This is a genomic window from Anaerotruncus sp. 80, assembly GCF_009936115.1.
In the GTDB taxonomy this organism is placed as follows: Bacteria; Bacillota; Clostridia; order Peptostreptococcales; family Anaerovoracaceae; genus Senimuribacter; species Senimuribacter intestinalis.
Genome location: NZ_QWES01000029.1, coordinates 1 through 44976 on the forward strand (window position 1 = coordinate 1; position 44976 = coordinate 44976).

36 protein-coding genes and 1 riboswitch are annotated in these 44976 nt (G+C 43.8%); of the genes, 3 read left to right on the forward strand and 33 right to left on the reverse strand.

The window, feature by feature from the left end:
* Positions 1-137 precede the first annotated feature (137 nt).
* The 11 genes from fusA to D1155_RS13220 all read right to left on the reverse strand — a co-directional run bounded on the left by fusA (position 138) and on the right by D1155_RS13220 (position 14722).
* A complete protein-coding gene (gene fusA / locus D1155_RS13170; RefSeq protein WP_160202879.1) occupies positions 138-2207 on the reverse strand; it encodes an elongation factor G in 2070 nt (689 codons plus the stop codon).
* A 41-nt stretch (positions 2208-2248) separates the two neighbouring features.
* Positions 2249-2719, reverse strand: a complete 471-nt coding sequence (rpsG, locus tag D1155_RS13175; protein ID WP_160202880.1) for a 30S ribosomal protein S7 — start codon at positions 2717-2719, stop codon at positions 2249-2251.
* A gap of 456 nt (positions 2720-3175) precedes the next feature.
* A complete protein-coding gene (gene rpsL / locus D1155_RS13180; protein WP_160202881.1) occupies positions 3176-3592 on the reverse strand; it encodes a 30S ribosomal protein S12 in 417 nt (138 codons plus the stop codon).
* 245 nt (positions 3593-3837) lie between these two features.
* A complete protein-coding gene (locus tag D1155_RS13185) occupies positions 3838-4731 on the reverse strand; it encodes a cation diffusion facilitator family transporter (protein ID WP_160202882.1) in 894 nt (297 codons plus the stop codon).
* A gap of 19 nt (positions 4732-4750) precedes the next feature.
* Complete coding sequence (locus D1155_RS13190; protein WP_201759601.1) at positions 4751-6007, reverse strand: L-serine ammonia-lyase, iron-sulfur-dependent, subunit alpha; 1257 nt, start codon at positions 6005-6007, stop codon at positions 4751-4753.
* Between the two features lie 8 nt (positions 6008-6015).
* Positions 6016-7791, reverse strand: a complete 1776-nt coding sequence (locus tag D1155_RS13195) for a sigma 54-interacting transcriptional regulator (protein WP_160202884.1) — start codon at positions 7789-7791, stop codon at positions 6016-6018.
* Between the two features lie 17 nt (positions 7792-7808).
* Positions 7809-8837, reverse strand: a complete 1029-nt coding sequence (locus tag D1155_RS13200) for a uroporphyrinogen decarboxylase family protein (RefSeq protein WP_243151104.1) — start codon at positions 8835-8837, stop codon at positions 7809-7811.
* 12 nt (positions 8838-8849) lie between these two features.
* Positions 8850-10253, reverse strand: coding sequence for a Na+/H+ antiporter NhaC family protein (locus D1155_RS13205; protein ID WP_160202885.1), 1404 nt, complete (start codon positions 10251-10253; stop codon positions 8850-8852).
* A 585-nt stretch (positions 10254-10838) separates the two neighbouring features.
* On the reverse strand, positions 10839-12236 hold the full coding sequence (locus tag D1155_RS13210; protein WP_160202886.1) for a sodium:solute symporter family protein: 1398 nt from the start codon (positions 12234-12236) through the stop codon (positions 10839-10841).
* 15 nt (positions 12237-12251) lie between these two features.
* Positions 12252-13457 (reverse strand): amidohydrolase family protein, encoded by a 1206-nt coding sequence (locus tag D1155_RS13215; RefSeq protein WP_160202887.1) that lies wholly within the window; start codon positions 13455-13457, stop codon positions 12252-12254.
* A gap of 20 nt (positions 13458-13477) precedes the next feature.
* A complete protein-coding gene (locus D1155_RS13220) occupies positions 13478-14722 on the reverse strand; it encodes an MFS transporter (RefSeq protein ID WP_347560999.1) in 1245 nt (414 codons plus the stop codon).
* Positions 14723-14928: 206 nt separating this feature from the next.
* Between D1155_RS13220 and D1155_RS13225 the strand changes: the two genes are divergently transcribed.
* Positions 14929-15630, forward strand: coding sequence for a helix-turn-helix domain-containing protein (locus D1155_RS13225; protein ID WP_160202889.1), 702 nt, complete (start codon positions 14929-14931; stop codon positions 15628-15630).
* A gap of 3 nt (positions 15631-15633) precedes the next feature.
* Here the strand turns inward: D1155_RS13225 and D1155_RS13230 are convergent, their stop codons facing one another.
* From D1155_RS13230 to D1155_RS16025, 4 genes are all read right to left on the reverse strand, one after another.
* The gene (locus D1155_RS13230; RefSeq protein ID WP_160202890.1) at positions 15634-16941 is read right to left on the reverse strand and encodes an NCS2 family permease; all 1308 of its coding nucleotides are present in this window, start codon (positions 16939-16941) and stop codon (positions 15634-15636) included.
* Between the two features lie 65 nt (positions 16942-17006).
* Positions 17007-17182: riboswitch (cobalamin riboswitch) on the reverse strand.
* 246 nt (positions 17183-17428) lie between these two features.
* Entirely contained in the window at positions 17429-17617 is a 189-nt protein-coding gene (locus D1155_RS15605) for a hypothetical protein (protein ID WP_207709532.1), read from the reverse strand.
* A complete protein-coding gene (locus D1155_RS13235) occupies positions 17614-18153 on the reverse strand; it encodes a GNAT family protein (RefSeq protein ID WP_160202892.1) in 540 nt (179 codons plus the stop codon). Before D1155_RS13235 ends, D1155_RS15605 begins: the two co-directional genes overlap by 4 nt.
* Before the next feature lies 1 nt (position 18154).
* The gene (locus D1155_RS16025) at positions 18155-18283 is read right to left on the reverse strand and encodes a hypothetical protein (RefSeq protein WP_279261871.1); all 129 of its coding nucleotides are present in this window, start codon (positions 18281-18283) and stop codon (positions 18155-18157) included.
* Between the two features lie 177 nt (positions 18284-18460).
* On the opposite strand from D1155_RS16025, the gene D1155_RS15610 reads away from it, so the two are divergent.
* A complete protein-coding gene (locus D1155_RS15610) occupies positions 18461-18832 on the forward strand; it encodes a transposase (RefSeq protein ID WP_160202894.1) in 372 nt (123 codons plus the stop codon).
* 359 nt (positions 18833-19191) lie between these two features.
* On the opposite strand, the gene D1155_RS13255 is transcribed toward D1155_RS15610, so the two are convergent.
* The 11 genes from D1155_RS13255 to D1155_RS13305 all read right to left on the reverse strand — a co-directional run bounded on the left by D1155_RS13255 (position 19192) and on the right by D1155_RS13305 (position 37752).
* Entirely contained in the window at positions 19192-19938 is a 747-nt protein-coding gene (locus D1155_RS13255) for an aspartate/glutamate racemase family protein (protein WP_160202895.1), read from the reverse strand.
* 78 nt (positions 19939-20016) lie between these two features.
* Positions 20017-21384, reverse strand: coding sequence for an MATE family efflux transporter (locus D1155_RS13260; RefSeq protein WP_160202896.1), 1368 nt, complete (start codon positions 21382-21384; stop codon positions 20017-20019).
* Entirely contained in the window at positions 21365-23002 is a 1638-nt protein-coding gene (locus tag D1155_RS13265; protein WP_160202897.1) for an amidohydrolase, read from the reverse strand. The genes D1155_RS13260 and D1155_RS13265 overlap by 20 nt, the downstream gene beginning before the upstream one ends.
* Positions 23003-23019: 17 nt before the next feature.
* The gene (locus tag D1155_RS13270; RefSeq protein ID WP_160202898.1) at positions 23020-24138 is read right to left on the reverse strand and encodes an alanine dehydrogenase; all 1119 of its coding nucleotides are present in this window, start codon (positions 24136-24138) and stop codon (positions 23020-23022) included.
* A 252-nt stretch (positions 24139-24390) separates the two neighbouring features.
* Entirely contained in the window at positions 24391-24930 is a 540-nt protein-coding gene (locus D1155_RS13275) for a GNAT family protein (protein ID WP_160202899.1), read from the reverse strand.
* 461 nt (positions 24931-25391) lie between these two features.
* On the reverse strand, positions 25392-29216 hold the full coding sequence (gene rpoC, locus D1155_RS13280; RefSeq protein ID WP_160202900.1) for a DNA-directed RNA polymerase subunit beta': 3825 nt from the start codon (positions 29214-29216) through the stop codon (positions 25392-25394).
* A gap of 17 nt (positions 29217-29233) precedes the next feature.
* Positions 29234-32899: a DNA-directed RNA polymerase subunit beta gene (gene rpoB / locus D1155_RS13285; protein ID WP_160202901.1), complete on the reverse strand. Its 3666-nt coding sequence runs from the start codon at positions 32897-32899 to the stop codon at positions 29234-29236.
* A 571-nt stretch (positions 32900-33470) separates the two neighbouring features.
* Complete coding sequence (locus D1155_RS13290; RefSeq protein WP_160202902.1) at positions 33471-34340, reverse strand: radical SAM protein; 870 nt, start codon at positions 34338-34340, stop codon at positions 33471-33473.
* Positions 34341-34385: 45 nt separating this feature from the next.
* Positions 34386-35096 (reverse strand): amidohydrolase family protein, encoded by a 711-nt coding sequence (locus tag D1155_RS13295; protein WP_160202903.1) that lies wholly within the window; start codon positions 35094-35096, stop codon positions 34386-34388.
* Entirely contained in the window at positions 35093-35614 is a 522-nt protein-coding gene (locus D1155_RS13300; RefSeq protein ID WP_160202904.1) for an ECF transporter S component, read from the reverse strand. Before D1155_RS13300 ends, D1155_RS13295 begins: the two co-directional genes overlap by 4 nt.
* Positions 35615-35802: 188 nt before the next feature.
* Positions 35803-37752, reverse strand: coding sequence for a fructose-1,6-bisphosphatase (locus tag D1155_RS13305; protein ID WP_160202905.1), 1950 nt, complete (start codon positions 37750-37752; stop codon positions 35803-35805).
* Between the two features lie 107 nt (positions 37753-37859).
* Here D1155_RS13305 and spoIID point away from each other — a divergent pair, with 107 nt between their 5' ends.
* Positions 37860-38810, forward strand: a complete 951-nt coding sequence (gene spoIID / locus D1155_RS13310) for a stage II sporulation protein D (protein ID WP_160202906.1) — start codon at positions 37860-37862, stop codon at positions 38808-38810.
* 95 nt (positions 38811-38905) lie between these two features.
* Here the strand turns inward: spoIID and murA are convergent, their stop codons facing one another.
* From murA to tmk, 7 genes are all read right to left on the reverse strand, one after another.
* A complete protein-coding gene (gene murA, locus D1155_RS13315) occupies positions 38906-40171 on the reverse strand; it encodes a UDP-N-acetylglucosamine 1-carboxyvinyltransferase (RefSeq protein ID WP_251614262.1) in 1266 nt (421 codons plus the stop codon).
* 180 nt (positions 40172-40351) lie between these two features.
* The gene (locus D1155_RS13320; protein ID WP_160202907.1) at positions 40352-40594 is read right to left on the reverse strand and encodes an AbrB/MazE/SpoVT family DNA-binding domain-containing protein; all 243 of its coding nucleotides are present in this window, start codon (positions 40592-40594) and stop codon (positions 40352-40354) included.
* A gap of 23 nt (positions 40595-40617) precedes the next feature.
* On the reverse strand, positions 40618-40971 hold the full coding sequence (locus D1155_RS13325; RefSeq protein ID WP_160202908.1) for a hypothetical protein: 354 nt from the start codon (positions 40969-40971) through the stop codon (positions 40618-40620).
* Between the two features lie 66 nt (positions 40972-41037).
* Positions 41038-41772 (reverse strand): tRNA1(Val) (adenine(37)-N6)-methyltransferase, encoded by a 735-nt coding sequence (locus tag D1155_RS13330; protein ID WP_160202909.1) that lies wholly within the window; start codon positions 41770-41772, stop codon positions 41038-41040.
* A 3-nt stretch (positions 41773-41775) separates the two neighbouring features.
* A complete protein-coding gene (locus D1155_RS13335) occupies positions 41776-42702 on the reverse strand; it encodes a stage 0 sporulation family protein (protein WP_160202910.1) in 927 nt (308 codons plus the stop codon).
* Positions 42703-42706: 4 nt separating this feature from the next.
* Positions 42707-43516 (reverse strand): hypothetical protein, encoded by an 810-nt coding sequence (locus D1155_RS13340; protein ID WP_160202911.1) that lies wholly within the window; start codon positions 43514-43516, stop codon positions 42707-42709.
* 5 nt (positions 43517-43521) lie between these two features.
* Positions 43522-44142 carry a dTMP kinase gene (tmk, locus tag D1155_RS13345; RefSeq protein ID WP_160202912.1) on the reverse strand — a complete coding sequence of 207 codons (621 nt, stop codon included), beginning with the start codon at positions 44140-44142 and terminating at the stop codon, positions 43522-43524.
* Between the last annotated feature and the right edge of the window lie 834 nt (positions 44143-44976).

A 44976-nucleotide genomic window follows, 5' to 3' on the forward strand; every position in this document is an offset into this window, starting at 1 on the left:
TGGCCAATGGTTCCGATATTGATATGCGGTTTGGTTCTCTCAAATTTTGCTTTTGCCATTTTTGTTTTCCTCCTAATGATAGGTCTGCCCCAGTCGCTAGTCCGAAAGGACAGACCGCTAAAGGTTAATTTATAATTTTATTTATTTCCAATTTTTTCAACTAAGCTGTCAGGCAATTTTTCGAAGTGGTCCATCTGCATTACATATACACCACGACCCTGAGTCTTGGAACGCAGGTCGGTTGCATAGCCGAACATTTCGGACAGAGGTACCATACCTCTTACTGCAACAACGCCGTTGTTCATGTCAGAACCTTCGATTCTTCCTCTTCTGGAGGAGATATCGCCGATTACATCACCCATATATTCTTCAGGAACTGTAACTTCAACTTTGAAGATTGGCTCCAGAAGAACTGGTTTTGCCTTCTTAGCTGCTTCTCTGAATGCCATGGAAGCGGCAACCTTAAATGCCATTTCAGAGGAGTCGACTTCGTGATAGGAACCATCGTACAGTTCTACACCAACGTCTACTACCTGATATCCTGCAATAGGACCGTTTTCCATCGCTTCTTTGATACCGTCTTCAATCTTAGGGATGTATTCCTTAGGAATTGCACCACCGACGATATTGTTGACAAATTCAAAGCCTGCACCCGGTTCTCTCGGATAAACCTTGATTTTAACATGACCATACTGACCGTGACCACCGGACTGTTTAGCATACTTGTGGTCAACATCAGCGTTGGAAGAAATGGTTTCTTTGTAGGATACCTGAGGTTTACCTACGTTTGCTTCTACCTTAAATTCACGCAACAGTCTGTCTACGATGATTTCCAGGTGAAGTTCTCCCATGCCGGCGATGATGGTCTGTCCGGTATCTTCGTTTGTATAGGTCTTGAAAGTTGGGTCTTCTTCTGCCAGCTTAGCCAGCGCAATGCCCATCTTTTCCTGACCTGCCTTGGTCTTAGGCTCGATTGCGATTTCGATTACTGGATCCGGGAATTCCATGGATTCCAGAATAATCTCATGTTTTTCATCGCAAAGTGTATCACCAGTTGTAGTATCTTTCAAACCTACTGCAGCAGCAATATCTCCGGAGTAAACCTTGTCGATTTCCTCTCTCTTGTTTGCATGCATCTGCAGGATTCTTCCGATTCTGCCCTTCTTACCCTTTGTAGAGTTGTAGATATAGGAACCGGAATCCAGTGTACCGGAGTAAACACGGAAGAATGCCAGCTTACCAACAAACGGGTCAGCCATAATCTTAAATGCAAGTGCTGAGAACGGTTCGTTATCATCAGCGTGTCTTACGTCTTCTTCTCCAGTATCTGGGTTAACACCCTTAATAGGCGGAATATCAACTGGGGACGGCATATAGTCGATGACTGCGTCCAGCATCATCTGTACGCCCTTGTTTCTATATGCACTGCCGCAAAGCATCGGAACCATTTCGCAGGCAATCGTCTGCTTTCTGATGGTATCTTTCATTTCTTTTACGGTCAGTTCTTCGCCTTCCAGGAATTTCATCATCAGTTCTTCGTCACATTCAGCAACGGATTCTACTAATTTTTCTCTCCATTCTGCGGCAAGTTCCTTCATATCGTCAGGAATCTCAGTGATTTCAAATTCCTGTCCTAGTTCATCTTTGTAAATCTCTGCTTTCATTTCTACCAGGTCGATAATTCCAACGAAACTATCTTCCGCACCGATAGGAAGCTGAACAGGCACTGCATTTGCTTTCAGTCTGTCCTTAACCATGTCAACTACTCTGAAGTAGTTTGCTCCTAAAATGTCCATTTTGTTTACAAAAATCATTCTAGGAACACCGTACTTTTCAGCCTGTCTCCAAACTGTTTCGGACTGCGGTTCAACACCGCCCTTTGCACAAAGTACAGTTACTGCTCCATCCAGTACTCTCAGGGAACGTTCTACTTCTACTGTAAAGTCAACGTGACCCGGGGTATCGATGATGTTGATTCTATGGTTCTTCCACTGTGCTGTAGTTGCTGCAGAGGTAATTGTAATACCACGTTCCTGTTCCTGTTCCATCCAGTCCATTGTAGCTGCACCATCGTGGGTTTCGCCAATCTTATGGGTTCTTCCTGTATAGAAAAGGATACGCTCCGTGGTAGTGGTCTTTCCGGCGTCGATGTGCGCCATGATACCAATGTTTCTTGTTTTCTCAAGTGAAAACTGTCTACCAGCCATTACATTTCCTCCATTTTTTTATGAAATTGAAGAAAGTGAAATTACCATCTGAAGTGTGCAAATGCCTTGTTAGCTTCTGCCATCTTATGTGTATCTTCTTTCTTCTTTACAGATGCGCCAGTGTTATTTGCTGCATCCATTAATTCTTTTGCCAGTCTTTCAGACATAGTCTTTTCGCCTCTAAGTCTGGTGTACTTCGTCAGCCATCTCAAACCTAAAGTCTGTCTTCTTTCCGGTCTTACTTCAATAGGAACCTGATAGTTTGCACCACCGATTCTTCTTGCTTTTACTTCTAAAACAGGCATGATATTGTTCATTGCCTTTTCGAATACTTCCAAAGGTTCTTCGCCGGTTGCTTCCTTGATTCTATCGAAGGCGGAATATACAATCGACTGTGCTGTACCTTTCTTTCCGTCAAGCATGATGCTGTTGATCAGTTTTGCTACAACAACACTGCCGTATACTGGATCTGGAAGTACTTCACGTTTTGGTGTGTTACCTTTTCTTGGCACTTCTCTTCCCTCCTCGCTTGATAATTTCGCATAAGGCGTTGTTGCTGCACTCGTCGCATTCGCTACCGTACTTAAGTACGCGGCGCTTCATGCTCCTCCTGCGCGCCTAGCCTTATGCGAAATTATCGGCGCGAGAGTATGCTCTTCTCTCATGCCACTCCTCTTTCTATAAGGCTTGCCTTATCATTGAAATTACCTGCACAATTGTTCTAACTGATTTTCTAATTGCACATTCTCTTCACCCATACGCAAAAGCGCAGGATTACTCTGGAATCGCCCTGCAATTAAATAGGCGTCCAGTCTTACGGGGGTACTCGACTTCCTTCCAAGGAGCCGCGAGCGCACTTAATATCCTGTCGTACCATGCCAGAGGCTGTACATCCTGCCAGCATCAATATTATATATATTAAGGGCTCTTTCTATTCCCGATTCATTCTTTACTTGTAAGAAATATTCTTATTTCTTCTTAGGTCTCTTAGCACCGTACTTGGAACGAGCCTGATTTCTGTTGTTTACGCCGGCAGTGTCCAGTGTACCTCTGATGATGTGATAACGCACACCTGGGAGGTCCTTAACTCTTCCGCCTCTAATCAGCACTACGCTGTGTTCCTGCAGGTTGTGACCGATACCAGGAATATAAGCGGTTACTTCGATACCGTTGGACAGACGTACTCTGGCAACCTTTCTAAGAGCGGAATTCGGCTTCTTAGGGGTTACAGTCTTAACTGAAGTGCACACGCCTCTCTTCTGTGGTGAGTTGGTGTTAGTTGCTACTCTTCTTAAAGAGTTCATACCCTTACCGAGAGCAGGAGCGGTTGACTTCTTAACAGAACTGGTTCTGCCCTGACGTACTAATTGGTTAATAGTAGGCATTCGTTTCTCCTTTCTTTTTAAACTTTATTTTCACAATCAAACTGACCCTAAATCACTTCTAGGGTCAATTTCATTCGAAACGCTCTAATATTTTATCACATATTTTTTCCAAGTGCAAGGAAATTATTCCTGATTTTGCTGTAAATTTAGCCGAAGATGTGGGAACAATCTTTGACTTCTAAAAATCTCTATTCCGTTTAGACACACAGGTGAAACCCCTAAAAAGTATATAATGCCATCCACCTTCAGTTCAAAGAAGGATTTACATGAACCATACAATGCTTGATATTCTCATCACTGCGCTCAATCGTCGCATGGACGTCTTCTGCAATCGTATGCGCATTCTTAAGGCTCAGTTCGCCATCTACCTGAATTTCCACATCTACATACATTTTCGCACCAAATTGTCTCGTCTTGATATCATCAATATCGATCACACCCTGCACATTTTTAATTTCCTGCTCCATGTTCTGTATGATGCTGTCATCGCAGCTTTTATCCACCATTTTATCCACAGTCTCAAGGAAAATATCTACAGCAATCTTGATAATAAAAATACAAATTACAATACTTGCAATAGGATCCAGAACTGCAAATCCCATACGAGCGCCGGCAATTCCAATCAAACTGCCCACAGAGGAGAATGCATCAGATCTGTGGTGCCAAGCTTCCGCTTTCAGAGAAACCGAATTGATTTTCCTAGCTGCAATAATCGTATACCAGTACATACCTTCCTTTACAAGGATGGACACCACCGCCGCTGCAAGCGCAAGGGTTCCGGGCGCTGCAACAGTTGCCTCAGCTCTGATAGAAAGCACCGTTTTTATCCCTGCATATCCAATTGCAATGCCAGCCAGCACAAGTATATTTGCAAGAAGCAGCGCAATGACACATTCCATTCTTTCATGACCGTAAGGATGCTCCTTATCTGCCTTTTTTCCAGAAAGATGTGCGCCTAAAATCACCAGTCCTGTGCCCAAAACGTCTGAACCGGAATGGATTGCATCAGAAATCATAGCATGGGAATTGGCAATGACTCCAGCCACCAGCTTGACTGACGCCAACAAAATATTCCATACAAGACTCACATTGGAAACACGAATGATTACTTGTTTGGCGTCATCTTTTTTATATTCCATACTTTTCAGCTCCTCAAAATTAATTGGAAATCATCATATTCAATATTTCCGTGTCAGTATTCTTCATCCCTTCTTTTCCCAGTCTCCATATGTTTTCAATGGTCTCCTCAGCGGATTCTTCAACCAGCCCTTCTCCATCCTGAAATCTGCTGCCATCTATGGCAAGTTCCCTGGCCATAATTGACGCATCTAGGGCAGATGCAATCTTTGCAGCACAGGACGCTTTCGCACCATCACATACGATACCCGAAACATTTCCCAGGGTGTTGATCACACCATTGGAAATCACATCAAAAGAGTCGTCATACAGAAAACTGATACCAGCACCCGCACCGCAGGCAGCCCCCACGACGCCACAAAAAGCTGATAATTTTCCGATCCCTCTTTTGATATGTATTGCTACTAAATTGCTGAGAATCAGCGCGCGATACAGCTTTTCATCCGATACACCTAAATATTCTGCGTACTTAACAACGGGAACAGATACGGTGATCCCCTGGTTTCCGCTGCCTGAATTGATTACTACCGGCAGTTCACAACCTGCCATTCTGGCATCAGAGCCTGCTGCCGCATATGCCTTTGCAACTTCACGAATCTCATGGTGCCTGTGTTTCAGAATGCTTTTTCCCACGTTTGCACCATACTGATTCTTTATGCCCTCTTCAGAAATCGCTTTATTATACTGAATCTGACGTTCTATGTATGGAATCAATTCCGCAATATCGCCTTCTCTGGCAAAATCATAGATTCCTTTCAGATCCATAATCTTTTCCTCTTCCTCGAAATCATGGAAGGACTCACTTTCGCTTTCGAGAATCGACTGTCCGTCTCTGGCAACTTTGACAATGTTTGTATGCCATTGCGAAATCACGACCTCCGCACAGTGGGTGCCGTCAGAAATAATCATATCAATGTACAGATTCTCAACACCCGCAGCCAACTCTACAGAACAGATGCCCTTTTCGAGATACTGAACCATTGTCGCAACCTGTTCTTCCGTAATGCCCTTCAGAACCTCCAGCTTGTCATCCGGGTTTCCCCACAGTACGCCCAAAAGTGCGCTGGTCTCTATGCCTCTCATATCTTTCGTGGATGGCACAATCACGCCTTTCACATTTTTGATGATATTTCCGCTGCAGCGAACCAACACCTTCTCCGGAACATTTCCCAGTACTTTTCTGGCGACTGCCCCTGCATATGCAATCGCAATAGGTTCTGTACACCCCATGGCGGGCATCAGTTCCGTTTCCAATATTCTAATATATGCATTTTTCATATGTTTGTTCACTCCTTCAGTTTTCTATACAATGTCGCAATTCCGATGCCAAGCGCATCTGCAGCTTTCTGCTTGCCTTCGGTAGTATCACCGTAAACACGGATTGCCTCATCGATATAGGCCTTTTCTACATCCTTCAGCGGCTTTATCTCTGCCGAATGCTCTATAGAAAATTCTTTTCTCTCACATTTTACACGCGCAGGCAGACTGTCAGGCTCTATCACCCTCCTATTGGAAATGTTTACGCAGTATTCTACAACATTCTGCAGTTCCCGTACATTCCCCGGCCAGTCGTACGTCTCCAGCATTTTCATCGCTTTTTTGGAAAATCTGCTGATATTTTTGTTCAGCACTTCATTGTATTTTTTTATAAAGGTATCCACAAGAAAAGGAATGTCACTTTTCCGCTCCCGCAATGCCGGCACATAAATCGGAATCACATTAAGACGGTAAAACAGATCTTCTCTGAATGCACCGGACACAATCATCTCTTCAAGATTTCGATTGGTTGCCGCAATAATTCTTATGTCTGTTGCGATATCAACATTTGAACCGATTCTCTGTATTTTCTTTTCCTGAATGGCACGAAGCAGCTTGGCCTGCAGATGAATCGGAATCTCTCCAACTTCATCGAGAAGCAGAGTTCCCTTGTTTGCCAATTGAAACTTGCCGATTCTCCCACCCTTTGCCGCGCCGGTGAATGCGCCCTCTTCATACCCAAACAGTTCACTTTCAAGAAGATTATCCGGAATTGCTGCACAATTGACAGAAATAAATGGTCCCGCTGATCTTCTGCTTGCATTGTGTATCGCTCTTGCTATGATTTCCTTTCCCGTTCCGCTTTCTCCCTGAATCAGAACGGTCGATAAGCTGTTGGCAATCTTCTGCGCCTGCATCTTCAGATTCTGAATCGGTTTGCTTTTACCGATCAAATCTTTAAATGTCATTTCTGAAGATGCATTGGTGACTCGGTTGATTTCCTCATAATACTTTTCGCTGTCCCGAAAATAAATCACGCTGCCTACCTGTGTGCCCTCATCGTTGATGGAAACAACCGTAACCATTTCATGGTTGATTTCAGTTTTTCCGTCCGAAAAGGACAGCTCTTTGCTGAAGGTTCCGTTTACGTGGTATAGGCTCTTCATCAGTTCGCTGCATTCTGCAAGTTGGCGAATATCTGTGATTCTTTCAGGCATCTTCGGTCCGATGCCGAAAAGCTTCCTAAACATCTGATTCCCATAAATAATTCTTTCATCGTTATCAATACATACCACTGCACTGCCGATATGGTCGACAACTGCCTGCAGCTGCTTTTTTACAACAGACAGTTCATAGTTTTCCTGATTTTCGTCCAGCTTACTGATGAGCAGCTCTGACATCTTTGAAATAAAATTCTTCAACTGATCTACGCGTTCTTTTTTATCGCCGGAAAGTCTTTTTTCTTTGGAATAAAGTGCGATGCACCCTATTACAACGTCATTTTTCAATAAAGGAAAAGCTATGATAGAGTGAATATCACAGGTTCTGAAATTCGCGCACAGGCTGCATCCCTTTAAAGAATGCTTAATATCCTCGCTGACAATCGTTGTCTTATGTGCCATTGCATTGAGCATAATTGACTGTTTCGTCACAGAAATATCAGTCAGTTCCGAAGGACTGCTGCAATTGCTGTCACCTAAAAGATTCATCTCATTATCACAGATGACTACCTCTTCGTTGATTACAGATGCAATGGTTTTCGCCGTTGCGAAAGCATATTCTCTAATGTGCATTAACTCTGTCATACGTCTTCCCCTACATATTATTTACCGTACTTGGTTGCCGCAATTCTCGCAGCCAGGTAATTTTCAAGTGGTGTATCCTCGTAGATGGTACACCCCGGTCCCAGCATGAATCCAGTTCTGCCTGCCATTTCTACTGCCTCGCGAATATGTCCATATACGTTTTGATAGCTAGTTTTGTTGAAATACTGCTCTTCATTAATGCCTCCAATCAGACATTTGTCCGTGTATTTTCTAGCCTCTGCCAAACTCGGTCCCACCCATCTGTCATGCCAGTTGAGACAGGTGCCCGGGTAGTTTGCAAGTCTTTCAAACATGGACTTCTCTTTTTCCTGTGTAAAGCTATGTACGTGAATTACGTTGAACCAGGTTCGGTCTGCATATGCACCGATGACTTTCAAATCATACTGCTCACCAAATACATCATACATTTCGTCCGTCATAAATCTGTAGTTTGCAAGCTGACTTGCAAAGAAAAACCCGCTGACGCCAAGTTTGATGTTTTCGTTTACAAAGGCAATTGTAGTTTCCGTAACCTGCTCCAGCGCACGATGCACCAGTGTCGGATGCGCTTCGATTTCCTCAAAGAGTTTCTTTTCGCCCAACAGCTTGTACAATGTAGTGATTGGACTGAAAATGGTGTGAATCACCGGCGCCTCATCCTGGTGTTCTTTCATAAGCTGCAGCATTCTTTCCGCATATTTCAGCTGATTGCCGTAGGTGCCCTTTGTCACGTCAAGAGGCACGATTTTTTCCCAGTCCTCCGGCGTCTCTATAAACGCTTCTACGATTCGCGGCCACTGATCCGGCTGGCATATTTTTTCAATTTTACATCCGTAATCTTCTACCGTGTAAAGTCCAAAAGGCATCAGCTTTACAAAATCAATATCTGTTTCTCTGTAAAAGGCAAACTGTTTATCGGCCAGTTTCACATAGTCCTGATCCACATCCGTGTGATGTGGCCAGAGCCCCAAAGGAATTCTATCTACTTCTTGAAAGTTGACTGCCGCTTTGACGCGTTCTGTCTTTGTCATAGTTCTGCTACACATATTGTCCCTCCTTTAAAACGGTCCGTAATTGATCAGATTTGCCGCAATCAGAATCACTGCACCTATGCAGATCCAGATCAGCATCAGCGGCCAGATAAATTTGAACCACTTATTGTACGGAACCTTCGTTACTGCCAGATAGGACATCAGTACTGTGGAGGTCGGAATAATAGAATTGCTGAAACCGTCTCCAAACTGGAAGCAAAGTACTGCAGTCTGTCTTGTAACCTGCACAATATCAGAAAGCGGAATCATAATCGGCATAATGGTTGCCGCCTGCCCTGTGGAAGATGGAATAAAAAAGTTTACTATAATCTGCACAATAAACATGCCGACTACAGAGATGCCTGTAGGCAGCGCAATGACAGCCTGACTCAGGGCATGAATGATGGTATCCATAATCTGACCTTCTTCCATAACAATTACGATGGCTTTCGCAAACCCTGTTACCAGTGCGCCAAAAGTCAGTGATGCCGCACCTTCAACAAAAGTATTTGCAATTTTGTTCAGATTCAATCCACCGATGATTCCGGCAATCACTCCAACTGCAATGAAAATACCTGACATTTCATCAATGTACCACTCCCAGTTGAATACACCGTATACCATGAATATGATTCCGGCTACAAACAGAAGCATAATTGCAACATCTCTTTTTCCCATCTTCGCGATCTGAGAAATATCCACATCTTCTTTTTCTGTTTCACATCTGCATCCGTAGACAATGCTGGCTTTCGGATCTGCCTTCACCTTTTTTGCGTAGCGCATGATATACCAGACTGTCACAGCAAACATGATCACAAAAACAACAATTCTCAGTTCGATGCCGGAGTACATTGGTAACTCAGCAATAGATTGTGCAACACCTGTAGAAAATGGATTTAAAAATCCTGCATTGAATCCGCATGCTGCACCAAGGGTAACTGCTGACAGACCAGTAAGGGCATCATATCCAAAAGCGTGGGCTACTGCTACTCCAATAGGTGCAAATACCACCAGTTCATCAGATGCACCGAATGTTGCGCCCATCAGACCAAAAACAAAAGCGAAAACTGGGATAAAAAACTTGCCCATAAATTTGTTTCTGGCTAAGGTTCCCACACCATGCTCAATTGCACCGGTTGCATTGATGATTTCCATGGATCCACCAATGATAAATACGAAGAAAATAACGTCTCCCACGCCCTGCATTCCAAGTGTGACAGAAGTAAGTAGTGAAAGCAGCGAAACCGGTGATTTTTCCACATATTCAAACGAATTAGGATCAATGACATCTTTCCTGATTTCCTCATTAAACACTGTGCTGTAACTACCCGCAGGGATAACGTACGTTAAAATTGCCATTAAGATTACAAATCCGCAAATAATGACATACGTATGTGGAACTCTGCTTTTCTTGTCATTTAAAGTTTCCATTTCATTCCTCCTTAAGATTATGCGCTGTTTTGTAGACAAGTTCCTTTATTATTTATAAAGCAATTATTGTGCCAACTCCTTGAACCCTTACAAAACGAAGATTTCTTCCGTATCGATTTTTTCTTTGTCTTTCCTGATTATCATTTTGATAATCAGGAAAGACTTAATTATCATTCTAATAAATTTTTATAAATATTTCAATATATGAATTCATTTTTATCATATTGATAATTGACGGAAGTTTCCCTCTCGGCCAAAAAGAAAAAAGAATCCCAAGACTTCTGCCTCGGGATTCTTTCCGTGCCGGTTAGGTGTACGGGTATATTTTCTTCTGGACGCAAAGCCGTACCATGGCTTAGACTTCCTATTTCATGATGTCATTCGCTTTTTATATCGATTCCCCATATTTCTCAAAATATTCCTCTGCCAACATAGACATCAAGTGCACATCATAAAGTACCCCGTTTTTTCTGCAGTTTTTTCGAAGCACACCCTCATACTGAAATCCAAGATTCAGATATAGGTGCGCCGCCGGATTTCCCGTGTAATGATCCGGATAGACTCGCTGCAAAATCGCGTAATTTTTTACTTGCTTATCGACGCCTTATCCTTTGAGACCATCGAAACACCATACAGCAAAATTCCACTGACAGCTAAGCTAACTAAAACCGATGGAATTTTTCCAAGAATCGACACCTTGCCTAAGACAAAAAACTCCCATGCAAGTCCGCAAATGATTGAGCCTGCCACACTGGCAATCGCCGCTTTCTTCGTCGCCCAATCCGTGTACAATCCCAGGAGCATCGGAAGGAAAACTGCCGAACTGTAAAACAAACCGGATGTATATAGCACCGCAATGATATTATCAAAAGCCAACGAAATAGCAAGACTTATCAGCGCTATAACAACTGTCGCAACCTTCGATAGTTTCACGTCACTCAGCTCTATTTCTCTCTTTTCCACGATCGGCATCAGAACATCACTTACACTAAGCACTGTAACCGCATGCAATACCGAAGTACTGGTCGAAATCGTCGCCGCGAAAACACCAGCAACTGCAATCCCCGCAAAGCCTGCAGGCAGCACTTTAACAAGAAGCGTCGAAAACACCATATTCGAGTCTGTTATCTCTGGAAGAAGCGACACAGCGCTTACACCAATTAACCCCGTTGCTGCCGAAACCACAACATAAAATCCTGCAGTAAACAGCATCCCAAATCTTGCCGTACTGCCGTCTTTTGCAGATACAATTCGTTGTATATAATTCTGATTGGTCCCATAAGAGATGCCAAACAAAATCCCCCAGGACAACGGCGTCCATATGCCTATACTGCCGATCGACATAAATCCTTCCGGCAAACTCCTCGTTATTTCTCCAAGGCCTCCACCTGCACTGATTGTCACAGGTACTGCCGTAAAAACAGCCGCCACCATAACAAAGAACAGCAAAATGTCTGTATTAACAACAGTTCTCAAACCCCCGCTAGTCAAAAACAATGTAATAAGCATTCCGATTACCAGTGTAATTCGCACGTCTAAACCAGTCAACGTGTTAAGCATTACAGATGAAACCGTAAACTGTGTCGACAGTGCAGCAACAGACGCACAGATGTGCATTACACTGGTAATGTACTTTACGCTCAATCCATATCGTTTACCCAAATAATCCGGTACAGTAAGTCCGTTCAAACCGTTGAGCCTTTTCGCCAAAACAAAGCCTATCAGTAAGAATCCTGGCGCAGCGGCAAGGTTCCACCACATGCCGCCCATCCCCATCAGATAGCAGTACCCTACTGCGCCAACCAGTCCGCTCCCGCCAAAATCCGTCGCCGCCATAGACAGTCCGGTTTGCAGCTTATTCAAGCCTTTATTCATCGTCAGAAAATCACTTGAATCCGAAAGTTTGCGATTGGAGCAGTGACCAACAATTAAAACAGCTGCAAGTAGCAGAGCCATAAAAATATAGTCTATCGTCTTCATCATTCTACACAGCCTTCTTTACTCGACAAACAATTTACCTTCCTTAAATACATATTTGGGTAGTTTTTTCATGTCCTCAATATTTATATCAGGCTCACCTTCCATTACGATTAAGTCAGCCAATTTGCCTTCTTTTACGGTTCCAATACTCTCCTGCAGTCCTACAAGAGCTGCACTGTCCACCGTCGCCATCTTCAGTAGCTCTTCGTTAGAAAATCCCGCCGCCTTTCTGGCAATAAATTCCAACCCAGGGAATTCATTAAAAGTAACTCTGTCTGCATCCGTACCCCAACCAAGCCTAATTCCGGCGCGATAGGCTTTTGTCATATACTCCGAAATATGCTCCATGATTTCTATAGAACGTTCATGCATGAACGCAGGCGTATTTCCCGTCAAATCCTTCAACATGGAATATGCAATTTCCACAGTTGGAACGATGAAAGTCTGGTTTCCATGCGCTAATAATGTCTCGATACACGCATCATCAATGTAGGAAGCATGCTCAATACTGCCTATTTCTGCCTCCGCACATGCCATAATGCCCTTTTTTCCATGACAATGAGCCGCTACATAAGTTCCCTGTTCTTTCGCCGCATCGGAAAGTGCCTTCAGTTCTTCAAAAGAGCAGATCATAGCTCCAGGATCCCCACCGATGTTCATAACTGCACCAGTTGCCATATATTTGACAAAATCACAGCCAGCTTCAATATCTTCTCTCACAATTTTTCTTGCGTCAGCCACATCGTCAAACACTTTATAAAGTGGTCCGAATTCTGCATTGCCCGGTGCAGTCGGGGTGTTACAATGGCCGGAAGCAATCACACGCGGACCCATGATAGTTCCCTTAGCATACATGTCACGCAGCGTTACGCCCAGATTAAATGCAGAGCCACAGTCCCTAACCGTAGTATAACCGCTGCGCAGATAATCAAAGCCATATTCAATTCCTTCCACTAGTTCTTTTACCGCACTGCGATATTTAATCTGCAAAACGTCCATCGTTGTAAAATCAAAATGCATATGTAAATCCAACATACCCGGCATGAGAGTATCTCCTTTGACATCCAGTATGTCAACATCCCCCTCAAAGGCAGTTCCCGCCGGAAGAATCGTCTTAATTCTCTTGTCTTCAATCACAACATCTGCCAGTTGATTTTCTTGAACCACAAATCCCTCAGTCAAATAGGGAATCAGTCTGCAATTTTTCAAAACTAAAGTTTTCATATTACATTCCCTCCAAATCTTTACATCACTGCCCGCTCAGATTCAAAGCAGTGATTTTTCTTTTCATATAAATGCAGCAACACTGCACAAACCACTACAATTCCAAGACCAACTATCAGCAAAATAAAAATGTTGTTATATCCATCTGCGCCTTTTGTATCCAGCCATTTTCCACATAAATTATACAGCCACAGGTCAGTTGAATAGCCTACTGCTGAAGCAATCCCCATAGAAGTTCCGGTAATTTCAAAAGGAACCTTCGCTTCAGGAATCGGAGTATATAGGCCGGAACGGCTCAGCGCAATTACACTGATAAGTACAATACTCAAAATCACCGCAATTGTTTTGCTGGATTCCTGATGCGGAACAAACAGCAGACCCACAATCGTAATACCTATAGCGATACAAACCAGAATCAAGAATTTAGGCGTGCGGCACTTATCCAGAAGAAGCCCTCCCAGCGGCGAGAGGATGATTCTTACCACCGAACGATTTGCAATTGCAAAAGCTGTACTGAAAGTCACAGATACACCGAACAAGCCAGATAAAAACGGGTTGAGATATGTTGCACCAGAGATCACAATAAACAACCCCATAACAATAAACCCGTTCAACCAGGTCACCGGATGCGCCAGCGCTCTTCCAAGCATAGAAAACTTGAAATCATCGTTAGACTCTAAGCCCTTTACATCCTTCACCAGCACCATAATTAAAATAGCCACAATCGCAATTACAACGGCAAAAATTGTCGTTACATATCTGAATCCCATGCTTTCTGCAAACTGTGACAGTGCCGCCAGCACACCGTAACTCATAATTGCACCTACAATTGCTGCACACATTTCAAAGAATCCAAACATCTTTCCTTCTTCGTTTTCATCTGCCTGTGCACGAACCAATTTCAAATATGCCGACCAGTGAATGAAGGTTGTCGATACGCCGAATCCCAAATAGCAGCCAATTAACACCAAGTAGTTAGGTGCAAAGGTCATAAGGATGCCCAGACCTGCTGTCAAAAGCTGTGAAATTACAACCAGCTTCTTCGGTGAAAATCTATCTGCTAAAATACCACCCAGCAGATATCCCGGCGTTGCTGTAAAAGAAAACATCGTCAGTAGCATCCCCGCCTGCTGATTAGATAAATGAAATGCCTCCAAAAATTGCGTATAAAAAGTCGAACTTAAATAGGGCAAATTATAGCACAAAGTAGACAGGGTCAATAAAAACACAATGAAATACTTTCTTCGATCTTTCAAAATAATCACTCCTTATAATAAATTTTCTATCATTATAAAGAACTTCCTTTTCCTTTTCAAAAAACGGTATTTTCATTCTACGACTATTTTCTGCACTTTTTTCCAACGATATTGGATTTTTTGCATAAAATATGCTATACTAATAAAAAACTTTACAAGTTTTACTTTATTTCAGAGAAAAAAGCAATTATATGAAATCTTTGCGGAGGTACAGCATGGAAGAAACAATACGCAGTATACTTGGTCAGCGCATTCGTCACTACAGGAAACAAAAACATTACAGTTTGGCAGAATTTGCTCTACTCATTAACAAAAGTAAATCTTCCCTTTCAAAATATGAGCGTGGGGAAGTATCAATTGATGTGGAAACACTCATTATTATTGCAAAGAATCTTGATGTTCATATTTCACAGCTTCTTGACATGGACTATTTACTTCCAACTGAGAATTTATCACAAGAAACACCCGGTTCTTCACAACCAGGAAAAATCTATTATGTGTACGTACCCTCTCTCATACAGAAAAAAAACAAAGAGGTCAACATCTTGACCATAAATCAAGAAAAAGCTTCCTTTTATGGGCGTGTAGTCGACCCCACCGATTTTGCTAAGTGCACCTATTATTACACAGGAACAGTGCAGACTTTCGATTCATCCCAGAGGATTTTCCTCGCAAATACTGCAAATAAAAATGATTTGCTGGTTCTGGATCTTACCAGCAATTTTGGTACATCTTCAATTATCGTTGGTCTGTTCTGCAGTCTTTCCCTTGGTCGATACGATTCCTTTGTCAGCAAATGTATCGCTACCGAGAATCCTCTTACCGACCTCACCGAAGCCACTGCACTCACAGCTCCAACACGTGATGAATTGAACCAGCTAAAGAAAAGGCATATATTCAAAATACTGCAAACCTAAATTTTACAGGCAGAAATAAAGAAAAAATACCATAGCCAGCGCCACAACAGGCAGATTCACCTCATTTCTTCTGCCAGCGGCAATTTTGCAAATCAGATAAAAAATAAATCCCGCAGCAATTCCTGTCGTAATGGAGTATGTCATAGGCATCGCCACTATGGTAATAAATGCAGGAATGGCGTCATCCAGACGACCAAAATCAACTTTTTTCACTTCCATGAGAAGATACATTCCCACGATAATCAAAGCCGGTGCAGTTACAGCACTTGTCATCACCCCTGTCAGAGGCGAGAACACAACCGCCAGCAAGAAGCACAAAGCAGTTGTTACAGCAGTCAGACCGGTTTTTCCGCCTGCCGCAATCCCGGAAACCGATTCCGCATAGCATGTAACGGTAGAGGTTCCAAATAAAGCGCCCATCACAGAACCTGCCGCATCAGCAATTAAAATCGACCCGCTTCCCGGCATGGTTCCCTTTTCATCGGTCATTCCCGCCCTGGAGCTGGTGCCGATTAAAAAACCAAGGGTATCAAACATATCAACCATGGTCAATGAGATAATAAGCGCAATAAGTGACAGGATACCGGACAAGCCCGCTTTTCCTGAAATCAATCCGGAAAAATCAAGCTTAAAAGCCACGTCCGCTATTGCGCCCGGAAACTCTGCAAGGTGGTCGGGCATCGCTGTCTGTCCTGCCGCCAGACTCAGTACAATCGTTATCACCATACCGATAATCAAACTTCCATTTATGTTCAATACCACCAAAACAGCTGTGATTGCCACTCCAAGCAATGCAATCAGAACTGTAGGCGAACTGAGATCCCCGAGAGCAGGCATTCCGCTTGCTAAAGATATAATCCCTGTATCCAGAAGACCAATGAGCGCTATAAACAGACCCACGCCGGCGCTTATAGCGTATTTCAGATTTACAGGTACTGCATTGATTATCTTATCTCTCAGAGGCGAGATAACAATTAGAAAAAATAGGATTCCGGAAAGGAAGGTAAGTGCCAGCGCCTGCTGCCATGAATATCCGTAAATTCCGCATAGGGTATACGCAAAAAAGGCATTCATCCCCATACCCGGCGCCATCGCAAAAGGCTTATTGCTCAAAAATGCACACAGCAGCGTGCCTGCTGCGGCAGAAAGACATGTAGCAACCATAACGGCGCCGGAACTCATGCCTGTAGATGACAGAAATACCGGGTTCAGAAAAATGATATACGCCATGGCAAAAAAGGTTGTCAGACCGGCGCGTACTTCCTGTCTGACAGTGGTGTGATTTTCTTCCAGTTTAAATAGTTTTTTCATTAGTGCCCTCCATATAAAAAAATAACGCATCCGGCAGAGATACTTTCGCATCATATCTCTCCAATGCGTTTGCGCTGCTTCCCAGCTGGTGTTCTGACTCCAGTATCAGCATCTTTCTTCGCCTTCCCGGTTTCCCAGTGACATCATGAAGAAGACTCCTCTGTTACAGCGTTGGCGGCGTACAGGAATTTCACCTGTTTTCCTTTAAACCCTTTCGGGTACTGGCAAGCTCTTTTCAATTTTCATATATCATTATACACAATTTGAGCGAAAATGCAAGACTTTTGCATGTCTTCAAACAGGGCAAAGGCATGAAAAAAGAAATGTGACAAATATTCGTGATTCTTTTATTTTTGTCAACATCAGAAACCGTTCTCAGACTGACGGAAAAATCTCTTGAAGAGTGTACAAAAGGAAACGCCGTAAACCTGTCAAACTCCACTTATAAAGACAGCCGCCCTTTTCGCTAGGCGGCTGTTAATTATTCTTAATTCTTTAGACATCCCACCGGCACTACATAAATTCCAGCCTGCCTTCGGTAAGCATAATCACCTACGCCAATAAGAATCATTAAAAAAGCCGGTTTTTTCATTTTATCTGTGTCTATTTTTTTCGGCGTGTTGGCATAATTTTTTTCGGCGTGTTGGCGTTTTTCCAGCTTATTCACTGCATTCATTTACCATATCGCTCAAAGTATTCCTCTGCCAGCATGGACATCAGATGCACGTCGTAAAGCACTCCATTCTTCCTGCAATTCTTTCTCAGCACGCCCTCGTACTGAAATCCCAGATTCAGATACAGATGCGCCGCTGGATTTCCCGTATAATGATCCAGATAAACCCGCTTCATGCCAAACTCCTCAAAGCACAGCTTCATAGCCGCTTCCATCGCCTGCCTTCCGTAGCCTTTTCCACGAAGCGCCGTATCCGCAATGTAAATCCGCCAGATTTCACACTTCCAGCCTTCTATGATATCGCCAAGAATAATTCTTCCCACCGGCTCACCGCTCTTGCGCAGACAAATAGTGTACTGGCGCATATCCTCTACTTCATCAAACTTCACATAAGCCTTGGTCACATCTTCAAAGCTTTGCCCATCAGCAATGCTGAAAAACTCCGTTACTTCAGGCTGTCTCTCCCATGGGTCGAAGTATTTCAAACCCTCAAAAACGCTGTCGCGTATGATTAAGTCCTTGGTTTCAATCGGGTTCATATCAATTTTCCTTTTGTTGAGACAGTGCACTCTTAATCAAATACTCCATCCCTGCGGGCATATCATAATTTCCTTCCGCTCCGGCACCAAAGAGAAACGCTATCTTACATCCTGTATTTTTCTTTTCCATGAATTTCCTCAAACAACTATCTTCCTTTCAGCATATTTCAAACCCAAAAGAAAAGAAAGTACTGGACATCCTGCCAAACAGAAAAACCGATGCCCTATACCAATACTTTGCAAGATATCCAAACCGAAACAACGTAAAATACGTCGTCATAGATTTAGGCACACTATTCAGAAGCGCGTGGTAAAAACAGCATTTCCAAAAGCAGAAATCGTCGCCGACCGGTTCCATGCCCTGAGACTTGCCATTTACGCGTTAGAACAAATTCGCAAAGAAGTCCAAAAGAACTTCCACACAAAACGAAGAAAATACTTTAAACATGCCAGAACACTCCTCATCAAACACAAAGAGAAACTGGAGCCAGAAGAACTCGAACAAGTATCCAATATGCTCACACCATCCAAAGAACTAGCCCTGAAAAAACTGGCGTATGACCGATTTGCTTCCCCAGATATCTATACCGCAAAGAAAAGACTACTAGCCTTTAAAATGGCGGTACAAGCAGCAAACCTAGCCTGTTCAACAAAGTTGCCTATACCTACACAGAATTGACGTACCATTTTCCAACGGATATACCGAAGGCTGCAACAATCCAATCAAAGTCACCAAGAGAGTCGCTTATGGCATGAGAAACTACGAAAGATTTAAGAAAAGAATTCTCCATACTATGGTTCAATATTAAACCAAAGGAGACAGCTTTATCACTGCCTCCTCAGTCACTTAAATTTTTTATTTTGCGTTCCACCCCAACATTTTACATTGAACCTGAAATACTGCAAACCTAAAAGCAACCCTCTTTTGTTAGATCCAGTCTCTACAAAAGAGGCTTGCTCTTTCATCCTCTATCTGCAGGTCTGATTAGTCTAAAACTGGCTCCAGTACTTATTTTATGATTATAAAGTATTCATCCCTCAGCTGCCCATAAAAGTAGAAATTTCTACCAACGAAACTTCCCCCAGTGCTGCAGCCACCATACTCATCATAGAACTAAAATCAAACACAGGGAGCCCTGTTGCTTCCTGAATTTTCCTTCTAAATGGCGGCAAATCCGTACATTCGAGAAGAATTGCCCCCATATTCGGGCAGTTTTTCACCCCTTGCTTTACCTCCTCTAAAATTTCCTGCTCTACCAGTTCTGCCTCAAACATCTCGTCTGGATTGGTAAAAATCTTATTCCATTGCGGTGCTCCTTCAAGCCCCATCACATGCAAATCAGTATCTTTATCAACTCCACATGCCGTAAAGTGTTTCCGCGTTAAAGCCTTTCCGTTTGCTGTCAAAACACCAATGGGTCTATCCCCAATCAAATTTTTGATAAATGGAATTTGCAGCAGCGCAGAGGTAAATACGGGCACAGGCACCGCTTTACTAAGCTCAGTTTGAAACACTGCATTAAATCCACAACTTGTAGTAATTGCCTGAATCCCTTCCTCCTCCACCAAGCGCCTTGCAATTTCAATCATGCCTTGCAAAAGTTTCTGACTGGGATTCGTAATCACTGTTTCGGTACAGGCCCCCTCGACATGAATCATTCGCACCTCAAAGGGGTAGGACGCAGGATTAGTACTGTTTCCTGGCAAATTTTCCAACTGCAGCAACCCCATGGGTACTCGTCCTTCCTCCCATCGTAAAATAGCAATTTTGGGTTTTTCATTCATTTCTGATACCTCTTCTATTTTCTTTACTCTTTCCTGTAATTCAGCTCACTATCTCATGTCCTAAATTGTAACAATGAATTATGTCATTATTCTCATCCATTTCTTTCCATAAAATCTGCGATAGCACCAAATCACTTTCAGAACATCCCCTATAGCTACCATGAGCATCGCATAAGGCAGCGACAACTGAAACAGCAATACAGCCACAGCCGCCATGGTCACCTGCGCACCCAAATTAAAAGCAAAATCCATAACCATGCAAAAAACTGTATCGCCACCGGCGCGCAAAACCCCACAGACCAACATATATGCCAGCATCTTTGGCGCCAATGCAATCGTCCATGCCAACAGGGCATCACATAAAAGCTTGGTCGTTTCCGGATTAAACTGATACACTGCCGCCGCCGGACCTCGAGCAAGAACCAAGATAACCGCCATAATTATATTGATAAACCAAGTAAGTCTTATCGCAATTCTCGCCTGATTGTAAGCTCTATCCGTCTCTCCGCTACCGAGGGCATTCCCCACTAGCACAGCCGTCGCATTGCCAAGACCAAAGTAAACCGACTGCAAAAATTCGCTGATGGTATTTGCTACCTGTGTTACCGCCAAAGCCGATGTTCCCAACTTTCCATATATAGAAAAAATCGCAGACATTGAGACTGCCCAGCCTCCCTCTGTTACTACAACCGGCACAGCGGTTTTCATAACTGTCAAAAACTCCGATCGTCTAAAATTGAATAGTTCCATAGGCCCAGCTCTAAAAACATGAGACTTTTTTGTGTATACATACGTAAACAATGTAGTACATTCCATAGCTCTCGCCGCGACCGTCGCAATTGCTGCACCTTTAACACCCAGCTGCGGTAACCCCATATATCCATAAATCAGCAGATAATTCAAGCTAGTATTAATCGCCAAGGCTGCACCGTTGATTACAGTTGGCATCAGTAAATCCTGAATCGCACGGGAATTATAGTTGATAGAAAAAGACAGCGCAGCAAACAAGTAGGAAAAACATGCAATCCGTAAATACTGCGTCCCCAATTCTACCACCTTTGGGCTGCTGTCAAAAATTGAAATCAGCTGCGGTGCCATAAAAAATCCACAAAGGGTAAAGAGACAGGCAATTACAAATCCCACTACATAATCCATTCCCAAAATTTTACGGATGCGGCCGATATCTCCGGCGCCAAAGTACTGCGCTGTATAAATTGCCGCACCACTGTACAGTCCGTAACACATCGTAGAAAAGATAAAATAAACTTGATTTGCCGCTCCAACTGCCGCTAATGCCTCTTCTCCTACCAGACCAATCATCAGCGTGTCCACCAAATTTAAACCAATGCTGATTAAATGCTGTATCACTACAGGAATCGCAATAATCAATACTTTTCTGTAAAACTGCTTTTTTTCCTCCTCGTAATTAAGATGTTGCATTTGCATATACAATCCTTCCATCCACTATCGTCATTGCTACGGAAATCTCCTTAATCCTTTCAGGGGAGACTGAAAAAATATCCTCATCAAGCACAACCAGATCAGCCAGCATGCCAGGAAGCAGTCTCCCCTTGCAATCCTCTTCCCCTGACATTCGTGCCGCCATAAAGGTATAACCATCGACAGCTTCCTCAACAGTAAGCGCCTCTTTCGGATACCATCCAGCCTTCGGTTCTTCATCCAAGTCTTTTCGGGTCACAGCTGCATATATGTTCAACATTGGATTGAAGCTTTCAACGGGGCAGTCAGTTCCCATTGACATCTCTATCCCCATATCCTTCATTGTTCGCCAATGGTAACTGGTTTTGATACGCTCAGCACCCACCCGTTCTTCTGCCATATGAAGATCGTATTCAATGAAAATAGGCTGAATATATGCATATATTCCAGCTGCAATCATCCGTTCACATAAATCATCGTTTAATATCTGGGCATGAATCAATCCATGGCGCGGTTTAATCCCAGGATATTTTTTCTGCGCTGCTTCAACAGCAGAAATTGCCTGTTCACAAGCAGCATCGCCGATGCAATGCATCACTACACCTGTTCCCATTCTATGTGCCCGTTCCACTACTTCAAATAATCGTCTCTCATCACGATAAACAGCAAATCCCTGATTACCGGGATCATCACTGTAATCTTCCAAAAGCCACGCTGTCCTGGACCCTAAAGAGCCATCAATATATAGTTTCACTGTATCAAGTCTATAAAAGTTGTCCCCCTCTCCTAACCGAAACCCAGCTGCCAGAAATTCATCAAAACGCCGTAAATCTGCCAGCGCACATTGCTCACTCACTCTTACATTTAATTGATTTTCTGCAATCAGCTGTCTGTAAGCAGCGATGATATTTCGGAAATTTCTTCCCGGCAGCGTATCAAAGTCATCTGTCTGCATAGATGTAATCCCTACCCGACTCGCATCCTGACAGGTTCTTAAAATCATTGATTTAATTGCCTCTATATCTGGTTCTTCAATCTGATTGTAGACCAGATTCATCATCTCAGCAATACTGCCTGTCGGCTCACCCATCTCATCCACCTCATAATGTCCATCATGTGGCTGCGGCGTATTCTGATTCAGACCGATTACTTCCATTGCTTTCGTATTCAGCGCAGAAATATGTCCGCAGATGCGAACCGCATATATCGGATGTTCTGTTGAAATCTGGTCCAAATCTTCTTTCGTTAAATTTCTGCTGTCATCCCAGTTATCATTATTCCATCCGGCTGCCCCCACCCATTGTCCTGGTGGAATCTGATTCTTTTCAATATGGGTGCGAATAATTTCCTTCACGCTATCACGAGAATCTACTCCTTCCAAATCTGCAATGGTTTTTCCATAGCCATAACTCAGCAAATGCAAATGGCTGTCATTAAATCCAGGCAGTACCACTTTACCTTCTAAATCTACCACTGCCTCCAGTTCTTCCTCGTGCATCAGCGCCAAAATCTCCGCATTAGTCCCTACTTCCAATATGCGATTTCCATCTATTGCAATCGCCTCGGCTACCGTTCTTTTATCATCAAGACAATGTATGCGACCATTGATGAGTGCTCTTCTCATTTCTGCCCCTCCCAGATTTAAAAAGTTTCCACAAGCTCATTCGGATTTATGAATTCAATACCATATTTTTCTGCGGTTTCCAACAAAGTAAGCTGTCCTTTATAAGTTGTAAGTCCTCTACGCAATCCTGCATTTTCTTTAAGTGCCCGTTCCACACCCTTTTGCGCAATTTCTATGACATATGCAAGAGTTGCATTGGACAAAGTAACCGATGCAGTCTTCGCAAAAGCAGATGGAATATTGTCAACTGCGTAATGCGTAATACCTTCTTCAACATATATCGGATCAGCATGACTGGTACTTCTGCAAGTTTCAATAGCCCCGTTATCATCACAGGCCACATCTACAATCAGCGCACCTGATTTCATGAGTTTTAAATCCTCCCTGTAAATCAAATGGTCTTTTCTGGTCTTATCCCATAGTATGCAGTTGATAATAACATCAGAGTTCTTCAAACAACGTTCTAAATTTGCTCTGTTGGAGTACAGCAGTTCTACGTTATATGGTAAACGGTTTCTAGCATTTTCTATAATTTTAGAATTAACTTCCAAAATCTGCACCCGATTTCCAAATGCTGCTGCCAGTTCTGCAGCACCCATGCCACTGACTCCTGCCCCAATAATCGTTACAACCGGACTCTCTACACCAGATACATTGTTCAGCAAAACCCCTTGTCCGCCATGCACACTCTGGCTAAAATGAAGCGCTGCCAAAAAACCTCCCTTACCTGCCAGCTCACTCATCGGTGCAAGAAGCGGGAAGGTTCCATCCGATGCAATCACATCCTCATATGCAATACTGGTGCAGCCTGATGCCAGTAAATACTGCGTCTGATCCAAATGCGCATTGGAGTGTATATAAGTAAAAATAATCTTTTTGTCATTGATATATTGGTACTCTTCGGGAAAAATCTCTTTAACTTTATAGATCAGTTCTCCTTTATTCCAGGCTTCTTCTTTTGCTACAATTTTAGCACCTGCCGCCTCGTATTCCCCATCAGTAAAATGGCTTCCCAGACCTGCACCTCTTTCTACCAAAACTTCATGGCCTCTTCGCACCAGCTCTCCCACCGTTGTTGGCGTAGCTGCCACTCTGTTTTCATAAGGTTTGATTTCTTTTATTACACTAATAATCATTTTGCCTCCTCCTTTTTTCATCATGTTCCTTTTACTATTATTAAAGAAGCAAAACACATGCCAAAGATAAGCAACAGCCAGACCTCCTGCCTTCACCACGCCACACAAAAGCCATATTCCCTGCAATCTCCCCCTTTTCACCTCCGTCACTCTCTTCCCTTTTTCCGAAATAAAATTCGTTTTCGCCGAAAATCACTCTCCACATTTATAAAAAAAAATTGACAACGTCAATTTTTTTTCTTACCACTATATTTATAAGTTCTTATTTCTAAAATACTCCTCCGCCAGCATGGACATCAGGTGCACATCATAGAGGACGCCGTTCTTCCGGCAGTTCTTTCGCAGCACGCCCTCGTACTGAAATCCCAGATTCAGATACAGGTGCGCCGCTGGATTTCCCGTGTAATGATCCAGATATACCCGTTTCATCCCAAAATCCTCAAAGCACAGTTTCATGGTCGCTTCCATAGCCTGTCTGCCGTAGCCTTTGCCGCGAAGTGCCGTGTCCGCAATGTAAATCCGCCAAATTTCACACTTCCAGCCTTCTATGATATCGCCAAGAATAATTCTTCCCACCGGCTCACCGCTCTCCCGCAGACAAATAGTGTACTGGCGCATATCGGCAGCCTCATCAAATTTCACATATGCCTTGGTCACATCCTCCAGACTCTGCCCGTCCGCAATGCTGAAAAACTCCGTTACTGCAGGCTGCCTTTCCCATGGGTCAAAATACTTTAAATCCTCAAAAACGCTGTCGCGTATGATTAAATCTTTGGTTTCAATCGGGTTCATATCCTTTCTCCTTTCAGAATTCACCGCCAAATCTTTTCCCTAAATTAATTTCAATATATCGCACAATTCCTATTAAGTCAATAAAAATGACTGGCTCCCAATTTAACGCTAATGATTCCACGATACTCCTTCCTCATGGCAAAATGCATATTTTTAAAGAAATCCCCGCAAATATGCACATCAGTCTGCATATTTGCGGGGATTTTGCATTATATATGCATATTTTTCACTGCGAACCGGTAATCGCGTTGCTATTTCAGAGTATTTTATTGGCGAAAATGCATATGAGAGGAAAAATTGCCAAAAATATGCAGATTCCTTCAGGACGTTATGCATATTTTAGGTCTTTTTTACGAATATATGCACAGGCGGCACAGAACGCACTAACAAAAAGGAGCTACCTCCTCAGATCAACCTAATTGGTCAACCGTACAAGTAGCCCCTTTACAATATCCAGTCTCTTATTCTAATTCAATCAGCTCGGATTCTTCCGGTTCCAGCACCAATGCTGTATCCATTTCCATAATACCCTCGTTAGGCATGCTCATCAAATCCAAATCTTCTGCGCTTTCATCATCCATCGCTTCCACGTCAGCTTCAGCTTCTAACAGGGCCTCTTCCTGCATACGAGTATATTCACGCATGAATTCCTCATTTACACCGTAATCCACGTCAATATTTTTGTAACGCTTCATACCGGTTCCTGCAGGAATCAGCTTACCGATGATAACGTTTTCCTTCAGACCCATCAGCTTATCGTTCTTGCCCTTAATTGCGGCATCAGTCAGAACCCTGGTGGTTTCCTGGAAGGATGCTGCAGACAAGAAGGAGTTAGTTGCCAGAGAAGCCTTGGTAATACCAAGCAACATCTGTTTCGCTTTTGCAGGTTCGCCGTCTGCTGCAAAGGCAGCTTCGTTTGCTTCCTTGATTTCAAACTTGCTGTACAGACCACCCGGAAGCAGATCCGTATCGCCTGCGTCTTCAATCTTGAACTTGGAAAGCATCTGGCTTACGATAACCTCTACGTGCTTGTCGTTGATATCTACACCCTGGTTCTTATATACACGCTGCACTTCCTTGAGCAGGTACTGATATACGCCCTCAACACCGTTGAGTCTCAAAATATCGTGCGGGTTCAAAGGACCGCTGGTGATGTTACCGCCGGCAAGGATATAATCGTCCTTCTTTACGGCAAGTCTTGCGCCATAAGGCACAACGTAAGTCATATCTTCTCCGTCATCGCTTCTTACGATAACCTCTGTCTTATTGTCAGTTCTAGGCTGAATATCGATTACTCTGCCGTTTGCCTCGCAGATTTCTGCAAGACCCTTTGGCTTTCTAGCCTCGAACAATTCCTCTACTCTCGGAAGACCGTGGGTGATATCGGAACCTGCAACACCACCGGTATGGAATGTTCTCATAGTCAGCTGTGTACCCGGCTCACCGATGGACTGTGCCGCAGTGATACCGACAGATTCACCGATATTAACCTCTTCACCTGTTGCCAGGTTTCTTCCGTAGCATTTTGCACAAATACCGGTTCTGGAGTGACAAGTCATAACGGAACGGATTGCAACGGAGTCAATGCCTGCGTTGACAACATCCATTGCCTGTTCATCGCTGATTTCCTCGCCCTGTTCAACAATGATTTCCCCGGTCTGCGGATTTACAATGTCAAGAAGCGCAGTTCTTCCTGCGATACGCTGATTCAAAGGTTCGATGACTTCTTTACCGTCGGTAAAGGCTCTAACCTCCACACCCTCGTCAGTGCCGCAGTCAAATTCCCTAACGATAACGTTATGAGATACGTCAACCAGTCTTCTTGTCAGATAACCGGAGTCGGCTGTACGAAGCGCTGTATCAGCAAGACCTTTACGAGCACCGTTGGAAGAAATGAAGTATTCCAAGATGGAAAGCCCTTCACGGAAGTTCGCCTTAATTGGAATTTCTACAGTCTTACCAGTTGCGTTCGCCATCAGACCACGCATACCGCCGACCTGTCTGATCTGGTTCTTACTACCTCTGGCTCCGGATGTTGCCATGATGTTCAGATTGTTCTGCGGATCCAAAGATTCCATCAGTGCGTCTGCTACATCATCCGTAGTCTTGTTCCAGATTTCAATAACTTTATCGTATCTTTCAGAGTTTGAAATCAGACCCATTCTGAAAGCTTTTTCGTATTTGTCAACTTCTTTCTGAGATTCTGCTACGATATCCCATTTGTTGTCAGGAATTTTCATATCGTCGATACCGATTGTAACGGCAGCCTTTGTGGAATAGTGATATCCCATATCCTTGATATAGTCAAGCATGATAACAGTTCCAGTATTGCCATGTGCTTTGTAGCACTTATCGATAATCGCACCCAGCTTTTTCTTGTCGCAAAGGAAGTCAACTTCCAAGGAATACGGGTCAACATTTCTGTCAACAAAGCCGAGATCCTGCGGAATCTGCTGGTTGTAGATGAATCTTCCCACAGTGGATTCAACCAGATGTCCTCTCTGGTCATTTTCGTCAAGGTACATTCTAACCTTTACCTTAGCGTGGATATCAACGATTTCATCCTGATATGCCATCAGCATTTCATCAAGGTCAGTAAATACTTTGCCGTCGCCCTTTTCCGGTACACGCTCAAAGCCTGCGGCCTTGTGAGCTTCAGAAGCTTTTCTGTCGTTAAATTCGTCTTTATCATAGGAAACCTTTTCCTTGCCGTCAACGATTTCAACCTTTTTGCAGGTGCCCGGATAGGTCAGATAGTATGCACCCAGAATCATATCCTGTGTCGGCGTAGTGATTGGGGAACCATCCTTTGGCGCCAGAATGTTATTGATGGACAGCATCAAGAATCTGGCTTCTGCCTGTGCTTCTACGGAAAGCGGTACGTGTACCGCCATCTGGTCTCCGTCAAAGTCAGCATTGAATGCTGTACATACCAACGGGTGCAGCTTGATTGCCTTACCTTCTACCAGTACCGGTTCAAATGCCTGGATACCCAGTCTATGCAGCGTCGGTGCACGGTTCAGCATTACAGGGTGTTCTTTGATGACACCTTCTAATACATCCCATACTTCCGGTCTTACTTTTTCTACCATTCTCTTGGCGTTCTTGATATTGTGGGCATAGCCCTGTTCAACCAGTTCTTTCATGATGAAAGGCTTGAACAGTTCCAGCGCCATTTTCTTAGGCAGACCGCACTGATAGAATTTCAGTTCCGGTCCGACTACGATTACAGAACGTCCGGAGTAGTCAACACGCTTACCCAGCAGGTTCTGTCTGAAACGACCCTGCTTACCCTTCAGCATGTCGGACAAAGATTTCAGCGGTCTGGAGCCAGGACCAGTAACAGGTCTTCCTCTTCTGCCGTTGTCAATCAGAGAGTCTACAGCTTCCTGCAGCATTCTCTTTTCATTTCTGACGATAATATCAGGTGCGCCCAGTTCCAACAGACGGTTCAGTCTGTTGTTTCTGTTGATTACTCTTCTATATAAATCATTAAGGTCAGAAGTTGCAAATCTGCCGCCGTCCAGCTGTACCATCGGTCTGATGTCAGGCGGAATAACCGGAATTACTTCCAGAATCATCCATTCCGGCTTGTTCCCAGAAATTCGGAGAGCTTCTACAACTTCAAGACGTCTTACGATTCTGATTTTCTTCTGACCGCTGGCATCCTTCAGCTTTTCTCTGAGAGATGCAGACAGCTCTTCCAGATCAATCTGAGAAAGCAGTTCTCTGACTGCCTCTGCACCCATGGCCGCTTTAAAGTCATTTCCGTACTTTTCTTTGGCTTCTCTGTACTGCATTTCAGTCAGAATTTCTTTGTAACCAAGTCCTGTATCGCCAGGATCGGTTACGATATATGCCGCAAAGTAGAGAACTTTTTCCAGGTTTCTTGGCGTAATGTCAAGAATCAGTCCCATTCTGGAAGGGATTCCCTTGAAATACCAGATATGAGAAACCGGAGCAGCCAATTTGATGTGCCCCATTCTCTCTCTTCTTACCTTTGCTTTCGTTACTTCTACACCGCAGCGGTCGCAGACGATACCTTTATATCTGATTCTCTTGTACTTACCGCAGTGACATTCCCAGTCCTTCATAGGTCCGAAAATCTTTTCGCAGAACAGACCGTCTTTTTCCGGCTTCAGGGTTCTGTAGTTAATTGTCTCCGGCTTTGTTACTTCGCCGTGAGACCATTCCAGAATCTTTTCTGTGGAAGCCAGTTTAATCTGTAAAGATTCGAAATTATTCAATTCGAAATTGTTTGTGTTCTTATTTACATTCTCAGTCAAAGATTTCCTCCCCTTTCTTATAACTCATCATCTGCAAAGCTCTCAGTCATATCGTCGTCGGGGGTCTCTTCTGTGAAGCCCTCTGCAAACAATTTTTCTTCACTTTCCAGTTCCGTATCTACGTCCATAATGCCGTCGATACCGGAAACGTCATCGTATTCGGATACTTCCTTTATCTGAATTTCTTCGTTGTCCTCAGTAAGCACTCTTACATCCAGTGCCAGTGACTGCATTTCCTTGATGAGAACCTTGAAGGACTCAGGAATACCCGGTTCCGGAATATTTTCACCTTTGACAATTGCTTCATAAGTCTGTACACGACCTACGATATCATCGGATTTTACGGTGAGGATTTCCTGCAGTGTGTGTGCAGCGCCGTATGCTTCCAGCGCCCAAACTTCCATCTCTCCAAAACGCTGTCCGCCGAACTGTGCTTTACCGCCCAGAGGCTGCTGCGTTACCAGAGAGTACGGACCAGTACTTCTTGCGTGAATCTTATCGTCTACCAAATGGTGAAGCTTGAGCATATACATGTAACCTACGGTTACAGGATTGTCAAACCACTCACCGGTTCTGCCATCTCTCAGTCTCAGTTTACCTGTCTCTGAGAAACCACAGTCCTCAAGAAGCTCACGGATATCTTTTTCGGTCGCACCGTCAAATACTGGTGTTGCAATATACCAGCCCTTAGTCTTTGCTGCAAGACCCAGATGCACTTCCAACACCTGACCAACGTTCATACGGGAAGGTACGCCCAGAGGGTTCAGCATAACCTGCAGCGGCTCGCCGTCTTCCTTAAATGGCATATCCTCTTCCGGTAGGATACGGGAAATTACACCCTTGTTACCGTGACGACCTGCCATCTTATCGCCTACATTGATTTTTCTCTTAGTTGCGATATAGCATCTTACTAATTTATTGACACCTGGCGGCAGTTCGTCGCCATTTTCTCTTGTGAAGATTTTTACGTCTACTACGATACCAGTTTCACCGTGAGGCACGCGCAGGGAAGTATCTCTGACTTCTCTTGCCTTCTCACCGAAGATGGCGCGCAGCAGTCTTTCCTCTGCGGAAAGGTCGTTCTCGCCCTTTGGCGTTACCTTACCGACCAGAATATCTGTGGAGTCAACCTCTGCACCGATTCTGATGATACCCTCTTCATCCAGATCCTTCAGCGCCTCATCGCCGACGTTAGGAATATCTCTGGTGATTTCTTCAGGTCCCAGTTTGGTGTCTCTTGCTTCTGCTTCGTATTCCACGATATGCAGGGAAGTCAGCACATCATTCATCAGAAGTCTTTCGTTCAGAATGATTGCGTCCTCGTAGTTATAGCCTTCCCAGGTCATGAAGCCGATGAGCAGGTTCTTGCCCAGTGCAATTTCTCCAAGGTCTGTGGAAGGACCGTCAGCGATTACTTCGCCGGCTTCAATGTGTTCACCGTGAGATACAATCGGTCTCTGGTTGATACAGGTTCCCTGGTTGGAACGCTTGAACTTCAATAATTTATATTCATCTAATTCGTTGTTGTCATCTCTTCTGATACGGATTTTGTCAGCGTCAACAAACTCAACAGTACCTGCATTCTTAGCGAGGATTACAACACCGGAATCTCTGGCTGCCTTGTATTCCATACCAGTTCCTACAAACGGCGCTTCTGTCACCAGAAGAGGCACTGCCTGACGCTGCATGTTGGAACCCATCAGGGCACGGTTGGCGTCGTCGTTTTCCAGGAACGGAATCATTGCAGTTGCAACGGATACTACCTGCTTCGGAGATACGTCCATCATGTCTACAACTTCTCTTGCGAACATAGCGATTTCGCCGCCGACACCTCTGGCAGCAACCTTTGCATTGACAAAGTGTCCCTCTTCATCCAGCGGCTCATTTGCCTGGGCGATAATCAGCAGTTCTTCTTCGTCTGCAGTGATATAACGGATTTCTTCTGTAACCACACCGGTTTCTTTATCTACTACTCTATATGGAGTCTCAATGAATCCATATTCATCTACGATACCATAGGTCGTCAAGGAACCGATCAGACCGATATTCGGACCTTCTGGCGTCTCAATCGGACACATTCTTCCATAGTGAGAGTGGTGTACGTCACGCACTTCGAATCCGGCTCTTTCCCTGGAAAGACCGCCAGGTCCCAATGCGGAAAGTCTTCTCTTGTGAGTCAGCTCTGCCAGCGGATTGTTCTGGTCCATGAACTGGGACAGCTGAGAACTTCCGAAAAATTCCTTGATTGCAGCCGTAACAGGTCTAATATTCATCAGCGCCTGCGGCGTTGTTACCTCAATGTCCTGAATGGTCATTCTTTCCTTAACCACACGTTCCATTCTGGCAAGACCGATACGGAACTGATTCTGGAGCAGTTCTCCTACAGTTCTCAGTCTTCTGTTGCCCAGATGGTCGATATCATCAGTGCTTCCAATGCCATAATTCAGGTTTAGAATATAGCTGACAGATGCAATGATGTCTTCCATAATAATATGCTTTGGAGAAAGGTCATTCTTTCTTGTCACCAGCATCTGTTTAATCTCATCCTCATCCTGGCACTGTTCCAAAATTTCCATCAGTACAGGATAATATACCTGATCTGCCACTTTCAGATCTGTCGTGTCAAAATCTACATACTGAGACAGCTCGACAAATCTGCTGCCGATTACTTTTGTAATCTGTGTTTCATCATCTTTTCCACGTGCCATTACATATTCAACACCGGCATTTTCGATGTCCTTTGCAAGAGCGCGGCTGATCTTCTGACCAGCTTCCGCCAGGATTTCTCCAGTGTTCGGATCGATAACGTCCTCAGCAACGACAACATCAGGCAGTCTGTTTGACAGCCCTAACTTCTTGTTATATTTATATCTTCCTACTTTAGCAAGGTCATATCTCTTTGGATCAAAGAATAGGGAATTCAGCAGGGATCTAGCGCTGTCCACTGTAGGAGGCTCGCCAGGTCTCAGTCTGCGGTAAATTTCCTTCAGACCACTTTCGTAGTCATTGGTTGTATCTTTCTCTAAGGTCTTCAGCAGTCTGCTGTCTTCACCGAAGATATCAATAATTTCTCTGTCGGAGCTGATACCCAGTGCACGAAGCAGCGTAGTCAGCGGCTGCTTTCTGGTTCTGTCAACTCGAACGGAAATAATTTCGTTGGAGTCTGTCTCGTATTCCAACCATGCACCTCTGTTAGGAATAATCTGGGTGGAATAAAGTTTATTATTAGATTTGTCAGTTTCGACACCGTAGTAAGGTCCCGGGGAACGAACCAGCTGTGTTACGATGACACGTTCAGCGCCATTGTAAATGAAAGTTCCCTTTTCTGTCATCAGAGGGAAATCTCCCATGAACACTTCCTGTTCCTTTACTTCTCCAGTTTCTTTGTTTACGAGTCTTACTCTGACTTTCAGCGGAGCTGCGTATGTTACATCTCTCTCCTTACACTCCTCCTGTTCATACTTCGGAGGATCGTTCAGGGAGTAATCAATGAATTCTAAAATCAGATTATCCGCATAATCTCTAATCGGGGAGATGTCCTCAAAAACTTCTCTCAGACCTTCTTTGATAAAAGCATCATATGAACTGGTCTGGATGTCAATGAGATTTGGCATCTGGCCAACTTCATTGATTTTTGAGAATGTCATACGGTCTTTTCTACCTACTTTGATAGGTTTTGGCATATTTATCACTCCTTATATCTTCACAGTTTACATTTGCGTGGCAGTCTATTATGATACCATATTCTTGTCAAATAGTCAAGCTAATCATGGAAAAATTTGCGCATTTGCAAAATCTCACAGTCCCTTTCCTCCAACCAAGCGCGCATTTTCGCAGAAAAAGCAGGTACGAATCCATTTGATACTGGTTCGTACCTGCTGTTATGATTTATTTTTTCAATTGTTTTCTATATACTTTCCGGTATCTTCCCTCACTTCCGCCAGCGAAATGTCGCTCCGTCAATAATTACAACCCGTTATTCACGGCAAATGCATGAAAAGTATTCTGAACCATAAATACTGACAAAATGATACCAGCATGCAGGATTTTGTCAGCAAATTGTAAAGAATCCTATCTTAATACGCCTGAAATCCTGACAAAGCTGACAAAATCAAAATTAATTGTCAGTTCTGTCAGGATTTTTGATAGAAACACTGACAAAGCTGACAAAAATCTAAAAAGCTGTCAGCTTTATCTGTTCCAGAAAATCACTAAACGTTTTCGTGGGTTTGCCGTGCTCGTTATGCCCTTATACTAAAAAAGGCTTAGCTGCTCTCCCTGCTCCTTACTATCTAAAGTTCGCAAAAACTGAAAAATCTTTTCCCTTCCATAAGCAATTCCATACGCTTTGCAAGTAGATACAAAAATTTCCATTAGCTTCCTGCTGCGTGGACTTTCCAGCACATATTGATTTCCGTAGTACTCCATATATCGCTGCTTCATTCCGGGAAACTGTAAATCCAGCTGTTCGAAAAAATACTCGCGGTTCCCTTCACGCATAGTAACGCCCATTCCAAAGTTCAATATACCATACACGCCGCTTTGTCTGCACCCACGCAAAATTCCTCTCAGATTTTCTTCCGTATCATTGATGAAAGGTAAAATTGGGCAGAGCCAGACAACTGTAGGAATCCCTGCTTCTTTCAACTGCATCAGCACCTCTACGCGCCTTGCTGTAGTACAAACCCCCGGCTCTATTTTTCGGCACAGTCCTTCATCAAAGGTCGTTAAAGTCATCTGTATCACGCATTTAGACCTTTCGTGAATCGCCTTTAACAGATCGATATCTCTCAGCACCCTGTCAGACTTGGTAATCAGCGTTACACCATGTCCATAAGCATAAATCGTTTCCAGTGCCTTTCGCGTATGCTGCAATTCCAGCTCTAAAGGGACGTACGGGTCAGTCATGGAGCCCATACCTACCATACATTTTTTTCGTTTTCGAGATAAGGCACGTCCCAAAAGCTCTATGGCGTTTGATTTCACTTCAATATCCTCAAAATCATGTTTCATCTGATAGCACTTACTCCTGGAATCGCAGTAAATACAGCCATGAGAGCAACCGCGGTACAAATTCATACCATTGTCCGGAGAAAGTATCCCCTTTACCGTTACATAATGCATAGCTTTATTTTAACACAAAAACAGTTATCTGGCTTTCTTTTTTGTTTATGCAAAAAACGCCGCTGCATTATCATAAAGGATTCTTCTAATGCCTGTCTCATCTACGCCACTGACAAGCACCTTCTGCAGTTCCACCGATGGATCATGAAAAGGTGTGTCTGTACCAAACATAATTCTGTCATTGCCAACAGTCTCATAAGCTTCACGTATTTTTGACGGCATCGGCATTCCGCTCATTTCCAGAAAAAGATTCGGATAGCGACGTGCCATTTTCAGTGCCGCGTCAATATAAACACCATGACCATGTCCCATATGAATCATCATTACCTTTACATCAGGATGGCGCTCAGCCAGAAGCCCAATTTGCCAAGGCAAGGAATAAGGCGGATGACCACTGTGAATGCAAACAGGAACGCCGGCTTTTTCTGCTTTATGAAGGACCGGATCCAGAGCCTCGCTGTCCGCGCAATAAGCATGACGCAGCGGGTTTAGCTTGACTGCCTTAAACCCTTTTTCAAAATAGTTTTCCATGGAATCCACGGTACTCTGATTAAGTGGATTCACATAAACTGCGCCTATAATACGCCCCGGATATTTCTGCATCATATCCAAAGTAACCTCATTGTCTTCGTGACAGAGCACGGTTTTCTCAATGTCGAAGCGATCCATCTGCGCGATGAGCTGCTCACCTGTAATACCTACGTCTGCCCAGCCTCCAATATATCCGATATGCGCATGCCCATCTATGATTTTCATTTTGCTACATCTCCTCTCTCTGTCAAATTTACAATTCTACCGGACAGTACTCCAGAAAGCACCATAAAAATCACCACGCCTACAGTCGTCTGAATGGTAACATTAGGTATCGATGCAACAGCCGGCGCCATTCCAAGCATTACTATCTTTACAAGCGTATAAGCGATAATCTGAAATATACCACCAATTATAGAGCCTGCTAACTGCAGCTTGTGAGCCTGTGGATTGCTTTTTATCACAGTGCCCATGATATAAGCCATGATATATTTAATCACCAATGTTGGCAAAACCCATACTGCAGCACCAGCAAGCAAATCTGAAAGCGCACCGCCAAGAGCCGCTGCAATAGCACCGTTTTTCCTACCTAACATCAAAACAGCCAGAAAAATCATACAGTCGCCCATGTGACTGTATCCGCCAGTTGCTGGATTTGGAATCTTAATCAGATATGTAGCAACAAACACAATTGCCGCCATCAATGCTGTCATAACCAAAGTCTTCGTTTTCTTATCTTCCATAACGATAACCCCCTTATCAGTTCTTCTTCGATTATCTAGTATTATAGAAGAAATCTGCACCGTTTAAAATAGACACTTTTATATTTTTTAACAGGAACAATTCTCCTGATTTCACCGCATCATGTGGGAATTTTGCAAAAATAATAACAGTACAGTCTACAAAACTGTACTGCTACTAAAAACTATATTTAATATCTCTCTTTCAGAATACCTTTTCGGTATGCCTCCACCAGACGCTTCATGTTTTCTACTTGTTCTGTCAACTCCCTTCCCTGATCTGTATCAATGACCATCATACGTTCCGGAAGCACCTCTACAGTTTTCACCTCCGGCGACTGGAACTCCTGCGTCCCGTCAGGCTGCAGCGGCTGATACGGCTTGTGCTGCGCCAACGCCATAAATCTGGAGTTGAAGATGAAGGTGTAGCCCGCAATACCGGTCTGCTTCTGATAGGCCTTAGAAATACCGCCGTCGATGACGTATAGAAGACCGCCGCCCTTAATCGGGCTTTCCCCGTCCTTAATTTTTACTGGCACGTGACCATTCAAAATCTTTGAGCGGTGCGGATCCAGTCCAAACTCCATAAGAATTTTCTCGCAAGGACCTCTTTCCTTAATCAACTTATAGTACGGTCTGGTCGGCTCCTTATGCGCTGCTTTATCTGCGATGAACAGCCGCTCAAAAGTTGTCATCTTGGCTTTTCCAAACAATGGCGAATTACCCCCCAGCCACAGATACCACATCAGGTCGCCCATACGCCCCACTTCTCCGGACTCATCAGGAGAAAAATACGCATTACGCACTTCGCTGTCCAGATAATCCATCAACGCCTTTCCCTTAAAAGCTTCACCGTTGAGCTCCACAAGCTCAAAATCTCCGTCTTCCGTCATCGGAATGCAGCCGTGGTAGAGCAGATTGCCGTTGACCCGTTTATATAGCGCACCATGGCTGTAAAGAAATCTAATGTGCTTCTGCAGCTTCTCCGAATTCAGGACAGAAGCTTCCAGTGCATTCATCATTTCCTCTTCTTCTTCCGTCAGCGCATACGGATTTTCCGGATCTACAGTAGGGAAGTTGGTATCTCTCAGTTCATATACAGTACCGTCAATTTCCACAGTGCCGTTTTCCCAGTTAATTTTATCCAGAATCAGACGGTTTTCCAGATGGTATTCAGGGTGCGCCTTAATACGCTGCCCTTCCACCTTAAACTGGCAGATAGCGATAGCCTTGTGCATTTTCGCCGCCAGAGGCTCCTCAATCTGGTCGTACTCATTCTTCTCCAAAATATGCGGCTGAAAGAACTGGCACGGATCGTCGCCGTACACCTTTTCCGCAAAGGAAGCGAGCGGTCTCAGGTTGATACCGTATCCGTACTCCAGCATATCGAAATTATTATAGCTGATATTCATCCGAAGAATATTGGCAATACATGCCCAGTTTCCCGTAGCAGCGCCCATCCATACGATATCGTGATTGCCCCACTGAAAATCCACATCGTGGTAATCCATCAGAAAATCCAAAATCGTATCAGGGTGCGCACCTCTGTCAAAGATATCCCCAATAATATGTAAATGATCCACAGCTAGATTACTGATAGCGTCCGCCATTTCTATGATAAAGTCATCTGCGATTCCGCTTTCAACAATGGTCTTAATAATTGCGTTATAGTAATGGAGACGGTTCTCCTCATCGTCTGCGTGAAGCAGTTCGTCCATAGCGTAGTCCAGATACTTCGGCAGCATGCGGCGAACCTTTGAGCGCGTGTATTTGGTAGACACCGACTGACAAATCGTAACTAAACGATGCAACACAGTCATACACCACTTATTAAAATCGGCTTCGTTCTTTCTTCTCCGCGCCAGCTCAGCCTGCGGATTGTAAATCAGCGCCGCCAGATCCTCTCTGTCGCTGTCGCTGAGAACGCCGCCGTAGTGCTCATCAATTTTGGTCTTGATGGTGCCGGAGGCACTTTTGAGCATGTGAATAAAAGCCTCGTGTTCACCATGAAGATCGCTCAGGAAATACTCCGTTCCCTTTGGCAGTGCCAAAATCGCACTCAGGTTTATGATTTCTGCTGTAGCTGCTTTAATATTGGGATAATCCTTCGAAAGCAGCTCCAGGAATTTAATGTCAGGCATATCAGATTCCTTTCAATTATATTTTAACTGTTGTCCTATTTATTATATACTTTCACGTCTATTTTGTCCACATCAGCATAAACTTAAGCAGAAGGAGAATTTGTACAATGTTTCATCACGGAAAACTGAACAGGCAGCACGCTGTCATTTATTTTGTCTCCATGGTTATCCTCATGGTAGTCCTGCCCTATCTCTCTATAAAACTGTTTCCGGCTCTGGTAAAAGACCTGCCTGAAACTTCCACTTATGATGGAGAAATCCCCGACACTGTAAGAATTTACCTGACAAAAGAGGATAAATACGAAACCATCGCTTTCGAAGATTACATAGAAGGCGTCGTAGCCTCAGAAATGCCCGCCTCCTTTGAGTACGAAGCTTTAAAGGCGCAAGCTGTAGCAAGCAGAACCTATGCCCTCGGCAGAATCCTTGCCGGAACCGAAATCTGTGACTCCGTCCACTGTCAAGTCTATCGCAGCGACAACATTGATGAAAAGGTCAGCAAAGCGGTAGAGGAAACCTGTGGTCAGGTTCTTTTATATAAAGGAAAACTTGCCGCACATGCTCTTTATTTCGCTTCCAGCGCAGGACCCACAGAAAACTCACAAGATGTCTTCTCCGGCACCTACGCCTATCTGGTCAGCGTTGACAGCTCCTACGAGCCCGGCGCTACCCATAAGAAAGAGAAAACTACCATGACGATTTCCGACTTTTCAAAGGCGATCAAAAAGGCTTTTCCCGAAAAGAACTTCGGCACCATCAAAAAATCCAATATCAAAATCAAGTCTCGTTCAGAAGGAGGCCGAGCTGCAACTGTAAAAGTCGGCAAAGAAACCATCACCGGCAGCGATATCCGCACTGCCCTGAACCTTTACTCGACCCGCTTTGAGATATCCTTTTCAGGAAATACGAAAATCACTATCACCACCGCAGGCTCCGGTCACGGCGTCGGCATGAGTCAGTACGGCGCCAATGGTCTGGCAAAGAAAGGAAAGACCTATAAAAAAATACTTTCCCACTATTACCGAGGAACTTCTGTCAGCACAGGAGAAAGCAAATGACGACTTGCTCTATGGGAAACCCCTGCGAAAAAGGAAATCCCGGTGCAAATATGGATTTTGCTCTGGGATTATCTCTTTTGTAAACAATATTCTATTTAATCTTCGATACGGAATATATTGGCGCCCAGCCCTCTGAACTTGTCAGTAAACTTTTCGTATCCGCGCTCAATATGATAAATCTCTGAAATCTCTGTCGTTCCCTGGGCCACAAGTCCTGCCAGAACCAGCGCTGCACCACCGCGCAAATCCGTTGCGATTACTTGCGCACCTTCCAGCTGCTTTGCTCCCTGAATCATGGCACGGTTACCGTCAGTCTTGATGTTGGCGCCCATTCGATTCAGTTCCGCAACGTGCATAAATCGATTCTCAAAGACAGTTTCAATTACCGTACTAGCGCCGTTTACCGTAGTCAAAAATGCCATAAAAGGCGACTGAATATCCGTAGGGAATCCTGGATAAGGCAGGGTCTTCAAATCCGTTGCAACCAAATCAGGATTATCCGCAATAACGTACATGCCCTCATCTCCCATTTCTACAGTGACACCGCACTCACGAAGCTTTGCGGTAATCGGCTTTACATGGTCAGGTACCACATTCTTAATCAGAATCTGTCCATGAGTGATAGCTGCAGCCAGCATAAAAGTTCCCGTTTCGATTCTATCCGGAATGACTGTATGCTGCGCGCCGTGGAGGCTTTCAACCCCCTCAATCTTGATAGTATCAGTTCCTGCACCCTTAATCTTTGCGCCCATCTTGTTGAGGAAGTTTGCCTGATCGACAATCTCCGGTTCTTCTGCCGCATTTTCAATATAAGTGGTGCCTTTGGCAAGAACTGCAGCAGACATAATATTCTCTGTAGCGCCTACACTTGGAAAGTCCAGATAAATGCTGTTTCCCACAAGCCCCTGTGGACCTGCAATTGCTTCCACGTAATTATCCTTTACGATAATCTCCGCACCGAGTGCCTCAAATCCTTTCAGGTGCAAATCAATAGGTCTTGCTCCAATGCTGCAGCCCCCCGGCATGTGCACCTTGGCTCTTCCCACTCTTGCAAGAAGCGGACCCATGACAAGAAATGATGCCCGCATTTTGCTGACTAAGTCAAACTCTGCTTCACACTTTAAAATTTTCTCTGTATTTATCTCAATAATGGATTCTTCCAGTTCGTTTATCTCTGAACCCAGGGAACGCAAAATATCCTTCATCACATCCACATCTCGAAGTGCCGGTACGTCCCGGATTATACATTTTTCTTCTGCCAAAATAGCAGATGCCATCAGCGGCAGCACTGCATTTTTTGCTCCGCTGATTACTACTTCTCCATTTAATGGCTCGCTCTTCTGAACTAAAAATTTCGCCACATCTATCCTCCACAAATTGTTATTAACACTTCCCTTAACCAGCGAGGTTATTTTCTCCCCGCAATCAAAGGTATATACTATTAGTATACTAATGATTCCCCTTTTTTTCAACTAAAGATGAAAAAAATGAAAAAAAAGTCTGCCGAAGCAGACTTTTAGCAGATGTTCTATTCCATGCAGCTACATTTTTTTCATTTCTGCAATGCAGTCAACACACACAGTCTTACCGTGAACTAATCTGACATCTCCCACTTCTCCGCAGAAAATACAAGATGGCTCATATTTCTTCAACATGATATACTGACCATCAACGAAAATTTCCAGAGAATCCTCTGTCTTAATATTTAAATTTCTTCTCAATTCTACCGGAATCACGACTCTGCCGAGTGCGTCTACCGGTCTTACAATCCCTGTTGCTTTCATAAAAACTCCTTTCCGTCTTGCATTTACTTACTTTTTTTATTATTGCTATTCTCCTCGCCGTCTTCTTTCCTAAAAATCGCAGCAAGAGAACCAAACGCCTTCACAATATTGGATACAGCACCCACCAGATTCTGCTGACCTTTCACTGCTTTTGAAATATCAGCGACAGCAGATTGGACGTCTCCAACCATCTCATCCAGCTGCTCTGCCTTATCCGCAGCAATACCGGAGATTACTGAGGCATCTCTCAAAATCTTATTGGTTTCCTTGATTGTCTTCACTAGATTCTTTGCAATAATAATCAAATATATCACCAGTACAATCAAAGCTGCAAAAAGCAGATAAACCAGCGTAGCCTTAATGTCAATAGTTACCATAGTAAACCTCCTTATCCCGACTATGGATTATTATACCGTTTTTTCCATAAAATAGCAACCTATTTCTTATTTTTTCTCATATATTTTTAATATTTCCTCCGAATAGCTGCCATCTGCACAATGCACATACATGGGGTCTAGTAGTCGCAGCTCCTTGTTTCCGTTTTTTATGCAATGTACCAGCATGATGTTAGGTTTTTCCAAAGGTCTCCCGCTAACAAAGCGCATTTCCTTCGGCTCCAGTCCATGCCTTCTGCAGCTTTCACAAATATCTACAAGCCGCCCCGGTCTATGCACCATATAGAAATCCCCTTTATCCTTCAAAAGCGCCGCAGCAGTTTTTACAAAATCATCCAAAGAGGCTGTCGTCTCATGGCGAGCGATTGCCTTTGCACGATTGCTGCTTTCAATACCGCAGCTTCCCTGGGTGTAGGGTGGATTTGTTGTCACTACATCATAAGTCCCGCACTGAGATTTGTCAAAATTCTTGACATCCTGATGAAAAAACTCCAGCCGCTGCTCCAAACTATTGTGCCGCCTGTTTTTCTCTGCCAGAGCCCATGAGCTTTCTTGAACTTCCATACCAGCAATATATGCAGCCTGCGTTTTATGACTGAGAATCAGCGGAACAATACCCGTTCCCGTGCCCAAATCCATAATTCTGCACGCCTGCTTCCGCCGCATCGCGCCACTGGCAGCAAAATCCGCAAGAAGCACTGCATCTACACCGTAACAAAACTCCTCAGGATTTTGAAAAATCTCTAACTCTCCAAAACCTGTTCTATCCATCCGAAGTCCCATGAACTACTCCTTAATTAAAGCTTTTAGTTCATCAATGTACTCAGCGTCAACGTCCTCCAAAATATTATTGTTCTGGGAACCACCATGTTTCTTGTGACCTAGTCTCCTAATTTCATCTTTTTTATAGGTAAAGATTTCAGTGCCCAGTTTTTCACCACCATCGTCATCTTTTTCACCTGTATAGAGCCTAACCCGCACTTTGCTCTCCAAAATATTGGTATCCACAACCTTTCCCATGCCGTCGCGAGTCTTCACTTTCTCTCCGTTATCAGGAAGTCCTTTTCGAAGTTCCATATAGACATCATTTTCATACTTCAGGCAGCACATTAGACGTCCACAAATGCCGGAAATCTTCGTCGGATTCAGAGAAAGATTCTGTACTTTCGCCATTTTAATAGACACCGGTTCAAAATCAGAAAGCCATGTATTGCAACACAGACTTTTCCCGCAAGAACCAATACCTCCCAGCATTTTAGCCTCATCGCGCACGCCAATCTGACGCAGCTCGATACGCATTTTGAACACACCTGCCAGATCCTTTACCAGTTCTCTGAAGTCTACTCTGCCATCGGCAGTAAAGTAAAAGATAATTTTATTGTTATCAAAGGTATATTCCACATCGATCAGCTTCATTTCCAGATGGTGCTTGTCGATTTTGTCCTGACAGAGTTTCAGTGCCTTAGCTTTCTTTCGCTCGTTTTCCTCGTGGCGCTTGATGTCCTCTTCTCCTGCAATTCGAATAATTTTCTTTAGTGGCTGCACCACTTCTTCTTCCTTGATTTCTGTAATGTCCATAGTGACTGTACCGAACTCCAGTCCTCTGGCAGTCTCCACGATGACAGAATCGCCCAGACCAACTTCCAAATTGTCCGGATCAAAATAATATACTTTGCCGGCATTTTTAAATCTAACTCCAGCTACTTTTATCATAGTCTTACCCTCCAAGCTTCAATATCAGATTTCTGATTGCATATTTGTAATTTACATTGGCAAGCAAATCCCGCCTTGCCTCTTCTATATATTTAATGTTCGCAATTAGCTTTTCTTTTCTCACCGCCTGCGGGCCGTCCGCCGTTAAATATCTGCGATAAAGCCGTTCCAGCCCATCCAGAAGCTGAAACGCCTCTTTTCGGTCTTTGACAATCTTTCCAAGACGATCCTTTATGTCACAAAAGTATGCCCCCGCAAAAATCATTTCCATGATTTCCTCTGCGCCGGAAAGATTAGAATTCTCATTGCTATTTATAAAATTCCCCAGCCTGTAGATTATGCACCTTGATGTAATAGTCTGCAGCAGGTTCTCTGTATTCTCAGACAAAAGCACAATTACGGTTCCGTCATTAGGCTCTTCCAGCGTCTTTAGAAGCCTATTCTGTGCCCGCACTGTCATCGTATCTGCATCTTCAATTATTGCTATATTTCTCATCCCACCGGACGGTTTATTTTTAAGTTTTTCCTGCAATGCCGAAATAGAGGCATCCTTTACAGAAAGATCATCCGCCTGTGCCGTATATAAGTCCTCATAATTATCATGGTCAATTTTCCGGCAAACTACACACTGATCGCAGCCAAATCCTGGCTCTAAAGAACACAAAATTGCCTTTACAAAATCCTTGGCAAATTTCCGCTTATCAACACAGCTGTCGCCCTCAATGATATAGGCGTGGGACACATTCCCGCAGGAAATCGCTCTGCTGATTCTCTCCGGCAGCCTTCCGAACTCCTTATACTCTCTTAATGACATATAAACTAGCCTTCCAAAATTCTATCAAGATGTGAAAACATAATATCGCGAATGGTTTCTTTATCTTTTCCCGCGTCAATCTCTACAAACCGGTCTGGATAAAATTTCGCAATCTCCTTATATCCCGCATACACTTTGTCGTGAAATTCCAACTTTTCCTGCTCCAGCCTGTCCTGACTGTCCTCTCTGATTCTGGACTTTCCAATTTCCGGCGAAAGTTCCATCAAAAAAGTTACATCGGGCATACACCCGTCAACAGCAAGTTCATTGATGACACGCACCACATCACCGAGATTTCTCCCATAGCCTTGATAAGCAATACTGGAATCGATAAAACGATCACAAATTACAATCCTACCCGAATCTAACGCCGGTCTAATCAGCTGCTGCACGTGCTGTGCTCTTGCCGCCGCATAAAGAAGAGCTTCTGTCATATCACACATTTCCTGGTTTTCTTTATCAAGTATAATATTGCGGAGCTTCTCTCCGATGGCCGTTCCTCCAGGCTCCCTGGTAAATATGCATGGCAGAGCCCTTTCCTGACAATATACCTTTAAAAACTCTATTTGTGTCGACTTCCCGGAACCGTCCGGTCCCTCCAGCGTAATAAAAAGTCCTCGTTTCATAACCTACTCCTAGTGCTTCTTAACTGCATCATCTACCATTTTCATAAAAAGAAGTGCAATTCCATAAGCTAACGGACAGCAAAGCAGAATACAGAATATAATTTTCAAAAATAACATTGTCTGACCATCCTTTCTGTTCGCCCAAATATACAGAATAAGTATATCACAAATCTCCATTGAGATAAAGGACTTTCCTGTTATCTGAGTAAAAAACTGTAAATTCAACGATTCACGACCTTCCATTTACCCTATCCTCACTACCCGCCTCCTGTCTTAAGTTGGGCAAAATAAGAATTGCAGAAATCTACCCTTTACTTCCGCAAAAAAAGGAAAATCCACATTCCCATACTCAGCCACCTGGATTTAAATAGGCATATATATTAAAAAAATGACAAAAATCCAATAATATATATCATTATCTATAGAATATGCACCCCCACTTTTCTAGTTTTAGACCTACAAAAATATCATTTTCCTTTTTTTGAACAGAAGTACAGCAAAATTCTGCAAAGCAAAAAATCGTTTCATGCTGCAGGTTACATTTATTAAAACCAGCACTACGCCCATACCTCAAGCCAAAATCCCATACTCAACTTACCCGTTGTTGTCCCGTTTCGGACGTGTCCTTCGGACACTAAAAAAGCAAGCTACTTCGTAACTTGCTTTTTACTGAAACCGGCAACACTCGCTCCGCTCCCTTCTCCGGTCGTAATCCTAAAATCGGATTACTCTCTCCGCTGTCCCGTTTTGTACGCTGCGCTAAAAAAGAAGAGACAGCCATACGACTGTCTTTTCTTTTTTAACCGGCAACGCTCGCTTCGCTCACTCCTCCGT

Coding starts and splice junctions, on each gene's coding strand:
- D1155_RS13290 (WP_160202902.1), bottom strand. CDS start 34,340: ATGCATTATGTAACGGTAAAGGGGATACTTTCTCCGGACAATGGTATG.
- D1155_RS13265 (WP_160202897.1), bottom strand. CDS start 23,002: ATGAGAAGAGCACTCATCAATGGTCGCATACATTGTCTTGATGATAAA.
- D1155_RS13200 (WP_243151104.1), bottom strand. CDS start 8,837: ATGTGTAGCAGAACTATGACAAAGACAGAACGCGTCAAAGCGGCAGTC.
- D1155_RS13305 (WP_160202905.1), bottom strand. CDS start 37,752: ATGCCTGACATTAAATTCCTGGAGCTGCTTTCGAAGGATTATCCCAAT.
- D1155_RS16025 (WP_279261871.1), bottom strand. CDS start 18,283: ATGGAAAAGAAAAATACAGGATGTAAGATAGCGTTTCTCTTTGGTGCC.
- D1155_RS13330 (WP_160202909.1), bottom strand. CDS start 41,772: ATGGGACTTCGGATGGATAGAACAGGTTTTGGAGAGTTAGAGATTTTT.
- D1155_RS13255 (WP_160202895.1), bottom strand. CDS start 19,938: ATGAATGAAAAACCCAAAATTGCTATTTTACGATGGGAGGAAGGACGA.
- D1155_RS13190 (WP_201759601.1), bottom strand. CDS start 6,007: ATGAAAAATGCATATATTAGAATATTGGAAACGGAACTGATGCCCGCC.
- D1155_RS13185 (WP_160202882.1), bottom strand. CDS start 4,731: ATGGAATATAAAAAAGATGACGCCAAACAAGTAATCATTCGTGTTTCC.
- D1155_RS13300 (WP_160202904.1), bottom strand. CDS start 35,614: ATGGAAGATAAGAAAACGAAGACTTTGGTTATGACAGCATTGATGGCG.
- rpsL (WP_160202881.1), bottom strand. CDS start 3,592: ATGCCTACTATTAACCAATTAGTACGTCAGGGCAGAACCAGTTCTGTT.
- D1155_RS13230 (WP_160202890.1), bottom strand. CDS start 16,941: ATGAAAAAACTATTTAAACTGGAAGAAAATCACACCACTGTCAGACAG.
- D1155_RS13270 (WP_160202898.1), bottom strand. CDS start 24,138: ATGATTATTAGTGTAATAAAAGAAATCAAACCTTATGAAAACAGAGTG.
- D1155_RS13275 (WP_160202899.1), bottom strand. CDS start 24,930: ATGAACCCGATTGAAACCAAAGATTTAATCATACGCGACAGCGTTTTT.
- D1155_RS13235 (WP_160202892.1), bottom strand. CDS start 18,153: ATGAACCCGATTGAAACCAAGGACTTAATCATACGCGACAGCGTTTTT.
- spoIID (WP_160202906.1), top strand. CDS start 37,860: ATGTTTCATCACGGAAAACTGAACAGGCAGCACGCTGTCATTTATTTT.
- D1155_RS13210 (WP_160202886.1), bottom strand. CDS start 12,236: ATGATGAAGACGATAGACTATATTTTTATGGCTCTGCTACTTGCAGCT.
- D1155_RS13340 (WP_160202911.1), bottom strand. CDS start 43,516: ATGTCATTAAGAGAGTATAAGGAGTTCGGAAGGCTGCCGGAGAGAATC.
- fusA (WP_160202879.1), bottom strand. CDS start 2,207: ATGGCTGGTAGACAGTTTTCACTTGAGAAAACAAGAAACATTGGTATC.
- D1155_RS13325 (WP_160202908.1), bottom strand. CDS start 40,971: ATGGTAACTATTGACATTAAGGCTACGCTGGTTTATCTGCTTTTTGCA.
- D1155_RS13225 (WP_160202889.1), top strand. CDS start 14,929: ATGGAAGAAACAATACGCAGTATACTTGGTCAGCGCATTCGTCACTAC.
- rpoB (WP_160202901.1), bottom strand. CDS start 32,899: ATGCCAAAACCTATCAAAGTAGGTAGAAAAGACCGTATGACATTCTCA.
- tmk (WP_160202912.1), bottom strand. CDS start 44,142: ATGAAACGAGGACTTTTTATTACGCTGGAGGGACCGGACGGTTCCGGG.
- D1155_RS13205 (WP_160202885.1), bottom strand. CDS start 10,253: ATGGAAACTTTAAATGACAAGAAAAGCAGAGTTCCACATACGTATGTC.
- D1155_RS13320 (WP_160202907.1), bottom strand. CDS start 40,594: ATGAAAGCAACAGGGATTGTAAGACCGGTAGACGCACTCGGCAGAGTC.
- D1155_RS13295 (WP_160202903.1), bottom strand. CDS start 35,096: ATGAAAATCATAGATGGGCATGCGCATATCGGATATATTGGAGGCTGG.
- D1155_RS15605 (WP_207709532.1), bottom strand. CDS start 17,617: ATGAATGCAGTGAATAAGCTGGAAAAACGCCAACACGCCGAAAAAAAT.
- D1155_RS13215 (WP_160202887.1), bottom strand. CDS start 13,457: ATGAAAACTTTAGTTTTGAAAAATTGCAGACTGATTCCCTATTTGACT.
- D1155_RS13260 (WP_160202896.1), bottom strand. CDS start 21,384: ATGCAAATGCAACATCTTAATTACGAGGAGGAAAAAAAGCAGTTTTAC.
- D1155_RS13335 (WP_160202910.1), bottom strand. CDS start 42,702: ATGATAAAAGTAGCTGGAGTTAGATTTAAAAATGCCGGCAAAGTATAT.
- D1155_RS13195 (WP_160202884.1), bottom strand. CDS start 7,791: ATGACAGAGTTAATGCACATTAGAGAATATGCTTTCGCAACGGCGAAA.